This window comes from Arhodomonas sp. KWT (assembly GCF_010993615.1).
Genome location: NZ_WNXE01000011.1, coordinates 1 through 49,121 on the forward strand (window position 1 = coordinate 1; position 49,121 = coordinate 49,121).

51 protein-coding genes and 2 pseudogenes are annotated in these 49,121 nt (G+C 60.9%); 45 read left to right on the forward strand and 8 right to left on the reverse strand.

Features of this window, described 5'->3' with window-relative positions; all coding sequences use genetic code 11:
• The first annotated feature begins 174 nt into the window (after positions 1–174).
• The 10 genes and pseudogenes from G7A99_RS03935 (at position 175) to G7A99_RS03980 (ending at position 7,903) form a co-directional block, all read left to right on the forward strand.
• Positions 175–2,457 (forward strand): AAA family ATPase, encoded by a 2,283-nt coding sequence (locus G7A99_RS03935; protein ID WP_163138939.1) that lies wholly within the window; start codon positions 175–177, stop codon positions 2,455–2,457.
• A 202-nt stretch (positions 2,458–2,659) separates the two neighbouring features.
• Entirely contained in the window at positions 2,660–3,391 is a 732-nt protein-coding gene (locus G7A99_RS03940; protein ID WP_163138940.1) for a DUF6615 family protein, read from the forward strand.
• 93 nt (positions 3,392–3,484) lie between these two features.
• Positions 3,485–4,210 (forward strand): abortive infection system antitoxin AbiGi family protein, encoded by a 726-nt coding sequence (locus tag G7A99_RS03945; RefSeq protein WP_163138941.1) that lies wholly within the window; start codon positions 3,485–3,487, stop codon positions 4,208–4,210.
• A gap of 68 nt (positions 4,211–4,278) precedes the next feature.
• Positions 4,279–4,896 (forward strand): hypothetical protein, encoded by a 618-nt coding sequence (locus G7A99_RS03950; RefSeq protein ID WP_163138942.1) that lies wholly within the window; start codon positions 4,279–4,281, stop codon positions 4,894–4,896.
• A 101-nt stretch (positions 4,897–4,997) separates the two neighbouring features.
• The gene (locus G7A99_RS03955) at positions 4,998–5,411 is read left to right on the forward strand and encodes a GFA family protein (RefSeq protein ID WP_163138943.1); all 414 of its coding nucleotides are present in this window, start codon (positions 4,998–5,000) and stop codon (positions 5,409–5,411) included.
• Positions 5,412–5,514: 103 nt separating this feature from the next.
• Positions 5,515–5,952 (forward strand): annotated as a pseudogene (locus tag G7A99_RS03960) (transposase); the annotation flags it as partial.
• A gap of 100 nt (positions 5,953–6,052) precedes the next feature.
• On the forward strand, positions 6,053–6,496 hold the full coding sequence (locus G7A99_RS03965) for an SRPBCC domain-containing protein (RefSeq protein ID WP_163138945.1): 444 nt from the start codon (positions 6,053–6,055) through the stop codon (positions 6,494–6,496).
• Between the two features lie 97 nt (positions 6,497–6,593).
• On the forward strand, positions 6,594–6,983 hold the full coding sequence (locus tag G7A99_RS03970; protein ID WP_163138946.1) for a VOC family protein: 390 nt from the start codon (positions 6,594–6,596) through the stop codon (positions 6,981–6,983).
• 112 nt (positions 6,984–7,095) lie between these two features.
• Complete coding sequence (locus G7A99_RS03975; RefSeq protein ID WP_163138947.1) at positions 7,096–7,377, forward strand: hypothetical protein; 282 nt, start codon at positions 7,096–7,098, stop codon at positions 7,375–7,377.
• Positions 7,378–7,492: 115 nt separating this feature from the next.
• The gene (locus G7A99_RS03980) at positions 7,493–7,903 is read left to right on the forward strand and encodes an iron chaperone (RefSeq protein ID WP_163138948.1); all 411 of its coding nucleotides are present in this window, start codon (positions 7,493–7,495) and stop codon (positions 7,901–7,903) included.
• Between the two features lie 100 nt (positions 7,904–8,003).
• Here the strand turns inward: G7A99_RS03980 and G7A99_RS03985 are convergent, their stop codons facing one another.
• The gene (locus G7A99_RS03985) at positions 8,004–8,690 is read right to left on the reverse strand and encodes a helix-turn-helix transcriptional regulator (protein ID WP_163138949.1); all 687 of its coding nucleotides are present in this window, start codon (positions 8,688–8,690) and stop codon (positions 8,004–8,006) included.
• Positions 8,691–8,857: 167 nt separating this feature from the next.
• On the opposite strand from G7A99_RS03985, the gene G7A99_RS03990 reads away from it, so the two are divergent.
• Complete coding sequence (locus tag G7A99_RS03990; protein ID WP_163138950.1) at positions 8,858–9,223, forward strand: antibiotic biosynthesis monooxygenase; 366 nt, start codon at positions 8,858–8,860, stop codon at positions 9,221–9,223.
• 51 nt (positions 9,224–9,274) lie between these two features.
• Here the strand turns inward: G7A99_RS03990 and G7A99_RS03995 are convergent, their stop codons facing one another.
• Positions 9,275–10,195, reverse strand: a complete 921-nt coding sequence (locus G7A99_RS03995; RefSeq protein ID WP_163138951.1) for a LysR substrate-binding domain-containing protein — start codon at positions 10,193–10,195, stop codon at positions 9,275–9,277.
• 165 nt (positions 10,196–10,360) lie between these two features.
• Here G7A99_RS03995 and G7A99_RS04000 point away from each other — a divergent pair, with 165 nt between their 5' ends.
• Together G7A99_RS04000 and G7A99_RS04005 are read left to right on the forward strand one after the other, a co-directional pair.
• Complete coding sequence (locus G7A99_RS04000; RefSeq protein WP_163138952.1) at positions 10,361–10,678, forward strand: antibiotic biosynthesis monooxygenase; 318 nt, start codon at positions 10,361–10,363, stop codon at positions 10,676–10,678.
• Between the two features lie 44 nt (positions 10,679–10,722).
• Positions 10,723–11,265: an NADPH-dependent FMN reductase gene (locus tag G7A99_RS04005; RefSeq protein ID WP_163138953.1), complete on the forward strand. Its 543-nt coding sequence runs from the start codon at positions 10,723–10,725 to the stop codon at positions 11,263–11,265.
• Positions 11,266–11,394: 129 nt separating this feature from the next.
• On the opposite strand, the gene G7A99_RS04010 is transcribed toward G7A99_RS04005, so the two are convergent.
• Complete coding sequence (locus tag G7A99_RS04010; protein WP_163138954.1) at positions 11,395–11,589, reverse strand: hypothetical protein; 195 nt, start codon at positions 11,587–11,589, stop codon at positions 11,395–11,397.
• 9 nt (positions 11,590–11,598) lie between these two features.
• The gene (locus tag G7A99_RS04015; protein ID WP_163138955.1) at positions 11,599–12,606 is read right to left on the reverse strand and encodes an NAD(P)-dependent oxidoreductase; all 1,008 of its coding nucleotides are present in this window, start codon (positions 12,604–12,606) and stop codon (positions 11,599–11,601) included.
• A 111-nt stretch (positions 12,607–12,717) separates the two neighbouring features.
• On the opposite strand from G7A99_RS04015, the gene G7A99_RS04020 reads away from it, so the two are divergent.
• A complete protein-coding gene (locus G7A99_RS04020; RefSeq protein ID WP_205599726.1) occupies positions 12,718–13,326 on the forward strand; it encodes a TetR/AcrR family transcriptional regulator in 609 nt (202 codons plus the stop codon).
• Between the two features lie 362 nt (positions 13,327–13,688).
• Here the strand turns inward: G7A99_RS04020 and ilvD are convergent, their stop codons facing one another.
• Positions 13,689–15,539 carry a dihydroxy-acid dehydratase gene (gene ilvD / locus G7A99_RS04025; RefSeq protein WP_163138956.1) on the reverse strand — a complete coding sequence of 617 codons (1,851 nt, stop codon included), beginning with the start codon at positions 15,537–15,539 and terminating at the stop codon, positions 13,689–13,691.
• A 100-nt stretch (positions 15,540–15,639) separates the two neighbouring features.
• On the opposite strand from ilvD, the gene G7A99_RS04030 reads away from it, so the two are divergent.
• From G7A99_RS04030 to G7A99_RS04115, 18 genes and pseudogenes are all read left to right on the forward strand, one after another.
• Positions 15,640–16,554: a LysR family transcriptional regulator gene (locus G7A99_RS04030; protein ID WP_163138957.1), complete on the forward strand. Its 915-nt coding sequence runs from the start codon at positions 15,640–15,642 to the stop codon at positions 16,552–16,554.
• 264 nt (positions 16,555–16,818) lie between these two features.
• Positions 16,819–17,070 (forward strand): hypothetical protein, encoded by a 252-nt coding sequence (locus G7A99_RS04035; RefSeq protein ID WP_163138958.1) that lies wholly within the window; start codon positions 16,819–16,821, stop codon positions 17,068–17,070.
• A gap of 655 nt (positions 17,071–17,725) precedes the next feature.
• Positions 17,726–18,460 (forward strand): hypothetical protein, encoded by a 735-nt coding sequence (locus G7A99_RS04040; protein ID WP_163138959.1) that lies wholly within the window; start codon positions 17,726–17,728, stop codon positions 18,458–18,460.
• Positions 18,461–18,536: 76 nt separating this feature from the next.
• Positions 18,537–18,950 carry a hypothetical protein gene (locus G7A99_RS04045; RefSeq protein ID WP_240466089.1) on the forward strand — a complete coding sequence of 138 codons (414 nt, stop codon included), beginning with the start codon at positions 18,537–18,539 and terminating at the stop codon, positions 18,948–18,950.
• Between the two features lie 118 nt (positions 18,951–19,068).
• Entirely contained in the window at positions 19,069–19,842 is a 774-nt protein-coding gene (locus tag G7A99_RS04050) for an RES family NAD+ phosphorylase (protein WP_163138960.1), read from the forward strand.
• 104 nt (positions 19,843–19,946) lie between these two features.
• Positions 19,947–20,831: a hypothetical protein gene (locus tag G7A99_RS04055; RefSeq protein WP_163138961.1), complete on the forward strand. Its 885-nt coding sequence runs from the start codon at positions 19,947–19,949 to the stop codon at positions 20,829–20,831.
• A 90-nt stretch (positions 20,832–20,921) separates the two neighbouring features.
• Positions 20,922–21,653, forward strand: coding sequence for a hypothetical protein (locus G7A99_RS04060; RefSeq protein WP_163138962.1), 732 nt, complete (start codon positions 20,922–20,924; stop codon positions 21,651–21,653).
• A gap of 238 nt (positions 21,654–21,891) precedes the next feature.
• Complete coding sequence (locus tag G7A99_RS04065; protein ID WP_163138963.1) at positions 21,892–22,773, forward strand: DUF1837 domain-containing protein; 882 nt, start codon at positions 21,892–21,894, stop codon at positions 22,771–22,773.
• A gap of 13 nt (positions 22,774–22,786) precedes the next feature.
• On the forward strand, positions 22,787–25,018 hold the full coding sequence (locus G7A99_RS04070; protein WP_163138964.1) for a DEAD/DEAH box helicase: 2,232 nt from the start codon (positions 22,787–22,789) through the stop codon (positions 25,016–25,018).
• Between the two features lie 200 nt (positions 25,019–25,218).
• A pseudogene (locus tag G7A99_RS04075) lies at positions 25,219–25,362 on the forward strand (IS481 family transposase); the annotation flags it as partial.
• Between the two features lie 101 nt (positions 25,363–25,463).
• Positions 25,464–25,928, forward strand: coding sequence for a pyridoxamine 5'-phosphate oxidase family protein (locus G7A99_RS04080; protein ID WP_163138965.1), 465 nt, complete (start codon positions 25,464–25,466; stop codon positions 25,926–25,928).
• A 420-nt stretch (positions 25,929–26,348) separates the two neighbouring features.
• Positions 26,349–27,362 (forward strand): phosphate/phosphite/phosphonate ABC transporter substrate-binding protein, encoded by a 1,014-nt coding sequence (gene phnD / locus G7A99_RS04085; RefSeq protein WP_163138966.1) that lies wholly within the window; start codon positions 26,349–26,351, stop codon positions 27,360–27,362.
• A gap of 64 nt (positions 27,363–27,426) precedes the next feature.
• Entirely contained in the window at positions 27,427–28,233 is an 807-nt protein-coding gene (gene phnC / locus G7A99_RS04090; protein WP_163138967.1) for a phosphonate ABC transporter ATP-binding protein, read from the forward strand.
• Entirely contained in the window at positions 28,230–29,036 is an 807-nt protein-coding gene (phnE, locus tag G7A99_RS04095; RefSeq protein WP_018717821.1) for a phosphonate ABC transporter, permease protein PhnE, read from the forward strand. Before phnC ends, phnE (G7A99_RS04095) begins: the two co-directional genes overlap by 4 nt.
• Positions 29,033–29,851 carry a phosphonate ABC transporter, permease protein PhnE gene (phnE, locus tag G7A99_RS04100; RefSeq protein ID WP_205599729.1) on the forward strand — a complete coding sequence of 273 codons (819 nt, stop codon included), beginning with the start codon at positions 29,033–29,035 and terminating at the stop codon, positions 29,849–29,851. Before phnE (G7A99_RS04095) ends, phnE (G7A99_RS04100) begins: the two co-directional genes overlap by 4 nt.
• Positions 29,852–30,206: 355 nt before the next feature.
• A complete protein-coding gene (locus G7A99_RS04105) occupies positions 30,207–31,664 on the forward strand; it encodes an amidase (RefSeq protein ID WP_163138968.1) in 1,458 nt (485 codons plus the stop codon).
• Positions 31,649–32,263: a TetR/AcrR family transcriptional regulator gene (locus G7A99_RS04110; protein ID WP_163138969.1), complete on the forward strand. Its 615-nt coding sequence runs from the start codon at positions 31,649–31,651 to the stop codon at positions 32,261–32,263. The genes G7A99_RS04105 and G7A99_RS04110 overlap by 16 nt, the downstream gene beginning before the upstream one ends.
• 61 nt (positions 32,264–32,324) lie before the next feature.
• Positions 32,325–32,708 (forward strand): 1-pyrroline-5-carboxylate dehydrogenase, encoded by a 384-nt coding sequence (locus G7A99_RS04115; RefSeq protein WP_163138970.1) that lies wholly within the window; start codon positions 32,325–32,327, stop codon positions 32,706–32,708.
• A 71-nt stretch (positions 32,709–32,779) separates the two neighbouring features.
• Here the strand turns inward: G7A99_RS04115 and G7A99_RS04120 are convergent, their stop codons facing one another.
• From G7A99_RS04120 to G7A99_RS04130, 3 genes are all read right to left on the reverse strand, one after another.
• On the reverse strand, positions 32,780–33,712 hold the full coding sequence (locus G7A99_RS04120) for a ketopantoate reductase family protein (protein ID WP_163138971.1): 933 nt from the start codon (positions 33,710–33,712) through the stop codon (positions 32,780–32,782).
• Positions 33,713–33,812: 100 nt separating this feature from the next.
• Positions 33,813–34,661: an AraC family transcriptional regulator gene (locus tag G7A99_RS04125; protein WP_163138972.1), complete on the reverse strand. Its 849-nt coding sequence runs from the start codon at positions 34,659–34,661 to the stop codon at positions 33,813–33,815.
• A complete protein-coding gene (locus tag G7A99_RS04130) occupies positions 34,658–35,269 on the reverse strand; it encodes a LysE family translocator (RefSeq protein WP_163138973.1) in 612 nt (203 codons plus the stop codon). Before G7A99_RS04130 ends, G7A99_RS04125 begins: the two co-directional genes overlap by 4 nt.
• A 304-nt stretch (positions 35,270–35,573) precedes the next feature.
• Here G7A99_RS04130 and G7A99_RS04135 point away from each other — a divergent pair, with 304 nt between their 5' ends.
• The 13 genes from G7A99_RS04135 (at position 35,574) to G7A99_RS04195 (ending at position 49,043) form a co-directional block, all read left to right on the forward strand.
• A complete protein-coding gene (locus G7A99_RS04135; protein WP_205599730.1) occupies positions 35,574–36,428 on the forward strand; it encodes a PhzF family phenazine biosynthesis protein in 855 nt (284 codons plus the stop codon).
• A gap of 139 nt (positions 36,429–36,567) precedes the next feature.
• A complete protein-coding gene (locus tag G7A99_RS04140; protein WP_163138974.1) occupies positions 36,568–36,825 on the forward strand; it encodes a hypothetical protein in 258 nt (85 codons plus the stop codon).
• A gap of 714 nt (positions 36,826–37,539) precedes the next feature.
• Complete coding sequence (locus G7A99_RS04145) at positions 37,540–39,234, forward strand: thiamine pyrophosphate-binding protein (protein WP_163138975.1); 1,695 nt, start codon at positions 37,540–37,542, stop codon at positions 39,232–39,234.
• A gap of 278 nt (positions 39,235–39,512) precedes the next feature.
• Positions 39,513–40,505 (forward strand): hypothetical protein, encoded by a 993-nt coding sequence (locus G7A99_RS04150; protein ID WP_163138976.1) that lies wholly within the window; start codon positions 39,513–39,515, stop codon positions 40,503–40,505.
• A 135-nt stretch (positions 40,506–40,640) separates the two neighbouring features.
• Positions 40,641–40,994, forward strand: a complete 354-nt coding sequence (locus G7A99_RS04155; RefSeq protein WP_205599731.1) for a GNAT family N-acetyltransferase — start codon at positions 40,641–40,643, stop codon at positions 40,992–40,994.
• Between the two features lie 228 nt (positions 40,995–41,222).
• Positions 41,223–41,999 carry a FadR/GntR family transcriptional regulator gene (locus G7A99_RS04160; RefSeq protein ID WP_018717834.1) on the forward strand — a complete coding sequence of 259 codons (777 nt, stop codon included), beginning with the start codon at positions 41,223–41,225 and terminating at the stop codon, positions 41,997–41,999.
• Between the two features lie 78 nt (positions 42,000–42,077).
• A complete protein-coding gene (locus tag G7A99_RS04165; protein WP_240466090.1) occupies positions 42,078–43,109 on the forward strand; it encodes a TRAP transporter substrate-binding protein in 1,032 nt (343 codons plus the stop codon).
• Between the two features lie 82 nt (positions 43,110–43,191).
• Complete coding sequence (locus G7A99_RS04170; RefSeq protein WP_163138977.1) at positions 43,192–43,779, forward strand: TRAP transporter small permease subunit; 588 nt, start codon at positions 43,192–43,194, stop codon at positions 43,777–43,779.
• A 1-nt stretch (position 43,780) separates the two neighbouring features.
• Positions 43,781–45,082: a TRAP transporter large permease subunit gene (locus tag G7A99_RS04175; RefSeq protein ID WP_163138978.1), complete on the forward strand. Its 1,302-nt coding sequence runs from the start codon at positions 43,781–43,783 to the stop codon at positions 45,080–45,082.
• Positions 45,083–45,127: 45 nt separating this feature from the next.
• On the forward strand, positions 45,128–45,658 hold the full coding sequence (locus G7A99_RS04180; protein ID WP_240466091.1) for a gluconokinase: 531 nt from the start codon (positions 45,128–45,130) through the stop codon (positions 45,656–45,658).
• Between the two features lie 465 nt (positions 45,659–46,123).
• Positions 46,124–46,858, forward strand: a complete 735-nt coding sequence (locus G7A99_RS04185; protein ID WP_163138979.1) for a hypothetical protein — start codon at positions 46,124–46,126, stop codon at positions 46,856–46,858.
• A 1,113-nt stretch (positions 46,859–47,971) separates the two neighbouring features.
• On the forward strand, positions 47,972–48,238 hold the full coding sequence (locus tag G7A99_RS04190) for a hypothetical protein (protein WP_163138980.1): 267 nt from the start codon (positions 47,972–47,974) through the stop codon (positions 48,236–48,238).
• A gap of 352 nt (positions 48,239–48,590) precedes the next feature.
• Entirely contained in the window at positions 48,591–49,043 is a 453-nt protein-coding gene (locus tag G7A99_RS04195; RefSeq protein ID WP_163138981.1) for a hypothetical protein, read from the forward strand.
• Positions 49,044–49,121 lie beyond the last annotated feature (78 nt).

The following is a 49,121-nucleotide window of genomic DNA, read 5'->3' on the forward strand; positions in this document are numbered from 1 at the left end:
CGTAGCGGCGGTATTTCATGGATCACCTCATCAATTGCAGAAACGAAGAGGTGTCCAATTCAGCCGGGCAAGGTCACTGGCGCGCTTCCCTCGGCGCCTCAAGCTGGCCGTTATGTGCCTGTTGGGTGATGGTGCGAACTGAATGACTAGTGATTGGGGAGGCGCGGCTAAGTAATGCTTGAAAGAATCCACCGGGTTAAGGGAATTGGCCTACTTCATGATGCGGATGGCCGACAGCATTCCCTAAAGAAGGCAACTCTTTTTTACGCTGATAACGGAGTAGGCAAATCAACTCTTGCATCCATCTTTCGATCTTGCGCTTCAAATGATCCAGATTTGATACGTCGCCGAAGAACGATAGATGGCAACTGCCAGCCCGATGTTCTTCTTCAATTCTCGAATGGGCAGCAGTCCTCGTTCGCAAACGCCAGTTGGAACAACCCACGTCCAGAACTTCTGGTATTCGATGCAGACTTTGTGGAGAAGAACGTATACGCCGGAGGTCAGGTAAGTACAGATCAGCGGAAAAACCTTCTTCAATTTGCGCTAGGAACTAGTGCGGTGAACGCTCAACGTGAGTATGACCAGGCGGACAATGATGCGTTAGCAGCATCGCAGTTGGTAAGAGATCTCACGTCTCAGCTAAGCGGCTTTCACCAAGGATTGTCCCTTCAGCAGTTTCGGGAACTAGCGGAAGTGCCGGATGCCGATAACCAGATCGCAGAATTAAACGAACGGATTGTCGAAGCACAAAACATAGGCTTAATTCAGGCGAAGGCATTGCCTAATAAACTTGACGAGCCTGCTTTTGACGTTACTGAAATCTTTCGCATCTTTGGAAGCTCCCTGTCCGATATTGACCTGGCCGCTGAACAGCGCGTCAAACAACATTTAGACGCTCACGCGAAGCCGAATCTCGAAAGATGGATCAGTGATGGCCATGCATATGGAGAGACAGAAAGTTGCCCATATTGCGATCAGCCGCTCCAAGGGGTTGAGCTCATACAAGCCTATCGCAGCTATTTCAATGAGGACTATAACGAACTGAAGGCATCTGTAGCTGATCTGCCACGACTTATATCTAGTTCTGCACCTGAAGCAATTGTTGATAGATTGCAGGCAAGTTTTTCTACGGCTAGTGCGACTATCGACGGTTGGCAAGAGCATGTTGAAATACCCCCTCCGGAATTTGATCGCGAGGCCGCCAAGGAAAATCTGACTGCAATAAGAGAGCGTCTCGATGCTCTAAGGCTCACTAAAGAGGAAAATCTGCTTGAATCCGTAGGTTCCGATGACGCGAAGAATGAACTGATTAGTATCTGGGGTGAACTCGTTGGAATAGTAAGGTATTGTAACGACGGTATAGACAATGCGGTTAACCTGATCACGGCCTACAAGGCGAGCTTGGCCGCAGTGAATCTGGATGGCCTGCGCCAGGCCATTGCCAATTTGGAAATGGCGAAGACTCGACATCGGCAGGATGTCCTCGATCTGTTCTCCCAACTTGATGCAGCGATAGCGCGGGAAGCCGACACAAAGGCCGAGAAGCAGAATAAAAAGGACGCGTTGAATGCGATCATGCAGACGACGCTAGAGCGCTACAAAGATAGGATAAATCAGCTGCTCAGTGCTTTCGGTGCGCAATTCTCAATTCCTAACATAGATTTTAATTATAGGGGTGGATTAAGGAGCAGTTACAACCTCCACATGCGAGGGTCCAATATTGAATTGGCCGGAGGCATACCAGACTTCAAAACGTCATTAAGCGAAAGCGATAAACGGACGTTGGCGTTTGCGTTTTTCATCGCGTCTGTCGAGTCCGATACTGATTTGGCGAATAAAGTCATTGTCATTGACGATCCTATGTGCAGCCTTGACCTCAATCGCAAACAGCAGACGCGTTTGATATTGAAGCGAGTTCACGAGAACTGCAAGCAACTAATCGTGCTGATGCACGATATTCATTTCATGCGGAGCCTGAGAGATGAAATTTTGCGAACTAGCCCGCCGCAAGACGTCGCGTGTGTGAAGTTAAGAACTGTCGCAAACCGTTATAGCAATTTTGATGCGATAGACCTTGATAAGGAGTGTGAAAGCGCGTACTTCAAATGTCATAGGGTATTAGGTGAGTATTTGAATGGGGCGGCACAGAGCAGCATGGAGGTGGCTAGATCAATCAGGCCCATGCTTGAAGGGTACCTGCATCGGAGATTTCCGGGGTTGATAAATAGCGGCTTGCTTTTCGGGCAGGTCATCGATGCAATTAACGACGCCCCGCAAGACAGTCCACTTGTTTACGCTCAGAACATCATTGATGAGTTGACTGAAATTAATAGTTATGCCGGCCAGTTTCATCACGACACTAATCCTTCTGCCGATCAAGTACAGATCATAGATGGTGAATTACGACAGTTTGTTGAGCGAGCTATCGATGTTGTTCACTCAGGAAGGGCCTAATTGTTCGGGGTGTGGCGTACAGGCACATAACAAATCGTTGCGGCGGATGTTTGACCCGCCATCCATTTTTTGCTGCCGCAAAAACGGGCGTCGCCTCAAACGCCGCTGAACCCATGCGTTAAAACCTCTAAGGGAAGTAATGAGCCAATATCAGACAAGCTTCGACCTTCTCCGAAGACTCGCAAAGGATACGTTCTACCGAATGCAGCACGGTCACGAGCTAGACTGTGTTCAGTCTGAAGAGACGCTAACCGATATAAATTTGCTTGAAATAAAAAGGGAAAGCCTATACTTCTTTCGTGTGGACAAACCTACTAAGCACGAGGAAAGAGAAAAAGGCTTCGACTGGGAGTTTTGGATTGGCTGCAACGCAAAAGGCTGGTACCGCTACGCAGTTCAAGCAAAGAGAATGTACTTGAATTCCGGAAAGTATGATCGCCTCAGACATAAACATAAGGGTGCTACTAAATTCCAGATTGAGATTTTAGAGGACTTCTCAAAATCAACTGGGGCAATCCCGTTGTATTGTTTCTATAACGCTATTGATCAGAACCAGCTTAATGGCCGCTGGCATTGTACATACAATCCAGAGCTAGAACAGATGGGGTGTACTATTGTTCCTCTTCGGATAGTGAAGGAGGCCCACAAGCGGAGGCAAGATAAATCGTTTGAGGCGCTGCATAACGATTCGTCCGCAAAACCGTGGCAATGCCTCTTATGCCCAGGCATTTTAGACTCTCGATTGGCCAAATACCCGAATGGTTTTTTGCCTGAGGATAAAGGCTATAAAAAGTTCGAATCACTACCCGATCATTTGGCGTATTTTCAAGAGACCGGAAATATTGCCAACCTCCCAGACGATCTTTATAAATCGGAGTTTGGCGGCTATCCAAAAAGAATTATGGTCATCGACACTGGAGGCCAAGAGTTTTAACAATAGGCTGCAAGGCGACCGATTTTCCGCCGCTTTGCGGCTCCAAACCGGCGCGTGAGCCGGGCGTTAGGCGCAAAAAAAGGACATCGAGCATTGACCACCCAATATGCGTCCGACGAGTTGTTCCATTTCGTAGGGCACTCATCGCCCCAAGATGACGAAGAGAATTACAGGAGGCTTGGCCTAGTCCTGCGGAGTGGCTGCATCTCGCACCCGCCACACGATGGCAGTTGGGGCCAAACCGGATATACAGCAACCTGGGACAATCGATTAGAAACCGAAGAACTAATTGTCCCCACTGTCACTTGCTATGCGGACATACCGTTCGACGCCCTATCCACGCATGTCAGCAAATATGGTAAGTTCGGTTTAGCTCTCCCTCGTTGGCTCCTCATAAAGTATGGTGCGCGCCCAGTCATGTACATACCCATGCGGTCTGATGATTGGCAGTCGATCAACGGATTGACCCTTCTGCGCGATATCGAAGCTATCGTTAAGGGGTTCAATGTCCAGGTCTATGGCAAACAAGGCCCGTCACCAGTTAGTCGGAGCTTAGGTCAAGCCCCAACGACCCCTGAATCTGCAATATCTGTGGTCCACAGCATGCTTCTCAAGGACTTTCTGGCGTTCATCAAGCCTTTTAACTCAGAGCTACCACACAACCATCCTGATAATTTTTATATGGAACAAGAGTGGCGTAAGTATGGGAATATGAAGTTTGAGCCAGCACAGGTATCAAGGTTAGTGGTGGCGCAAGGCTACAAGGATCGAGCTATTTCTGACTATCCGACGTACAAAGGCCGCATAAATGAAATCTAGCACGCCTAACCAGCGGCCCAAGCCGACGCCGTGCGGGCGCGGCTTACCTTGAACGTTATGCATAGAAAATGAACGCTCAACAGCTTTTAAATTTTATCGATACGGATGACCTCACGTACGAAGCCACATCGTTGATGGCGTGGGAGGTCGGGGCAGTCGACAATATTGATGATGTTGCCCGGTATATGTGGCGTGGCGGCCCAGTACCGCCACAGGCATCAGCCAACCGACCACGACGTTTTCTTCTGTCCGAAGAAGATCACCGACCGGAAAAGAAATACTGGGATCTGGTTAAGCGCGAAATGTTCGAGTTCCTCTGCGAGCGGAGCGAGAAGTATGAGTTCCTTTGGGAGCGAATCGGGGAATTGGAAAAGAAAAGTTCGCACGTTCTTGTTGTGGTCATCTCGGGATACATCGGCGAGAAGTCGGGCGTAGAAGCTAGAGGGGAAAACCGGGGGGAAAACCGGGGACAAGGGGGGAAAACCGGGGACAGACCACGGTTTTGCGCAGTTGAGGGAGGTCGTGGAAGTGGTAGGCTAAACGTCGTCAGGCAAGGAAGCCAGGGAGGGAACAGTGCCAAGGAGAGCGCGCGCGACGAAGATTACTCAGGGTTTCTACGTGGAAATCGTGGTCTGTCCCGGGTTTTCGTCCGGGTTTTCTCGGGTTTTCTCGGGTTTTCCGATTGATGGTTGGCGTTAGGCGACGAATACACAAGAACCGCGTCGAGAAAATCGCTGCATGAGAGGTACCGATCGTGGAAATAAGCTCACCACACAAGGGCGGATGCATGTGCGGGGCGATCCGATACGAAGCAAAGGGCGAACCCAAGATCGTCGTAAATTGCCATTGCTCCAGTTGTCGACGGCACACGGGTGCACCGGTAGTTACATTGGTGATCTTCGTCGAGGAACAGATCAAGTTCACGAAGGGTGAAAGGAAGTTTTACGAATCCTCACCCGGCGTTCGACGTGCCTTTTGTGCCGACTGCGGCACATCGCTAACGTGGGAGGCCCGTTCGAAGCGCTTCCCGGACACGAATATCATCGACCTGCACATCAGCACGTTCGACCGACCCGAAGCCTTCAACCCGACACAGCACGATTTCTACGAAGAACGGATCCCGTGGTTTGATGTCGTTGATACACTGCCCCGATTCGTCGGCGACCGAGAGTTGCCACTCTGTCACGGCCCCGAGGCGTAACTCCATGGTAGAGGACAGAGTCGAGTGGGTGAGTCGTGCCGTGCGGCGGTATGCGTCGATCTTGGATTGTCAGACCTGACCCCCGGGCGGCCCCGCCCAACGCGGCTGGTTGTTTCTCGCGGTCGTGATGGACCAATACACCCGGCAGGTTCTTGGCTGGGCGACCTCGCAGCGGTGCACCGCAGCGCTGACCCGTGCGGCACTCTCCAACGCCCTGCAGCGCCACGGCCCGCGCCGTGGGGCGCTTTTCTACTCCGATCAGGGCATCGAATACGCGGCCAACAGCTTCAAGGTGCTGTTGGCCCGCCATCACCTGACACAGAGCATGAGCCGCCGGGCGTACTGCTACGACAACGTCGATGTCGAGTCGTTTTTCGGCACGCTGAAGGCCGAGTCCGACGTCACCGAGCGCCGCCCGCAACAATCCGTGTCCACGCTGATCAGCCACGTCGACGACTACCTTCGGTTCTACAGCAGGCGTCGGCTACACTCGGCGTTGGGGTTTCAATCGCCGGCCGTATTCCGGAGACTAGCTGCATGAACGTGTCCAATTCACCCGGGCAGGTCACCGTGCGCTTTCACACGCGCCTCAATCCTCGGCGTTATACGTCACGAATCCCGCTCAACCTGGAGTTCCATGCATGACTGACGACAGAACACTACGCACCTCCAGAACGCTGCTTTTTTCCGCAGAAGAAATTTATGGGGCATTTTCGTCGCCGAAATTGCTGGCTGCGTGGTGGGGGCCTGAGGGCTTTTCGAATACCTTCGAGATTCATGATTTCATAGAAGGTGGGCGCTGGAAGTTCGTAATGCATGCCCCAGACGGAACTAACTATCAGAACGAGAGCACGTTCGAAGCACTTGAACCCAATTCGAAAATAGTTATTCACCATGACTGCCCACCAAGATTCCGGCTCACAATTGAGCTCACTGCTGAAGATCATGGAACGCGCGTAACCTGGAACCAGGTGTTTGAAGATGCTGAAACTGCTCAGGTCGTCAAAGAAAGAGCAGGCCCAGCAAATGAGCAAAATCTTGATCGGCTCACGCGCGTGCTTGAGCAAACAAGAAGTGGCATATAACCAGAGGTTCAAGCCGACCGGTGCTCCGCTGCGCTTCCCCCGGCGGCTTAGCCCGGGCATTGGACGCCCAGATCCCATTAAACCAAGCAGGTAAACCATGAATAAGGATATCGCCGTTACAAGGCTGCTTCCTAATATCTGCACTCACAAGATGGAAGAGACCCGGGAGTTCTATAGAGAGCTACTCGGTTTTGTCGTTGGCTTTGAGCACGAGGGCTGGTATATCCAGATGGCATCGCCGGAAAAACCGGAGCTGCAAATCGGTATCATGCGGCTCGACCATGAGTTTACGCCACAGCCTTTCCAGCGCCCTGCACAGGGCGTGATCATATCCGTGCAGGTAGAAGATATTGAGAGTACATACGCTGCGGTGAAGGCTCGTGGCTTCGAGCTGGCGCAAGATATATGCGTTGAGGAATTCGGAATGAAGCGATTCATGGTCGCGGATCCGAACGGGCTGCTTATCAATATGTTTTCGTTTTCATGAGTGCGCGCTCAACAGGGCACTGAACCGGACCGCCATTCCGCCGGCGGCCCATAGCCGCTGGTAATCCCCGCGTTACGTATAAGGGCGCGGCCTTATGTATAGGTGAACCGAAATGGAACTGGTGCTGGCTGAAATCGTGGATGATAGCTGCTCTGTCGATAAAAAAACTTGCTGGTTGAAGTGCGAAACATATTCCGGGGGAATGGTGGCCTTCTGGGGAGAACTGGATGGGGCTAATAGGAATATCGTTTCCTTAAGGGGTCAGACCCTTCCTGTCGTGGTAGAGCTGTCAGACCCCGAGGCTTGTTGCCCGACGGAGAGGGAGCGTTCATGCTATGGAATCTCGCTCAGCATACCGTCTGATGTGGCGATCACCGTGAATGCAGAATGCTAATTACATAAGTCGAACGCACGCACGGATCATCATCGTCGCCGGCGCGCCGGGCGTGGAGTCGTTCGGGCGGGGACGCTCACGGTGACACGATACATCACGGAACACGAGGTCCATCGTGGCAGCCAGAAAATCCGCGAAGTCGAAGCCCATCGTTCCCGGCGGGGTCGAGGACTATATTGAACAGTGCCCGGAAGAGGCGCGCCCGCGGCTTCGGGAAATCCGGGATGCCATCCATGACGCGGCCCCCGGTGCTGTCGAGACCGTCAGCTATTTCCGGATGCCGGGCTATTGCTATGAAGGGTACGACTATAACGGCATGTTCGCCTGGTTCAGTTTCCGGAAGCGTTGCGTGCGTCTGCATGTCCGCCCCCCGGTGCTGACGGATCACGAGCAGGACGTGGCGGGGTTCTCCGTGACGAAGGCGATCATCAGTTTCCCGCTGGACCGTGCCATCCCGAAGGAACTGGTGGTTAAGCTCGTCGGGGCCAGCATCGCGGTGATGACGGGCAAACAGCAGGGCGCGTGACAGATGCCTTCAACCGTTCGCGAGGCTACCGCCCGCGAACGCCTGCCTCGTACGGCACATACCGCGGCTTGGGACTGGGATCCCGATTTGCCCCGGAAGATCAGGTGGCCCGGGTGAACATCGCCCAGAGCGATTCCTCGTCCTCTTGAGTCAATGTGACGGTACGGGAATCGGGCGTCCTTGCCGCCCAGCCCAAGGCCTGCAGTCTTCCGAGGAGCGCCGCGCCCAGCGCTCCGGCCAGGTGGTGCCGGCGCTCGCTCCAGTCCAGGCAGGGACGGCAGAAGATTCGTTTACGCGAATCCAGGGCATCGGTATCGACCCCCAGGCAACCGAACCAACGCCGACCACGGTCGGTCAGCCAAATGCCGCCGTTGTCGTTTCGCAGCACGTCGTGCCGAAGCATTGCTTCATACAGCTCGACGCTCACCTCACCGGCAAGGTGGTCGTAGCAGATGCGCGCCCGGCGAAGCCCCGGGTCGCGCGGGCCGGTCACCGGTCGCTTGCCGCCCGAACGGAAGGCCACACCCATGATCGACTCGATCAGCTCCGCGACATCGGACCCGGCTATACGGAAATAGCGATGCCGCCCCTGGCGATCGACCACCACGAGCCCTTCCTCGAGCAGCTTTCCGAGATGGAAGCTCGCGGTCTGCCTGGTCACGCCGGAGAGATGCGCAAGCTCGGTCGCCGTCATCGCGCGATCGGACATCAACGCCGTCAGGATCTCCGCGCGCGCGTTATCCCCGATCAGCGCGGCCACCCGGACGATATTGGGCCCTTCACTCATGGTTCGATCCGGATCGAAACAATCCCCGCATGGCCCCGTGCTACCGTTTCCTCGCGTTGTTGCCGAAACCCGCCCGGGCCCATTCGCGAGCGCCGCCCGGGACGGGTTCGGGGTGTTTTACCGGGCGCGAGTGAACCGCCGTCGCCCGCCCCAGCATGGAGAGTTCGATGATAGCAGTGATATTCGAGGCACTACCGCACGCGGAACGTTACCAGGATTATCTCGATGCGGCGGCCTTGCTGCGACCGCAACTCGAGGACGTTGATGGCTTCCTGTCCATTGAGCGGTTCGAGAGTCTGTCACAGCCGGGCCGGGTCCTCTCCCTGTCGTTCTGGCGCGACGAGGCGGCGGTGACGGAGTGGAGGAATACGCAGGCGCATCGCGGTATCCAGGAAGCGGGCCGGGAGACGATCTTCGCCGACTATCGCCTCCGGGTCGCCGAGGTGGTCCGGGACTACGGCATGCACGACCGGCGCGAAGCCCCATCGGACTCACGTGAGGCACACGCCGAAACACCCGGGGAGCATGCTTGATCGCAGTCATGCGCCTCGCCGCGACACGGAGGTCCTGACGGCGTGCGGACATCAGTCCGGCCGGACGCCCAGGGTGTCGGCGACCTCGGGCAAGCGTTCGCCCAGGAAGTCGATGAAATGACGCACGGCCGGGTCCAGGCCGCGCCGATACGGATAGACGGCGTGGATGCGCCCGGCCGGCATTGAGCGGTCGGCGAGCACCTGCACTAGCCGGCCATCCATGAGCTCCGGCCAACAGATGTAGCGGGGCAGGGCGGCAAAACCCACCCCCTTCACCGCGAGCTCCCGCAGTATCCGCAGGTCGTCGGTCACCACGCGGGGCGTGACATGCACCGGCGACATGCGCCCGTCGCGATCCTCGAACGGAAAGGAACAGCGCCCATCCGTGCGCTCCATGCCTACGGTCGGCATCTGCGACAGGTCGTCCGGCCGGCAGGGCTCGCCTTCGCGATCAAGGAGCGACGGGCTGGCGACGACCACCGGCGCGCTCAGCGCGAACTCGCGCATCACCAGCGAGGAGTCCTCGAGTCGATGACGCACGCGCAGGGCCACGTCCACGCCCTCACCCACGACGTCGACGGGCCGCCCGGTGGCGTCGATCTGCAGTGAAACGTGGGGATGGCGTTCGAGAAATTCCGGGATCACCGGCGCCAGGAGAACCTGCGCAATGGTGATCGGACAGGTCACCCGGACTCGCCCGCTGGGCTCCTCGTGCACTTCGCGGACCACCCCTTGCGCAGCCCCCGCTGCGCTTACCAGGTCGCGACAACGCTCGTGGTATGCGCGCCCCGTGTCAGTCAGGGTGAGTTGTCGGGTCGAGCGGCGCAGGAGTCGAATCCCAAGCGTGTCTTCCAGGCGCGCGATTCGACGGCTGAGGGTCGACTTCGGCATGCCGAGGGCGCGCGCCGCAGCGGTAAAACTGCCGGTCTCGGCGACCGCGGCGAAGAAGTAGAGGTCGTTGAGATCTGGCATCCTCGTCCATTCCATTTATGGAACAGTGTTTTCCGTTTTTCCTGTCTAGTCCCGTTTACGGAACGTTCGTTACCGTACCACGCCACATCGACGCACGGGCGAAGCGAAGACATGCCGTATCTGTGCCCCCCGTGCATGCAAACCCGCGCAACCGGAGAGACACGCATGGCCGTCACGCTGATCGCGGTTTTCGAGGTGCCCTGGGAAGTCGTCGACCGTTTCCTCGCCGAATGGAACGAGGACAAGGATTTCATGATCCGTCAGCCGGGATTCATCGACGGCACCCTGTACCGCAGCGCACAGACCGACGCGCATTTCCGATTTGTCAACGTGGCCCGATGGGAACGTGAGGACGACTGGCGCGACGCCCTGCGCGCCGGTTACGAGGAACGGCGGGAACGGGGCATCGACCGGATGGCGGACTGGCAGGCGCGGGGCATCACGGTGACGGCGACCGTCTATGACCCTGCGCTGCAGTACTGACGACGTCGTTCCCGTGTTCACACGAAACACACCGGAGTGGTCTCATGCATATACAGATCATCGTGGGCAGCATCCGTCGGGGTCGGAACGCTCTGGCGATCGCGGAGTGGGCACAGGCCGTTGCGGCGGAGCATCAGGAGATCACGACCGAGATCGTGGATCTGCGGGAGTGGAAGCTGCCGATGTATGACCTCCCGAAACCACCGATCATCGGTGACTACGAGGATCCATTGCAGCGGCGCTGGGCCGATCAGATCGCTCGCGGCGACGGGTTCGTCTTCGTGAGCCCCGAGTACAACCATGGTTACACGGCCGTACTCAAGAACGCGCTGGATTACCTGTACGCGGAGTGGGTAGACAAGCCCGCCGGGTTCATCGCCTATGGGGTGAACGGCGGCGAACGCGCCATCGAACAGCTTCGGCTCGTTCTCCTCGAGTTGCGCATGTCACCGTTGCGCGATGCGGTGCACATTCCCGATCTTTTCGATCTCCTGGAAGACGGCCGGTTCAAGGGCGCAGAACACCATACCCGGCAGATGCACCGGGTGTTCGACGGCCTCGTGAAGTGGGGGGTTCGGAGGCCATGACCTCATTTCCCGCCGGTGACAGGGGGTCGAGGGTCGGGGAAGTTCGGCGCACGGTATGCCGGTCTCTCCGTCTGGCGCCCGTGATTTCCGGTTCGCCTGAAGCCTGCCCCGCTGGCTTCGGTAACCCCATCACCCCTGCTGCCGCCCGATCCCGGCCAGCCGGTCACGCAGCATCGCGTCGCGGCGGCGGGGCATGCGTTCGTCCAGCATCTCGCGGCCGACGGGGAAGTGCTCGACTACTTCAACAGCCAGTCGATGCTCTCGGTCCCCTCGCCGGCGGAGCAGGCCACGCCCCGGCGGGCAGTGGCCGTTGTCGTCATCCATCCCTGGCCACTACTGCGCGTCGAGCGCCACTATCTGCCCGCCGGCCTGTCGGAAGCGTTCGAAGTAGCCTGCCGGGTCGAGCAACTGCTGCGGAAAGTAGAGCCCGGCCGGTGTGGGCGGTTTGCCGTCGAGCCCGAGGAGGCGTTCGAGAACCAGGGCGACGCCCAGCCCCGTCAGCGGCATCTGTCCGTCGGGATGGATCACCGCGTGGCGGGAGCGCAGTGGTTGTCCGGCGTGGCTCTCTCCGGCAAGTTCGATGAGGATTTCGGTGGACATCGGCTCGCCGCGGCGGCGGCTGGAGCTCACGCCAATGGCCAGGTTGAACTCGACGTTCGGCGCGTCGGTGGCGGTGGCGAGGCCAAAGACGTCATTGGGCGAGAGGGCCGTGGCGCCCATCGCCGTGCCGTCGGCGGCGCGGAAGGTGGTCTGGAGGTCGTCGCCGCGGCGCCAGACCCAGGCGCCCTGTCGCCGAACCTGCACGGCGGGAATGGCCTGCGTCTGGCGCTCCAGATCGTCGAAGGAGGCCGGGCCGCCTTCGTCCTGCTCATCCAGCAGGGCGCCGATGCGAATGGTGTCGACATGACGGAACGCCTCGGAGAACCCGAGCGCGGGGGTCATCGTCGCACCGACCAGCCACTCGGTACCCAGAACCACCGGTGCGGCGTCCGGGCGATGCATGTAGGCCGCGACCTCGGGCCCGGTTTCGTACATGGCGGGGGAGATGCTGATGTAAGGTACGCCATGCCGCTGGGCGAAACGGAGTGCGGCGGTGGTCGTATCCGTGAAGAAGATCGCGACGGCGCTGACGGGCCGCCCGCCGAGCCCGAGATCATCGGCGGTGATATCGACCGTCGCGCCTTCGGCATTACCGATATCGGCGGCCGTGCGTTGCGCCTTGGCGAGGTTGCGCCCGCCGATCAGCAAGGGGGTGTCCGGGTGGGTGTCGCGCAGCAAACGCGCCGTGTGGCGGCCGACGATGCCGGCACCGCCAATGAGCAGTATGGGGGCGACTGACATGAGGGATCTCCGGGTTGAGTGACAGAAACCTACTTATAGTAGGTTGTCGGGAACATTAACCTACTAATGGTAGGTTTTCAACGTATCCGAGCACATGGGACAGGGCGGGCCGTGAATCGCAAGACGCAACAGGCAAAGGCGCGAACGGGCAGCCGGCGGCTTTCCGCGCCGGAACGGCGGCGTCAGCTGCTGGATACGGCGCAGCTCATCGTGCGCGAAGAGGGGGCCGACCGGCTCACGCTGGGCCACCTGGCTGCGCGTGCCGGGGTCTCCAAGCCGGTCGCCTACGATCATTTCGGCACGCGCTCGACGCTGTTGATCGAGCTGTACAGGTTGATTGACCACCGGCAGTCGGACGCGCTTCGCGAGACGCTGACGACCGAGGAGCGAGGCTTCGAGGAGACGGCGTCGCTGCTCGCGGCGGCCCATGTGCATTGCCATGCCGACACCAGCGGCGAGTGGCATGCCATCGGGGCCGCGCTGACGGGGAGCGACGAGAAAGAGGCGGTCTACCAGGAGCTGCTCGACAACTACGTCCAGCTTTTCGCGGCTGCGCTGAAGCCATACTGCGAACTGACCGACGCGGAGCTCGAGCGGCGCTGTATCGCCTTGATCGGCGCGGGGGATGCGATCTCGGCCGCGATGGTGCGCGGCAACTGCAGCGAGGCCGAAGCGGCGGCGACGCTTGCCTCGCTGATACGGGGTGGGGTGGGGCGATGACCTGAGGCCCGGTCGAGCGCCTCATCCCCTGCGCCGCAAGCGCCCACCCGATACGCCCGGGGCCGTTCACCGGCACGCCGGGGGTGACTCTAACATTCCAACACCTGACGGTGAGAAGGCTGGCCCGCCAGGGTGCAGCACGGTACCGGGAGGCTTCCGTACGTCCGGCCACGGGGGTGTGTGGGATCGCCGATCACTTCGGCGTGCACAACAGACGGTGAGTGGTGCCGTGCGACGGTAGGCGGCGATGTTGGATTGTTAGACTTGACCCCGGGCGTGTGGCCCCGGGCGTGACCCCGGGTGGCCTGGGGCGGCCCGTGTGAGACGGGCGGCCGCCACGCGGCCACCCGTATTCCGGACCGTTACGATTCCACCTGCGCCACGTCGCGAACGGCGCCGCGCGAGGCGTTGGTGGCCAGCGCTGCGTATGCGCGTAGCGCGGGCGAGACGTTGCGGAAGCGGTTCCCCGGTTTCCAGGCCTCGCTGCCTCTGGCCTCCATGGCGGCACGGCGGGAGGCCAGCGTCTGGTCGTCCACATCCAGCCGGATGACGCGGTTGGGGATATCGATCATGATCGCGTCGCCGTCCTCGATGAGCGCGATGAGACCGCCCTCGGCCGCTTCCGGCGAGACATGGCCGATGGAGAGACCGGAGCTGCCGCCGGAGAATCGCCCATCCGTGACCAGCGCGCAGTCCTTGCCCAGTCCCCTGGATTTGAGATAGCTGGTGGGGTAGAGCATTTCCTGCATCCCGGGGCCGCCCTTGGGGCCTTCGTACCGCACAATGACCACGTCACCCGCCGAGACCTCGTTGCCCAGGATGCCGGCCACGGCCGCTTCCTGGCTCTCAAACACCCGGGCGCGGCCGTCGAACACCAGAATGGACTCATCCACGCCGGCCGTTTTGACGATGCAGCCCTCCGGCGCCAGGTTGCCGAACAGCACGGCGAGCCCGCCGTCCTCACTGAACGGATGAGTGGCCGCGCGGATCACGCCGCGTTCGCGGTCCGTGTCGAGTGCTTCCCAGCGCGCCGATTGGCTGAACGCCGTCTGGGTCGGGACGCCGCCGGGTGCGGCACGGTAGAACGTCCGCACGGTCTCGTCGGCCGTGCCTACGACGTCCCAGCGCGCCAGGGCGTCGGCAAGGGTCGGTGCGTGCACTGTGGGCAGACCGGTGTCGACCAGCCCCGCCCGGGCCAGCTCGCCCAGGATGGCCATGATGCCGCCGGCCCGGTGAACGTCTTCCATGTGCACGTCGGCCTTGGCCGGCGCGACCTTGCACAGGCAGGGCACGTGGCGCGACAGCCGGTCGATGTCGGCGATGGAGAATGCCACCTCCGCCTCCCGCGCCGCCGCCAGCAGATGCAGCACGGTGTTGGTCGAGCCGCCCATGGCGATGTCGAGGCTCATCGCGTTCTCGAAGGCGCCGCGGGTGGCGATGCCCCGCGGCAGCACGGAGCCGTCGTCCTGTTCGTACCAGCGCCGGGCCAGATCGACGATCACCTGCCCCGCCTGCCGGAACAGCCCCTCGCGGTCGCCGTGGGTGGCCAGCATCGACCCGTTGCCGGGCAGCGCCAGACCCAGCGCTTCCGTGAGGCAGTTCATGGAGTTGGCGGTGAACATGCCCGAGCACGACCCGCAGGTGGGGCAGGCGGAGCGTTCCACGGTGGCCACGTCCTCGTCGGTGTAGCTGTCGTCCGCGGCGACCACCATGGCGTCGACCAGGTCGAAGGCGCGGCTGCCGCCCTTGACGACCGCCTTGCCCGCTTCCATCGGCCCGCCCGAGACGAACACCGTCGGGACGTTGAGCCGCATGGCCGCCATGAGCATGCCGGGGGTGATCTTGTCGCAGTTGGAGATGCAGACCAGCGCATCGGCGCAGTGGGCGTTGACCATGTACTCGATGCTGTCGGCGATCAGCTCCCGCGAAGGCAGCGAGTACAGCATGCCGCCGTGGCCCATGGCGATGCCGTCGTCGACCGCGATGGTGTTGAACTCCCTGGCCACGCCGCCGGCCGCCTCGATCTCGCCGGCGACCAGCTGACCCATATCCTTCAGATGCACGTGCCCCGGCACGAACTGAGTGAAGCTGTTGGCAACGGCCACGATGGGCTTGCCGAAGTCGCCGTCCCGCATGCCGGTGGCACGCCACAGGGCACGGGCACCGGCCATGTTGCGGCCGTGCGTGCTGGTTCGGGACCGATAGGCGGGCATGGGTCGTCCTCCAGGTTGTCGTCAGGCCGTAGCGTATTTTCCCTGGAAAGGTTTTTGAAATATATTAATTAGTCACGAATAATTCACTGCAGATATTTGTATGGATGTACGTCGGCTCAGGCAATTTGTGGCGGTGGCCGAGACGCTGCATTTCGGCAAGGCCGCCGAGCGCCTGCACATGACGCAGCCACCGCTGAGCCAGTCGATCATGGCGCTGGAGCACGAGCTGGGCACGGCGCTGTTCGTGCGGACCAAACGCAGCGTCACGCTGACCCCGTTCGCCGCGCAATGGCTCGAGCCCGTGCGCGCGGCCCTGGCGGCGGTTGACGCCCTGCCGGAGACCGCCCGTGGCATTCGTCGCGGCGAAACCGGCCGGCTGGACCTGTCGTTCGTGAGCACGGCCGACTACAGCCTCCTGCCCAATCTGGTGAGGGAGTTCCGGGCGCTGTACCCGAACGTGGTTCTTGCGCTAACCGAGGCCACCAGCGACGTGCAGATCGCCGCCCTGCTGCGCGGAGAAAGCCATGCCGGCATCCTCATTCCGCCGGCCCATGGGGCGTTGCCCGACCCGCTCACCTACCGCCGGCTGATCTCCGAACCGCTCATCGCCGCGGTGCCCGAACAGTGGCTCGACAGCGGGCGCCTGACGCTCACCGACGGCCGACTCTCTCCGGCAGCCGTGACGGCGTCACCGCTCATCGTCTTCCCCCGCCATGTCGCCCCCGCCTTCTATGAACTGGTCACGAACTATTACGGGGACTGCGGCGGCCATGCGGAGATCGCGCAGCACGCGATCCAGATGCAGACCATCATCAGTCTGGTATCGGCCGGCCTGGGCATTGCCCTGGTGCCCGAATCGCTGCGGCACCTCGCCCGTACCGGCACCCGCTACGTGCCCCTGCAGAGCGCGCCACCGATCCTGGAGACAGGCATCGTCTGGCGGCGCGACGACGTGAGTGCGACGTTGGCCAACCTGCTGGAGGTGCTCAATATCGCGGACCCGGGATACCAATAGGTCGTCGCTGAATCAGAAATAGGGTCGATGTCCGGGGTAGGTGCTGACATTCCAACACCGGACGGTGAGAAGGCGGGTCCGCCAGGGTAAAACTGGTACCAGGAGGCTTTCGCACGTCCGGCTACAGGGATGCGTGGAATCGCCGATCACCTCGGTGTGCGCCACGTGCGGTGAGCCGTGCCGAGCGACGGTACGAGTCGGTTCCGGATTGTCAGACCCGATCCGGCTGGCCCCCTGTATGACCCCTGACGTTCGGAGGAATGTATGAGCGGAAAGGATCTCGGAGGGAGCATATTCCTGGCCGGCCTCACGGTGGTCCTTATCGGGTCGGTAGCGTATGGATTGCTCACGGGGGAAATCCCCACACTTGGTGGGACGGGGCGCTATGAAGCGGACATTTTGTGGCAGTCGCGCGAAGACGAGCCCCAGTTATTCTGGTTTGCGGTTAGTTACCATCTCGTCATTGCGATCGTCGCCGCGGTGCTCGGAGTGCGGATAGCAGGGGATGAGGAGTAGGGTGGACCGCCCCGCGTCGGTTAGGCCGATATCCACGCGATGCCGGAATAGAACAATGCCGACGCTCGCACGGTCTTTGAACGCACCGGCGCCACCGGTCGATGTTGGATCGTTAGCCCTGACTCCGGTGGGTCGCGGACCACGGGAAACACCGCCGCGTTGAGCGCCTGATTCTGCGTCGCCGCGGCTATACTTCCAGCGGCCGCCAGATCGGAGAGAAATGCCACGACTTCCGTCGCCCATATCTTGCGGGCGGCGCCTGTCATGGTACAGGATGACCCGAAGGATCAAGCCCCAGGCACGTCTCTTCACGTAAGAATGCTGTAGTGGCGCACCCGGATCGCGGCACGGACACGATCGAGAAAAGGAGAGCTCTTCCGTGACATTCCATCGCACCTCCATCGGCTGCCGTATATATGTACAGCACCTCGCTGACCCGTGACGCGCAAGCGTGCGTCGCGGCAAGTGTCCGCCTATCACGCCTTCCACGTGTCGCATGCGGTGGTTTGCGGATGCCGGAACGCCGGGCCAGCGCCGCTTCGCAGCCATCCCGCACAGACAGCAACGGGGCTTGGCTCACGCGCATTATGCGGACGTCGTCCGTGTTATAACGCGGACGACGTCCGTCTATTAGCTGGTTACACGGTAAGGAATAATGGCGCCCAGTATTAAGCAGAAACTCGCCATAGACCAAGAGTTGTTGAATGCAGTTCGACTGATTCATGCTGGATTAGGCCAGTTGCAAAAGCTCGATGGTGCAAATGATTTTTATCATCTCCCCCTCCTGACTCTGGCCAGTGGTTTTGAAAGACTCATGAAAGTCATGCTCTGTCTTCGAATACTGGAACAAACAGGTGAGTTTCCAAACCCAGAGGGTCTTCCTTCTGGTCGCAAGGGTCATAACCTTGAATTATTACTTAAAAAAATTCGCGAAGAATGCTTTTTGGACCATTATGTGGAGCAAATACCAGTTGCGAAAGAAGATTTGGAATACCTAGAATCTGAAGAATTATCGTCGTTCCTGTCAATACTGAGTAGGTTTGGACAGGCCGCGCGTTACCATCATCTCGATGTCGTACTCGGAAAGCAGCCCACAACAGATGCTCCCAACAGGGAATGGGAGAGCCTTGAAACCGATATTTTGCTTAAGCGCCCCGACTTGATCAAAGAGATGGAAGATTTCCCAGCTTCAGAGAGACCGCAACAGGAAATTGCTATTGAAGTAGTTGCACGTTTAGAGCGTTTTGCAAGGGCTCTTGCCCGCTTGTTTACAATAGGAGGTATTGGTAAAGAGGCTCAGCGCTATATAGGTTATATTGGCAAGTTCTTATATCTCCGAGATGAATCTCTTGGAAAGAACGAATACAGTCCTGTTGGCACAATCATGTAACCATGCCTTTCACTTGGACGGGAACTCCGCTCCGCTGCGTTCCCGCCAGTGAAGGCAACGTTAGGCGAGATAAAGAATGGTGACAGATTTAGAAATATTTAACGCACATCAGGAAGATGTCCGTCGTCGGGCAGATTCTTTAGTAAGAGCAATTTTTATTCTTGCTGGCGGTGCCCTTACCTTGTCAATCACCATATTTACTAATGAAAAAGCCCCCGAGTTAAATCCAGACCTGTTGTGCTCACTCAAAATGTCTTGGTGGGCGCTCTTCCTCTCAATTGTATTTTTAGTGTTGGCACTTACAACCATCATTGCCCGCGATTACGCATTTGGTGAGAGATGGCGTAAGCAGTTAAATGGGGAAAACGTCGATGCCCCGGGAAGCCCAACCTTTGTCGAGGTGGTTGTTTGGGTTTTGTCAATCCTTGGGTTGCTAGGATTTGTTTCGGGCCTGCTAGGCCAGGCATATGTTGCTAGCAATGTGCTGTAATCGCCTAACAAGACAATTTTACACGGACGGCAAAAAGCGCCGCTCGTTCCTCGCTAAACGTTTTGCCTCCAGTGAATTGCGGCATTGGGTATTGTGAACGAATGCAGTGGTGACAAAAATGCCAGAGTTTTCATCTTGGCAGAGCTACCGAATCTTTGCACAGAGCGTCAAGAGCAGGGCGAGGTACGTCTTTGAAGATCAAGTTGACGAGTTTCTCAAGACCGTCGTCGCAACAAGTGAAGGGCGCAAGCGGACGTTCCCAGCCGGCCGAGTCCTTTGGAGAGCACAGCATGGTCATGACTGGGTCGCGATCCAGCAAGATGAACACGAGTTCGAAGTACCTGGCCCATATTCCGCCGCACGAATGAAGCCGCTACCGCACTCCGCGCGTGAAGGCCGAGTCAATCCAAAGGGCATACCGTGTCTGTACTTGGCAACAGACAAGGAGACAGCCATGGCTGAGGTGCGGCCATGGATCGGGTCGTATATATCGGTAGGGCAGTTCAAGACGCTGAGGGATCTTGTTCTTGTCGACTGCTCCGTCGAGCACGGTCGTGGGTTTGTTTTCTTCCTTGACGAGCCGGAACCGGCTCAACGCGAGAAGGCTACATGGGGCGATATTGATCAAGCCTTTTCCGAACCGGTGACCTCAGGCGACTCCACCGCTGATTACGCGCCGACGCAGATACTTGCTGAGGCCTTCCGACGCCACGGATACGACGGCATCGCCTACAAAAGCGTTCTTGGCAGAGGTTTCAACGTCGCGCTATTCAATGTCAATGCCGCAGATCTCATCAACTGCTTTCTGTTCGAAGCTAAGAAAGTGTCGTTTGAGTTCAGCGAAACAGGGAATCCATACTTCGTGAAGAAGTACTACGAAAACAATGAGTGAAACGATGCCCAACACGGTGCTCCAGCCGACGTCAGGCCGCGGTGCGGCCTGACGTCGGCTGAGCTCAGGCGTTCGGCAGAAGGAGATTCACCGAGGAATTATCGATGACGGCGTCTAAGGATGACGGCCAGTATTCGGGCTCACATAAAATCAGTTTCACTGAGAAACGTTGGTACGAGCACGGCTGGGACTACTGTACTTGGCTGCCGCAGCAGCTCGGAACTTTTGCCAGTGTAGCGATTTCCCTATGGGCAGTCGCAGAGGTGTTAATGGTCGCGAGCGGCCGGAGGGTCTCGATCGACGAGCTGGCTGTGCCGATTTTGGTTGTCGCAATCATAGTAGTTCTTTATCGAGCATATTCGGCAAAACACGAGTACGTTCCGGCGCCACTGCACGGAGAAAGTAAGGCCGTCAAGGATATATTTCAGAAACAGAGGTGTGGCTGGAATGCAGCCCTTGCGAAGCAAATGCTGGAAGATCGACTCGAGGAAGCGGATGGCGCGCTGTCTCGGATTGATAAGGGCGCCGAGTACATTCCGCCACAGAAGCTGGAGTACGACGAATATTTAACTTGGCTTCAAACGCGTCCGGAAGTGGTACTCCGGATGGTTCACTCCGCAGCGCTCCTTTGTACGCAAGAAATCCCGGTCGCCATTGGTTCCGCGAAAGACGAAGAGGCTCTGCCAGAACTGAGGCGAGAAGTCGAGGCGTTAAGCTCCCTGTACACCTGCGCAAAAGATGCAGAGGTTGAGTGGCATGGAGTCCTGCCACCCGAGGACTTTGAGGGTGTACACGAAATGATGTATGGATGGACGCAGCCGATTAGGAAGGGAGTGCACCAGTTCCTCGGTGTGTTAGCAGAGCTAGAGAGCGTGGACAGGAAGGCACTAAAGAAAGGAATCGCATCCTTGCCCGCATTCAGCATCGTGTTCGAGTCACCGCCGAATATCGAAGAGTTCTCAAGACGCGTTCAAGCGTTTAGCGGATGATCAAGTGCAACAACGGCAGCACGCCGAAGCATGTCATGCAGCTGACGCTCGTACCTCGCGCGACTGATGGCCAACGTTAGGGCTTTCCACATGCTCTTGCGGATCGATTCTAATGAAGCTTGGCCGAAATCCATAATTGAGCGCATCGACGCTCATCAAGGCCTGCTGCGTTCAGCTAAGTACATGGAGAATCTGATCGAGTCGCAGCCGTTCCGCGCGATTGCTGAAGATCTTGAGGGGTTCATTCGTGAGAACAGAATTTTGGCTTACCACTGTACGAAGGAAGCCGAGACAGGCTTCTTCTTGCGCAATGGTTTGCGGATCCTCAACCGAACACAGCATCAGGCTGAATTCCTTAACCGGTACGGTTACTTATTTTCCCCAGCCGAACTTCAGCACATGCATCAAGAGTGGGAAACTTATTTCGCTGGGGCTCAGGACAACGGGCGTAATGGCTCCCTTTGGTTCTGCTTGGCTCCAAATCAAGTTGTCAGTGACGGCACGGAACGCCTCTTCCGGTGCTTCGGCGGTGAGGCGATTTACATGCCGCTGACGCATCATGCAGCGATAACCTCAAAGCTAGAAGCCATCGGCAGTCCGGTCGTTGTTGAAGTGTCAATTGATCCCAATCAGTTGCACACATTCTGTGAGCTGACCTTTGCGCTTAAAGCGCTGAGTATCCTCCACCGAAAAAGGAATTCCGATGCTTATTTCCATTCGCAAGAAGGGTATTTGACCTGCAATGTTTCCCCACATGAAATCGTTCGTGTCATACCCAAGGAGGCATTCTTCAGTGCACACGCCGAGTGGTGGTCTTCATGAGAGGCAGAAAACCGGGGACAGGAAAACCGGGGGCAGACCACGGTTTTGCGCAGTTGAGGGAGGTCGTGGAAGTGGTAGGCTATACGTCGTCAGGCAAGGAAGCTAGGGAGGGAACCATGCCAAGGAGAGCGCGCGCGACGAAGATTACTCACGGTTTCTGCGTGGAAATCGTGGTCTGTCCCCGGTTCTTGCATGAGGCGTTCTGTGCAAAAACATAGATAGGAGTAAACTATAAGAAATGGACTCATCTCTTAAGACAAGACTATGCAATCAAATCTTCAAAGTTGAAGTTGGCATCCAATCAGCAGGTGAAGAAGATGCTTCTTTTACACTTGATTATGAAGACGGAAGGTACCGGCAGAATGAACTGGTTGGTCTAATTAGAGATGCCGTTCCTTTTTTTGCACTTACAGAAGATGAGATTGAGACAATAGATAAATCCGAATGGAACAAAAACAGTTTTACACGAATATCAGATGCAAATAGAAATTCAAAAGGTGATTATGGCGAACTTTTATTGTATTTAATCTTAAGTGTTTTCTATGACGTCCCAAAGTTTGTTACAAAAGCTAGATTACGATCAACTACAAGAGAACAAATCAAAGGGTTTGATTGTGCGCACTTTTCCATTAGTGATTCAAACGTAACACTATGGCTTGGTGAAGCTAAGTTCCATCAAAGCATTAGCAGCGCTATAACTTCAGCTCTAAAATCACTCCAGGAGCATCTGAATGACTCAGAAAGGATAAAATCAGAGCTAAGGTTACTTGGGGGCGAAATAGAACTAAACAAGCAGCTTGAAAGAGAAAATTATGAGCTATTAAAAAGTTATGTTACTGGAGCAAGATCATTAGATAAAGTTGATATTGCAGTCCCCGTTTTGTGCACATACGATAGCAAGTGCATAAGGGATTTTTCTGGGAAAATAGATAGTGATATTGAGTCAGATGATTTCAAAGATAAAATAAGTGTTGAGTTGGAAGAAAACTTTAAAAATATTTACAGCAAGGACTGGCCGAAGAGGAAAAACATAAAAATTGTCTTTTTTGTTGTGCCTTTAGAATCGGTTTCCGATTTAAAGCGAAATATTGAGCTTGTTGAAAATGCCATGAAATTTTGATTGGAGTTAGTATATGAGCCAGCAAATAGCTTATGGCATTGAAAAATTAAGAGATAAGAAAGAAGTCAGCACAGAGATTATTGAAAATTTACTTATTGACGTGTATCGATTGCTTGATTCAAAAGATGAACGCGATTATAGCCGATGTCTTTCTGCAATATGTCATGTAGCTAATTACAATTCTTCTGACAACATGGTGCAGCAGCTTTTGCATGATTGTATCGTCAAATCAAGAATCTTCTTGTATGATAATCTTTTGGAAAAGAACAATGAGGCCTACTTTCCAAATATTTCATTTCAAGATAATCTTCTTAGGAATTTTTACACCAGCCAAAAAACCAATACAACTTTAACAAGACCTCAAAAAGAAATATTTGACTCCTTTCAAAGAAATAAAAGGTTGGTAGTCAGTGCTCCAACATCTTTTGGGAAAACGCGAATTGTTAGAGAAATCATCCTGCATAACAATTACAAGAATATTGCGTTTATAATGCCCACAGTTTCTCTGCTCTCAGAACAATATCAAGAACTAAGAAGCAGTGTTGAAGGGTACACAATCTCAAAATCCTCAAAAGTTAAAGTCGATAAAGGTAAAAGCTATATCTTGGTTTTAACGCCAGAGAGAATATCAGCATTTTTTGAAGAAAATCCAAATTTTGAAATAGATTTTTTCGTCATGGACGAAATTTATAAAGTAGATTATAAGCTTGATGATGATCGGTTCAGGGTATTTTCAGACATTCTCTACCGATTAGCGAAAACCGATGCTGATTTTTATCTTGCAGGTCCATACATATCGGATTTCAGCAAAAACTTCAGAGAAAGGTTTAATGTAGAACTAAAAAAATATTCAACAGAAATAGTACAAAAAGATTACTACGCTTTAGATAACAAAAAGGATAAGGGGCTTCACTATGTAGAAAATGGATCTATTAGAATTATTGGGGATAAGTTTAAAAACCTACTCAGATTAGTGTCGGAAGAGTCTATTGATGGTAAATTTTTAGTATATCGATATCAGAAACAATATGCAGAAGATACCGCGAAAAAGTTTTTAGATACATGGCCGGTAAAGCCTCATAACAAAGAGCTCGTTGATTATCTATCAAGTTCTGTATCGCCTACCTGGGATTTGATTTCTTGTATCAAGCGCGGAATAGCTTTTCATCATGGTGCAATGCCAAGGCACATTCAGGACTTGATTGTCGATGAATTCAATGATAACAGTGACAATGGGTTGAATTATCTTTTCTGTACTACTTCCCTAACTGAAGGTATTAATTCAGCTGCAAAAAATGTTGTCATTTATGACAAGAAAATTGGTACCGGTGACCTATTGAAAACATTAGATAGAAAAAACATAGAAGGTCGCGCTGGACGTTTTATGCAACACTTTATCGGACGTGTATTTCATCTTGAAACGCAAGAAGATGATGATAGAGAAACGTCTGTAGAAATTGAATACCTAGACAATGAAAATGCTTCACTAGAAACTTTAATTCAATTGGAAAGTGAAGATGTGCCAGATTCAAGACGAGAACTTTTAAAGTCTCATTCTGAGGATCTTGCTGAGCTAGGAATTGATCCATTAATCATAAAAGAAAATAGGTTTGTGAAAGTTGATGGACAAATTGAATTAATTAATCACCTAAGAGCGGGGGGAAATCTGGATAATTATTATTTTAAAGAGCAGCTACCATTAAAGCATTGCCTGGATAATATTTTATCATGTTGCTACGATTATCTTTTCACTGATCATGATAAAGGTAGAAATTTCGATACAGATATTGGAAAGTCAATTCTTATCGGTCTCACGAAGTACTATATTTATTACACGCCGTCGTTTAAAGAGCTTCTAAGTTCGGACACAGTACAAAAAGCAAGAGCGAACGACAACTCTCGAATTAGATATGTGTTTGATTTAATGTCCAAGTACTTTGAGTTTTCATGGCCTAAGTATCTTAAAACTTTTTCTAAGGTCTATAATTTTGTGGCAGCAGAAAAAAACCAACCATTAATAGCCCTTGATATGGTTATAGCTAAGCTAGAGTATGGAACTACTGAAAATCATGAAATTATTTTAAGAGATTCTGGTCTCCCTAATGAAATTGTAAAAAAAATATCACACTACTTTAAAGGATGTGAGACCTATGAAGATATATATAGTGTCAGTCGGTCAAAAAATAATGAAATAAAAGATTCTATTCACCCTATAGAAAGTAAAATATTAGGTAAGTACATATAGGCACAGGGAAACCGGGGACAGACCACGGTTTTGCGCAGTTGAGGGAGATCGTGTCCCCTTCCCGTAGATTACCTCCATGGATTAGTAGAACTTCCGGCATGATGGCGGTCTCGACCTGGAGGTCATCATGCGCAAGAGCCGGTGCAGCGAACACGAGATCGTCAGCGCCCTGAAGCGCGGAAGAGGGCGTGGCGCTCAAGCGCTATTGCCATCTGTACAATCACCACATCCCGCAGAGAGCGCTGCATCACCGAACACCGATTCAAGCGCTCAACGGCTGGCAGCAAAGCCATCTGCATCTGTTCGTCCGGGAAGAGCGCAATCATCCGGGATGTGACACATAGCCAGTATCTGTTGGCGGGAGCACCTGTGCTCTGTTCCGGTGCGCAGCAAAGCGAAAACGTTGGGCTGGAGTTGGTCCGGTGGCGTTGAAAGGGGGTTGTCGATGTTTTCAGATGAAGTGAAGTCGTACGTGGAGCGTAGCGTCCTATGCTGGCTGGCTACTGTGGACGCTGAGGGCTGGCCGAATGTTTCCCCTAAGGAAATATTCACAGCGTATGACGACGAGCGCCTTATCATTGCGAATGTCGCCTCGCCCGGTAGCGTCCGCAATTTACTACGCGTGGAACGCGCATGCGTGAGCTTCATAGACGTTTTCGTGCAGAAAGGTTTCAAGGTGCGTGGGCGCGCGCAGCTAGTGTGGGCGTCAGATCCGCGGTATCGCGAGCTGCTGACGCCGCTGGAAGATATGGCTGGAGGTAAATTCTCGATCAACGGCATAATTGAGGTATGGGCCGATGAGGTCGAGGCAATTCTTGCCCCAAGTTACCGGTTCTATCCGGAGACTACGGAAGGCGAGCAAGTGGAAGGGGCGATGGTGGCGTATGGGGTGAGGCCTGCTCAGCGATAAAGGCGTTCGGGAGTGGGTCTAACGTTCCAGCGTTTGGCAGTGAGACGGCAGGGCCGTGGCCAGCGGCGGTTCTCACGGCCCAATGGCCACTGTCGCGCGTTGCGAAGGGCGCCCGGTATTTGACTCGGGGCATTGATTCGACGGCCGTTGTCGGCTGCCAGGAGCAGCCGACCTACCGGGGATTGCGGTTTTGTTTGCGGTGCGGGGTTGTCGGGTGGGGGGGTAACCAGGTGATCTGGCGTTGCTGCTGTTTGTGTATTCGCGGCACCGGCCCCGTTCGATCCCCGTTCCTTTGATATCCCCGGGCGGTGACGCCCTGAAATATCCGTGTCCCAATCACGTCATCCGGCCGTCACACCTCGGACGCGTGTTCTCCCTAGACTGTGGCTCGGTTGAGCCCAACGCAAGGGAGCTAAGACGATGTCGACCAAGCGGAATAACAAGGGAATCACGGCCCGGGTGCTCACGGCGGTGCTCGGGGGGGCGCTGCTGATGTCCGGCTTCTCGGCCGCTCAGGCGCAGTCGATGGAGTGCAGTCACCGGGGCGATCTCGCCGAGCGCTACTGCGATGAGGACCGCGATCTGGTCGCGGACCTGCCGATGGACGAGTCGGAGTGGCAGGACCCGGACACGCTGTTCTTCTCCTACGTCCCAGTCGAGGACCCGGCGGTGTACGCTGACGTCTTCAAGCCGTTCATCAAGCACCTGGAAGAGGTGACGGGCAAGGACGTGCGCTACTTCTCCGCGCAGTCCTACGCCGCGCAGATCGAGGCGCTGCGCAGTGGGCGGCTGCAGGTGGCGGGCCTGTCCACCGGCTCGGTGCCCTTCGGCGTGAACATCGGCGGTTTCGTGCCGTTCACGATCATGGGCACGGAGGACGGTGAATACGGCTACCGCATGCAGGTGATCACGCGCCGCGACAGCGGCATCAAGAACCTGGACGACCTGCGCGGCAAGACCGTCGCCCACACCGAGCAGGCCTCGAACTCCGGTAACCAGGCGCCGCGTGCGCTGCTCGCGGAGCGGGGCATCGTCCCCGGCGAGGACTACGAGGTGGTCTACTCCGGCGGGCATGACCGCAGCATCCTCGGTGTCGCCAACGGCGACTACGCGGCGGCGCCGGTGGCCTCCTCGGTGCTGGACCGCATGGCGGACCGTGGCGTCGTGGACCGCGACAAGCTGCGGGTGATCTTCGAGACGGAGTCGTTCCCGACCACCGCGTTCGGTACCGCCCACAACCTGAACCCGAAGCTGGCGCTGCTGATCCGCAAGGCGTTCTTCACCTTCGATTTCGAGGGCAACAGCGTGGGTGAGGAGTTCTCCGACGCGGACCGCTTCATCCCGATCACCTACCGTCAGCACTGGAAAGACATCCGCACCATCCAGCAGGCGAACGGCGTGGAGTACACCCAGGAAGGGCTCTCCGAGGAGTAATGCCCGGTCCGCCCGCCCCGGTGGTCGCCGGGGCGGGCCGCCCCTCCGGCAGGAGCCCGCCGCGATGCTCGAGATCGATAACCTCACCAAGACCTACGCCGACGGCCTGCAGGCTCTGCGCGGATGCAGCCTCACCGTGCCCGGTGCGGAGGTCGTGGCCGTCATCGGCCCGTCCGGGGCCGGCAAGAGTACGTTCATCCGCTGTATCAACCGCCTGGTGACGCCCACCGGCGGCAGCATCCGGCTCGACGGCACCGAGCTCACCGCCCTCGGCGAGCGTGGCCTGCGCGGTGTCCGCCGGCACATCGGCATGATCTTTCAGGAGTACAACCTGATCGAGCGGCTGACCGTGATGGAGAACGTGCTCGCGGGGCGGCTCGGCGCCGTGTCCTTCATGCAGGCGTTGCTGCGGCGTTTCCCCCAGGCGGACGTGGACCGCGCCTTCGAGCTGCTCGCCCGGGTGGGGCTGGAGGGCTACGAGAACAGCCGAGCGGACGCGCTCTCCGGCGGGCAGCGCCAGCGCGTGGGGATCGCCCGCGCCCTCATGCAGGAGCCGCGGCTGCTGCTGGTGGACGAGCCCACGTCATCGCTGGACCCGAAGGTGGCGCGTTCGATCCTGGCGCTGATCTGCGAGCTCGCGAGCGAGCTCGGGATCCCGGCGCTGATCAATATCCACGACGTCGGCCTCGCGCTGCGGTTCGCACGCCGGGTGATCGGGCTCTCCGCGGGGGAGATCGTCTTCGACGGGGCACCGGTGGAGGTCGACGAGGCGGCGCTGTCACGCATCTACGGTGCGGATGACTGGCGGGACGCTTTCCGCCAGGAGGGCGAGGAGGATCGCCACGTCGCCGGCGAGGGGATGGCATCGTGAGCGCGCCCGCCACCGTCTCCCCGCGCCGCTGGCGGCGGCCACCGGTGATCGCCACGCCGTGGCTGCGCTGGGTGGCCGTTGCCGGCGTGATCGCCTATCTTGCCTTCGCGGTGGTGGACCTGGAGTTCGACTACGCCCGCTTCGTGCGCGGCGTGCCCCGGGGCGTGGACATGGTGGTGTCCATGTTCCCGCCGGACTTCAGCCGCTGGGACCTGCTCCTGGGTGGCCTGCTGGAGAGCCTGCAGATGGCCTTCTTCGCCACCGCGATCGGGGTGGTGGTGAGCATCCCCATCGCCGTCGGGGCCGCGGCGAACGTCGCGCCTAAGTGGCTGTATGCCGTCTGCCGGGGCTATATCGGGGTGTCGCGCACCTTCCCGGAGGTGCTCATCGCGATCTTCTTCGTGAAGGCCTTCGGCTTCGGCGCCTTCGCCGGCGTGCTGACGCTGGTGATCGCCTCCACCGGGTTCGTGGGCAAGCTCCTCGCCGAGGAGATCGAGGCCATCGACCCGGGCCAGGTGGAGGCCATGCGCGCCACCGGCGCGGGGCCGCTCGGGGTGCTGCTCTTCGGTGTCGCCCCGCAGGTGATGCCGCGCTACATCGGTCTCGTGATCTACCGGCTCGACATCAACCTGCGCGAATCCACGATCCTCGGCATCGTCGGTGCCGGCGGCATCGGCGCGGTGCTCTACAACTCCTTCGCCCGCTACGAGTACGACTTCTCGCTCGCCATCCTGCTCGCGATCATCGCGGTGGTGCTGGTGGCGGAGTGGTTCAGCGGGTTCGTACGGGCGCGCACCAAATGAGCACGATGATCCGGGAAGGCGCCGCCCCCATGCCGCGCCCATGGCACCGCTACAGCCCCCGGGAACGCCTGGCGCGCTTCGCCGCGTGGCTCGTGGCCGTCGCCGTCATCGCCTGGTCGGCGACCACGCTGGATATCTACTGGCCGTTCGTGCTGGACGCCCCGGAGCAGGTCGCGGACCTCGCCGGGCGCATGGTGCCGCCGGACTGGCCGTTCTTTCTCCAGATCATCGACCCGATGGTCGAGACCCTCAACATCGCCACCCTGGGGACGATCCTCGGTGCGGTGCTGTCGGTGCCCGTGGCGTTGATGGCCGCGCAGAACACCACCCCGAATCAGACGACGCTGTGGCTGGCGCGGGTGATCGTGGTGGGCTCGCGTTCGGTGAACGAGCTGGTCTGGGCGCTGATCTTCGCGGTGGTTTTCGGGCCCGGCGCCACCGCCGGCATGGTGGCCATCGGCGTGTCCTCCGTGGGCTTCATCAGCAAGCTCATCGCCGAGGGCATCGAGGAGATCGACGACGGCCAGGTGGACGCCATCAACGCCACCGGCGCGGGTCGCGGCCAGGTGCTGATCTACGGCGTGCTGCCCCAGGTCATGCCCACCATCATCGGGGTGCTGACCTTCCGCTGGGACATCAACATCCGCCAGTCGTCGATCATCGGCCTGGTGGGCGCCGGCGGCATCGGCATCACGCTCAGCAACCAGATGGACAGCTTCGCCTGGGACAACGTCAGCGTGATCCTCATCGCCATCTTCGCCGTGGTGATGGCGAGCGAGTGGGTGTCCGCCGCGCTGCGCCGGCGGGTGACGTAGTGACCCGGCCCGTGAGAGGGCGTGCGCCGTGCAGCTGTTTCACGCTTGTGTCGTTCGGTGCCGTTATCACCGGCGGCCGGGGCGGGTGACTGGCCCCGGCCGCCATGTACAGCCTCCATCGTGTTTGGCGCGGGTGTTCGCCGAACGACGAAGGCGGGCCCCGTTCCATCCACCTGATGCGCGATCCTGCAGGCCTAAGCGGTGTGGCGGGGGGTTCCCGCCTGTAGTGGCCGGGAAGGGGCGGGGACAGGTGCAGGGATAGAGAACGCAGGTATCAGTTTGCCCGCCACGGGCTTTGAAACTATGATAAAAAGCGAATCCGTTATTCGCTATACAAGGCAGGGAGGCAAGCATCATGGCAGCGGAAGGCACGGCGCGCCCCGGTGGTGACGGGTTCGCTGATCTGGACGCTACTGCGCAGGCGCGGCTGGTCCACGGCGGTGACGTCTCCCCGCTCGAACTGGTGGATGCGGCCATAGGCCGTATCGAGCGGCTCGATCCGCTGATCAACGCCGTCGCCGCCGCCGATTTCGAGCGGGCCCGGGACCAGGCGGGGCGTGTGGACACATCCGGCCCGTTCGCGGGCGTGCCGACGCTGGTGAAGGACCTGCTTGCCTATCCGCATCTGCCGCTCGGGATGGGGGCGCGGCTGTTCGAGGGGCAGGTTGCGCCGGCGGGGTCGGCGTACACGCAGGCACTGGATGCGAGCGGGCTGATCGTGCTCGGGAAATCCACCACGTCCGAGTTCGGGCTGCTGGGGACGACCGAAACACTCGCGTGCGGCGTGACCCGCAATCCCTGGGACCTCGAGCGCTCGCCGGGTGGGTCGTCCGGCGGTGCGGTGGCCGCCGTCGCCTCCGGGATGGTCCCCGTCGCCCACGCCTCCGACGGGGGCGGCTCGATTCGAGGGCCCGCGTCGTTCTGCGGCCTGTTCGGGTTCAAGCCCGGCCGGGGGCGGCACCGGTCCACGGGGCAGCCCGGGGGCTCGCCCTTCACGGCGATGATCAGTGAGCACTGCGTCTCCCGCAGCGTGCGGGACAGCGCCACCTGGCTGGCCGCTACCGAGCGGAACGATCCTGCCGCCCCGTTCGCTCCCGTCGGCCGGGTGACGGAACCGTCGCGCCGGCGGCTGCGTATCGGCCTGTATCAGCGCACCGCTTTCGGCGAACTGCCCGACCCGGAGGTGGCAGGGGCGCTGGCCGAAACGGGCCGGCTGTGCGAATCCCTGGGGCATGAGGTAGTGGTGACGCCGGGGCCACAGTACGACGCCCGGGCGGCCAGCGATGCGTTCTTCACGTTCGCCGCATTGACGATCGGTGCGGCCTGCGAGCAGATACGCGCGGCCATGGGTCCGGCGTTCGACGAGGAGCGGCTGGAACCGTACACGCGCGAGCTCATCCGGTACGCGGGCCGTCTCCCGGAGGCGGCGGGGACGGACGCGGCGGCTGCACTCGAGGCCGCCGCGGGCGCGGCCGATCGCTGTATGGCCGGATTCGACGTGCTCCTCTCGCCCACGGTGGCCTTCCCGGCGTTTCCGCTCGGGCGTCACGGCGGTGCGGAGCCTTTCCAGCAGGCTGCCGCTTTTACCGAGGCGCTGGCCGGCTACACGGCGATCGCCTCCATTGCCGGTTGGCCCGCCATGTCGGTGCCGCTACACGTCTCGCCCCGGGGCCTGCCGGTCGGTGCCCATTTTGCCGCGCCGCAGGGTGAGGAGGCGCGCCTCCTGGGCCTGGCGCTGGAGCTGGAACAGGCAGCACCCTGGGAAGACCGACTGCCGGTGGATATGAGCGCGGGCCAATGTCTCAGCAGCTGAAGCCCGCCGTGAGGGCCCGCATCCTCGCCGCCGCGGCCGATGCCTTTGCGCAGCGCGGTTACGCCGCCGCGCGGCTCGCCGACATCGCCGGGGAGGCCGGCGTGTCCACGGGCAACCTCTACCGCTACTATCCGAACAAGGAGGCGCTGTTTGCGGCGGTGGTCCCGCGTTCCGTCGCTGCGCGGTTTCTCCGCCTGATGCGGGCACGCGTCCGCGAGCTCGCGACGCGCAGCGACTGGCGTGCCGCCACGGCCGCCGGCTCGTCGAAGGCGGACGCCCTGCTGGATTTCTGGATCCGCCAACGCCTTCCGGTGGTTATCCTTCTGACCGGCGCCCAGGGCTCGCCGCTCGCCCACGTGCGCGCGCTGGTGGTCTCGGAGCTTGCGCGGCTCTCGGACGAATACGCGGTGACGCGGCTCGGGGATAATGCCGGCGAACGGGTGCCGCGCGTGGTCCTGGTACAGCTATTCTCCGGCACGGTGGACATGATCGCGGCGATCCTGCGAGAGCACGCCGACGACGCTACGATCCGGGCCGCCTTCCAGGCCTTCTGGCGCTATCAGCTCGCCGGCCTGGACGCCCTGCTCAGGGACGGTTAGAACGGTGGCACTACGTGATTTCACCGGACTCGGGCCGGGCGCATCAGGGAGGAACGTCTGAATGTTACGGACACTGCTGGCCCGCGATGTCTACGTGCAGGTCTACCCGAACCGCTTCGTGCTCAAGCGCCTCGAGGCCGGCGCCCGGCCGGTGACGCTCGAGGCCGACGAGCCGTTTACCACGGAGCGCCTGCTGGTCGGGCAGTTTTCCATTGCCGAGCGCCTGCTCAGACAGGGGCTGAAGGCGGTCTTTCCCGCGCGCTGGTTGTCGCCCGGCCCGGTCGTGGTGGTCCATCCCATGGAGAAAGTGGAAGGCGGCCTGTCGGAGGTGGAAGACCGGCTGTTCCGGGAGCTGGCGGCCGGGGCTGGGGCGCGCAGGGTGGTCGTCTGGACCGGGCACGAGCTCTCGGAGGCCGAGGCGAAGGCGCGGGCCGCCGACGCGTAGTCGCCCGCCTGGCGCGGTGTTTCGCGTCCCGGGGCGGGGCATGCGCCCCAAGCCCCGTTCCGGCGCCGTGCTCACCGGCGCGTGATCCCGGACTTCGCCGCGACCATGTCCCCGAGCACCCGGACCGTTCTGACGTCCTCCGGCGGTTCCAGGCCCGCCGCGAGGCGGGCGATCTCCAGGTTGAGGTAGCCGATCTCCGTTTCCCGGTTCGCGCGGATGTCCTGCAGCGTGGAGATGAGCTGGCCGTCGGAGCCCTGGCTGATGCGCATCAGCTGCGCCATCAGCTCGTGCTGCTCGAAGGGGATGCCGAGCCGTGCGGCGACGGCGCGGGATTCCGCCACCACCGTCTCCGCGATCCGCGCCGCCTGTTCGTCCCGGTGGAAGATGCCGTTGTCCACGTCCAGCAGCGGGCAGATGGAGTTGAAGGCCGCGTTGATGATGGCCTTCTTCCACGCCTCGCGCTGGATCGCGTCCGTGGCGCGAAAGCGGAAACGGGGCGTGGACAGCGCCTGGACGATGGCGGCCGTCTCCGCTGCGTTCCCGCCGGCCCTGCCCACGGGCGACTCGGCGACCTCGCGGAACCGGTAGGTGTGCTCACCGAGGGTCTGGCCGGTGGCGTAGAGGACGCAGCGGTACACGGTGGTGAAGCCTGCATCGGTAAACGGACGTTCCACGCCGAGGCCGTTCTGCATCACGACCAGCGGCATGTCGCCGAAGCGTTGCCACAGCTCCTGCGCGACGGCCCCGTTCGCCGTGGCCTTGATCGCGACGGCGAGGATGCCCGGCTCGGGGTCCCGTATGGCGGACAGGGGGATGGCGCGGACCCGGGCCTCGATCGGCCCGCCGTCCTCCGGCTCGACCGTGACGGCGATGTCGTCCTCCGGCCGGTCGCGGGCGCTCGTGCGCACGGCGAGGGCGGGGCGGCCCTGCGCGGACAGCAAGGCCGCCAGCGGCATGCCGATCGCGCCGGCGCCGACGACGTAGACGGGGGTGGTGGCGTCCATCGATGTGCTCCCTGTTGGCGGTGTGCCGCGACGGCCGATGAACCCGCCTGACCTGGCGGCAGGCCGTGGTGTCGGACGATGACTGGGCGGAGCGGCCCCGCTATGGCGCCGCGTTAACCGCCTGTCGGGGCGTGTGCCCGGCCTTGCCCTCGATGAGCCGGCGCCAGCGGCCGGGGCTGATGCCGTAGGCCTCGGAGAACTGGCGTGTCATATGGCTCTGGTCGGCGAAGCCCGCCTCGATCGCGGCGTCCGATAGGGCGGCGCCGGAGCGCAGGCGCTGTTTCACGCGCTCGAGGCGGCGCATGGTGAGATACCGGTACGGGCTGGTGCCGAACAGCGTGCGGAAGTCACGGGACAGCCGCCAGCGGTCCCGCCCGCTGGCGGCCTCGAGCTCGGCGAGGGTGACGGCCCGCCCTTGCGCGGCGTCCAGGAACTCCCGCGCGCGCTGGGCGGCGGGGTAGTCGAAGCCGTGCCGGTCCGGTCGCTGGCCGGCGTGCGCGCTCAGCGCCATGGCGAGGTCGAAGAGGCCGTCGTCCTCCTCGAAGTCCTCCGGCGGATTGTCGACGTGGCGCAGCAGCCGGGCGACGCAGGCGCCGAGCCGGCGGTCCCGGGTGATGCCGCCGGGGATGTAGGGCAGGGCGCGGCCGCCGAGCATGTCCTGAATGATGGCCGGCGGGATGTAGATCATCCGGTAGCGGAAGCCGCCCTCACTGCCCGCGTGGCCGTCGTGCAGCTCGTCCGGGTGGAGCACGATGGTCCGCCCGGGCACGCTGTGGCGGTGCTCGCCGCGGTAGTGGAAGCTCTGCACGCCGGACAGGGTCATGCCGATGGCGTAGGTGTCGTGGCGGTGCGGCTCGTAGGCATGGCCGCCGAAATAGGCCTCCAGCCGCTCGATGCGGGCATTCTGCGAGTGGACGAACCAGTCGCGGTCGCTGGTGCTTTGCGTCATGACGGGCCCCCGGGGGTGGCCACGAAGAAGTCGTATATGATCGAGCATGCCACCACCACCAGCATGAGCGCCATTGCCCGGTTGAAACGGCGGAAGTAACGCTCAGCCCGGATCCGCCGGCCGGCCAGCGCGCCGAGGAGGGCATAGCTCGCCGGCGCACCGACGGCGCCGAGGGAAATCAGCCCGGCGGAGAGCGTGACGTCGATGCCGGTGATCTGCGCGGCGGGGAACATCAGCGTCGTCACCGGCAGGATCACCACGAACCCCTTCGGGTTCAGGATCTGCAGGAAGTAGCCCTCCCGGAACCGCAGCCGCGAGCGCGGGTCCCGCCCGGGCTGCTCGACGGACACCTCCGCGACGAACAGCCGGTATGCCAGATACAGGATGTAGCCGCTGCCCACCGCGGCGAGGTAGGGCAGCACCGCCTGGCGCACCAGCGCCTCGCCGGCGTAGCCCAGCACCAGGAACGCGCTGAACATGCCGGCGCCGACCCCGACGCAGTAGCCCGCCAGGGTCCAGCCGTTGCCTCGCAGCCCGCCGTTCAGGGCGAGGATGTTCACCGGCCCGGGCGAGTACATGACGCAGAAGGCGTACAGCGCGATCTCCACCGTTCCACTCCGCAGCATTCGATCGGATACCGCCCGATAGTGCGCGCACGCGGCGCGGCGGTATTGAACGATCTTGCAGGGGCCGTGGGTTCGTCGCGTCGCTCCTGGCGTCGGTGTGTCGCGCCGTGCCGAGGGGGTATAGAGTGCCTGTTGTCGATGGGCTGCTGGCCCCGCGGCGCGTGAATACGACGCTCCGCGCCTGCCGGCGGGAATGCGATAACAGCCGACGCCCGGTGAGGCGATTCGTGGCGCGGGCCCCACCGGGATGCAGGGGCCGGCGATTACCGGGTCAGGTGGGTGAGGAATGATGCTGCGACGTTTTCAACAGGTCGATGTCTTCGGTGCCCGGCCGTTTGCCGGTAACCCGCTCGCGGTCGTGCTGGATGCGGAGGGCCTCTCCACCGGGGAGATGCAGGACTTCACGCGCTGGATGAATCTCTCCGAGACGGCGTTCATCCTGCCGCCGACGACGGACGAGGCGGACTACCGCGTCCGCATCTTCACGCTCTCCCACGAGCTCCCCTTCGCCGGGCACCCGACGCTGGGCAGCTGCCACGCGTGGCTGGCGGCCGGCGGCGAGCCGCGGGACCCCGGCCGGATCGTCCAGGAGTGCGGCGCCGGCCTCGTGCCGATCCGCCGGGAGGCGGGCCGGCTGGCGTTCGCGGCACCGCCGCTGGTGCGCTCGGGGCCGGTCGACGAGGCGCGGGTCGCCGCGTTCGCCGGCGTGCTCGGGATCGGTCGCGAGGAGATCGTCGATGTCCGGTGGGTGGACAACGGGCCCGGCTGGGTCGGGATCCTGCTCGCCGATGCGGACGCCGTCCTGGCCGTTGAGCCGGATTTCGGACGCTACTCCGGCGAGGACGAGCTCGATATCGGCCTCGTGGGCCTGTACCCCGAGGGCTCGGAGTGCGCCGTCGAGGTGCGTGCGCTCTTCAACGACGCCCACGGCGCGATGATCGAGGACCCGGTGACCGGCAGCCTCAACGCCTCCCTCGCCCAGTGGCTGCTCGGCGCCGGCCGCCTGGGCGCACCCTACGTTGCGAGCCAGGGCACGCGGCTCGGCCGCAGCGGCCGGGTATTCATCGATCGGGGTGCCGGGGACACGGTCTGGGTAGGCGGTGCCACCGCCACCTGCATCAGCGGGACGGTCGAGCTGTAGCGGCCGGCGAGACCCGGGAGGGCGATACGGGTAGACTGCGCAAACCGGGGCGGCCCCGTCCCGGTGACGGGATGTTCCCATCATCGTTCCGGCGGCGTGCGGCCGTTGGACAAACCAGCGACACAGGCAGGGAGGCGGAATGCTGGACCGACTGTTCATGAAGTATCTGAGCCGAACGGGGGTGTGGTGCTACTGGGTGGGGCAGATCGCCCTCGATATCATCCTCCTCGGCTACCTGTTCGGGATCGCCGGGTACTCGTTCGACGACGAGAGTGTCCGGACGACGCTGATCGTCGGCGTGCTTGGTGTGGCGGTCGTTTGGGGCGGAGTCTGCCTGGTGTTCTGGCGCAGGCAGGACGAGCCAGAAAGGGAAACGGCGTCCACCGGGGATAGCTGATGCACCGCCCGGTGTAGCGAGCCGGGCGGGACGGTCATGCAGGGGGCCGTGCCCTGAAGCGGCCCGCCTGCCTGGAGCGGCGCCGTCGGCGTGTGAGACACCGCCAGGTGTCCCCCGCGCCCGGTGCCGTTCCGAGTCGTGCGGTGAGTGCCGGGTGGGTCCCTGCCATGGCACATTCGTACCAGTGACATACACTTGAGTGACCCGCCGGGCGGGCCGGTTTCCCGCCCACCATGCTGCATGCGCACACAGCCCGGCGGACTCTCGGGCAAATATCCGGATGGACTGGCCATGTCGTGCCGGTGTTTTCTCCGTAGCCTGATTCCCAGGCCAACCGTTGGTTGTGCCTCTCCTCTTTAATCTGGTCGCTTCACGAAACCCATTTGGAGCGAGTGCGCGGGGCGCCGGGCGCAGGCCACCGGCTTACTGCCCGCCCCCCGCGCCGGCCTTTTTCGCCGCGGGTCTTGCAAGGCAGGTCTCGGGCGGCTCCGCCTGTGACCTTGCCCGCACCTGGCGATGACCGGCCTGGATAGGGTCGCGATCATCCACTTCCTCGCCGTGCAACCGTTTCCGCGTCAAGATGGTGACTAAGGCGTTCGGTAGCGGTGTGACGCAGAACGAGGGATTCCTGGCAGCGCACCCGCCGATACCGGGGCCCGCCTACGTGCGCTAGCTTCAGCGTAGTGCACGTTCGATTCTTGGAGGAGAGCGGGTATGGGAGAGGTAACCCGGCGTAATGGCGGCCAGGTCCTGGTGGATGCCCTGCGCATCCACGGCACGGACACGGTGTTCTGCGTGCCCGGCGAGAGCTTTCTGCCCGTGCTGGACGCCCTGCACGGGGTGCGGGACGAGGTCCGCCTGGTCGTCTGCCGCCAGGAGGGCGGTGCCGCGCACATGGCCGAGGCCTACGGCAAGCTCACCGGGCGGCCCGGCATCTGCTTCGCGACCCGCGGCCCGGGCGCGTCCAACGCCAGTATCGGGGTCCACACCGCGGCCCAGGACTCCACGCCGATGGTGCTGTTCATCGGCCAGGTGGGCACGGAGGCGCTGGAGCGCGAGGCCTGGCAGGAGGTCGACTTCCGGCGGATGTTCGGCGGCATGGCCAAGTGGGCCACGCAGATCGAGCGTGCCGACCGGGTCCCCGAGGTCGTGGCGCGGGCGTTCCAGACCGCGGTCTCGGGGCGGCCGGGCCCGGTGGTGGTGGCGCTGCCGGAGGACGTCCTGTTCGACGAGGTCGAGGTTGCGGACACCCGCCGCTACTCGCCGGTGCAGGCCCATCCCGGCACGGCGGACCTGGATCGGCTGCGCGCGCTGCTCGCCGACGCGGAGCGGCCCTTCGTGCTCCTGGGCGGCGGGGGCTGGGACGCCGGGGCCTGCGAGCGTATCCGCGCCTTCATCGAGGCGGCGGACCTGCCGGTGGGCTGCACCTTCCGGCGCCAGGACCTGCTCGACAATCACCACCCCAACTACGTCGGCGACATCGGCCTCGGGATCAACCCGGACCTGGCGCACCGGATCCGCGAGGCGGACCTGGTCCTGGCCATCGGTCCGCGCCTGGGCGAGACCACGACCAGCGGCTACACCCTGATCGAGTCGCCGACCCCGCGGCAGACGCTGGTGCACGTCCACGCCGACCCGGAGGAGCTGGGGCGTGTCTACCAGGCGGAGCTGATGATCAACGCCGGCATGCGGGAGTTCGCCGAGGTGGCGGAGCGGGCCGTGCCGCCGGGCGCCGGCGGGCGCTGGGCGGCGTGGACCGAGGCCGCGCGCGAGGACTACCGCCGGGAGATCCGCCACGCGGCCATGCCCGGTCCGCTGGACCTCGGCGAGGTCATGGCGCACCTGCGCGAGACCCTGCCCCGGGACACCATCGTCACCAACGGTGCCGGCAACTACACGCTCTGGGTGCACCGCTTCTACCGCTACGGCGGCTTCCGCACCCAGCTCGCGCCCACCAGCGGGGCGATGGGCTACGGCGTGCCCGCCGCGCTGGCGGCGAAGCTCGTCCACCCCGAGCGCGAGGCCGTGTGCTTCGCCGGTGACGGCTGCTTCCTGATGAACGGTCAGGAGCTGGCCACCGCCGTGCAGTACGGCCTGGACGTGCTGTTCATCGTCATCAACAACGGCATGTACGGCAGCATCCGCATGCACCAGGAGAAGCGATACCCCGGCCACGTGCACGGCACCGCCCTGGCGAATCCGGACTTCGTCGCCCTGGCCAACGCCTACGGTGTCCATGCCGAGGCGGTGGCGCAGACCGACGCGTTCGCCGCGGCGCTCGAACGGGCGCGTGCCGTCGAGGGGCCGGCCCTGCTGGAGCTGCGCATCGACGCCGAGGCCATCACCCCGCGCACCACCCTGAGCGCGCTCCGCGACCGTGCCATGGCGTCCCGGAGCGGTGGGGCATGAGCGGCACGGCCACCGGGCACGATGCCGGCGCCCCGGGCGTCGAGTCGAACTGCGAGGAGGTACTACCCGAGGGCAGACGCGCTGCGGCCGGCCCGGGCTCAATGTCGGCAACAGCGTAACACCCGCCCCCGTTCCGGGCCTGTCTCCCGCCGGTCTCCCGAACACCGTATGATGCGGAAAAACCGCAGCCCCCGGAGCGGCGAACCGCCGAGAGGGCATGTACGGTTATCTCGAAACGGTGGCCACGGCGCCGTCACGTGTGAACAGGGAAGGTGGGTATGGGGTTCGTTGTGGTGCTCTCGGTGGTGATGTCCATCGGCAATATGGTGCCGGCTTACCTGTACAGCCCGGAGACCGCGGTGCCGCCGGTCCCGGATCGGGGCCGGGAGGAGCGGCCGGTCCGGGAGGAGCGCGAACCCTGCGGTTTCGAGGGGTTGCGTCTGCCCGGCGATGTGGCCGTCTACGCCGCCGGCGGCTACGCCGGCCGGGACGCCGGCTTCCAGATCGACCAGAGCGGGCATGAGGCCACGCGGTTCGACGTGACCGTCAACAGCCGTACCCGGCCGGTGGTGCTGATGCTCGGTGCCTACGAGCCGACGATCTGGAATCTGGAATGGACCGAGGGCACGCGGATCCTGGCGGTCTTCGCCTCCGGTTACCACAGGCAGGTGGTCGCGGGCCTCGGCGACGAGGTTCCCCTGCTTGTCAGCACGCACGGGAACCGCGGCCGTTGCGGCTATTTTTACGTCCGCGACGCGGGCAATCCGGAGCTGAACCCGATGGCCCGGACCCTGTTCGACAGGCCGGTGGCGCTGGTGTACCCGGGTGACAGCGCCGGGCGGATCGTGGTCGGGGAGACGGTCTCCCCCGGGCAGCGGTTGATCACCTCGCCCCGGACGACGCCGGAATCGTTCAGGGATCCGGACGCGCCGCTGGCCGGGGAGGCCGGACTCGAGGCCGCGGTGTCCCGGGGGGTTATCCGTCCTGCCACGGATGCCGATGCCGCGCGGTGGGTGGCGGCCGTGGCCGCGAACTCGCCGGAGCGCGATGTCCCGCCCGTGGCGGGGAAGGGCGTGCCGCGGCCGCCCCGTCCCCGGCTGCACAATGCCTACGTCGTCATGAAGGATTTCACCTATCCTTCGGGCCTGTACGGGGCCAACGCGGCGACGTTCTTCATCGAGCGTGGCGTGCCGGAGCCCGCGGGCGACCCGGGCCACTCGGCCGTCTACGACTTCAACACGCTCGACTGTCACGGCGCGTTGTGCCGATAGTCACGCGCATGCAGCAGGGGCCGGCGGATGATCGGTATACGCGCTGCGACGATGGACGACGCTGACGCCGTTACCGCCTGCGTCCATGCCGCCTATCGACACTATGTGCCGCGGCTTGGGTGCCGGCCCGGTCCCATGGATGACGGCTACCGCGCGGCGATTGCCGCGCACGATGTGTTCGTCGCCGTGGCGGACGACGTGGTCGCCGGGGTGCTGGTGCTCGTCGCCGAGCCTCACGCCTGCCTTCTGGACAATGTCGCGGTCGATCCGGGTATGCAGGGCCGTGGCATAGGCCGCCGGCTGCTCGCCTGGGCGGAACAGTGGGCCCGTGAGCGCGGGTACGCCGCCATCCGGCTCTACACCCACGAGCGCATGACGGAGAATCAGGCCCTTTACGCCCGCCTTGGCTACGCGACGTATCGGCATCGGACGGAGAACGGGCTGGCCCGCGTGTACATGTGCAAGCGCCTGGATTCCTCCGGGCCCTGATCCCCACACCGCCGGAATCCCCGAGCCGGTCAGGGCTGGTCGTATGACACGGCCACGCCTGCCCGGGCGAATCCCGGAAATGTCTCATCCCACCGCCCGTCGGTTCCTGGTCCGGGGGGCCGCCGGCCCGTCGACGGTTATCCCCGGTATCGGCACGAGGTATCAGACATGCTTTGCATAAATGTCAGACATGATCTACGTTAGGTCAGATCAACGGAGGAGAGCGCGATGACCCCGAAGGGCCGGAACACGGGTCGGGATCTGGGCAGACAGCTTGCGGAGTCGCTGGCGGCGGACCTGTTCGCCGGGCGTTACCGTCCGGGTGATTTTCTGCCCAAGGAAACCGAGCTCTGCGAGCTGTTCGACATGAGCCGGGCGTCGGTACGCAGCGGCCTGCAGCTGCTGCAGTCGCTCGGGATCATTGCCCGTACCGCCGGTCAGGGGACGCGGGTGGAGGAGTTCCGCGACTGGAACATCCTCGATCCGGTGGTCATGGGCTGGATGGCCGAGCACGCCGTCCCCAACCCGGAGTTCCTGCGCGAGATCTACGAGTTCCGTCACGCGGTCGAGCCGTTCGTTGCCATGACGGCGGCATCCAGGGCCACGGCCCGGGACCTGGTGGCCATGGAGGAGGCCTTCGCCGGCATGGAGGCGGCGGTCGAGTCCGGTGGGCTGCAGCACGACGGCGAGGCGTTCAGTGATAACGACATCGCCTTTCACGCCGCGATCTACCGGGCCACGCACAACCTGGTGTGGTCCCAGCTCGCCACCATCCTGAGACCGTCCATCCTGCTCGTCATCCGCAAGAGCAACGACACCGCCGACGAGCTCCGCGACAGCCTCAACCGCCACCGCCATCTCATGGAGTGCATCCGCCTGCGCCAGCCCGAGGCCGCCCGGGAGGCCGCACAGCACGTGCTGCACCGGACCGGACAGGACCTCGGTGTCGACGGGGTGGAGGCGGCGGCGCAAGACCCGTCCGCCGCCGGCCGTGGGGCCGGCTGAGTTCCGATGCCGCCCGTTCGGGCGCGATATCACTGCCGCCCAGGCGGCAGATAAGAGAGCCAATGTGAGGAGGAGACAATGACTATGCCCAATATCACCAGGCGGATCGCCGCGGCCGCGGTGACCCTCGGCCTCGCGTTCGCCACGCAGGCCGCGCTGGCCGCCAAGTACGAATGGACCTTCCAGACCTCCGAGACCGCCGGAGAGCCCCAGTTCGAGATCAAGAAGGCGTGGGCGGAGAAGGTCGAGACCATGTCCCAGGGGCGGATCGAGATCGAGATCCTGCCCACCGGTGCCGTGGTGCCCTCCGACCAGACGCTGGACGCCGTGTCCACCGGCATCCTGCAGGGCCACCTGACCGACCCCAGCTACTTCACGGGCCTCAACCCCGCCTTCGGCATGATCGGCAATCTGGTCGGTGCCTGGAGCGATCCCATGGACTTCCTGGAGTACATGAAGGAGGGCGGCGGCGAGGAGATCTACAACAAGCTGGTCGAGCCCTACGGCGTGCACCTGATCGGCGCCGGGGTGACGGGCCTGGAGTCCCTGCCCTCCAAGCGCCCGATCCGCAAGGTCTCCGATCTGGAGGGCCTGAAGATCCGCGCCCCCCAGGGCATGGTGTACAACGTCTTCGAGCGTGCCGGCGCCACGCCGGTGAACCTGCCCGGCTCGGAGGTCTACACCTCGCTGCAGAAGGGCGTGATCGACGCTGCCGACTACACGGTGTTCGCCACCAACCAGTCCCAGGGGCTGCACGAGTTCGCGCCTTACCCGAACTATCCCGGCTTCCATTCGCTGCCGATGGTGGCGGTGTCCATCAACAAGGAGATCTGGGACGGCCTGCCCGACGATCTGCAGACGATCCTCAAGACCTCCGTCGACGCGATGGCCTACGAGATGGCGTTCAAGCTCAAGGAGCGTGACCTCGAGGCGGTGAAGAAGGCGCGCAACGACCCGGACGTGCACGTCATCGACATGTCCGACGAGGAGCGTGCCAAGTTCCGCCAGATCGCGCAGAAGGAGTGGAAGGTCTGGGCGAAGAAGAACGAGCTGTGCCAGCAGGTCTACGACACCGCGGTCGCCTTCCTCAAGGACCGTCACCTGATGTGAATCCGTGGACACGGCGGGGGGCCGGCCGGCACCCCGCCGTGACGTCTTTTGCGGCCCGGGCGGCCGCGGAGGAGAGCCTTCCATGACAGTGGAATCCGAGGACACCGGGGAAGACCCCCGGGGGTCGTTCGACGACGCCGTCGGCGCACGCACGCGGCTGGACCGGTTCATCAACCGGGGCGCGAAGGGGGTCGCCTGGCTCGTCTTCGCCGCCATGGCCATCAGCGTCTACGAAGTGTTCATGCGCTACGTGCTGCATTCCCCGACGTCCTGGGTGCACGAGACGACGGTGTTCCTGGTGGCCATCACGTTCGCCCTCGGCGGGCCGGTGGCCCTGGCCCGGGACCGCCACATCCGGGTGCGGCTGCTCTACGACGCGGCGGGACCGCGGCTGCGCTACGTCCTCGACGTGTTCAACGACGCGGTCACGCTGCTGTTCTGCCTGGCCATGACCTACGCCGCCTACGTGATGTTCTGGCGTGCCAGTCACGGCCCGACGGGCGAGTGGCACCTGGAGCGTTCGGGCACGAGCTGGAACCCGCCGTTCCCCGCCCTGACCAAGGGCATCATCATGGTGGCGGTGGGCATCATGTGCCTGCAGGCCGTGCTCCACCTCGTCCAGTCGCTGCGCGGGCAGCGCAGCGACGGGCAGCCGGCGGAGGGGCACTGACATGGATATCGCCACGGGAACCTACCTGCTGGTCGCGGCGATCTTCGCGCTGCTGATTACCGGCCTGCCCCTTGCCTTCATCACCGGGCTCGTCGCCCTGATCTTCACCCTGGGCTGGTTCGGGCCCGACGCGCTGCCGCTGGTCACGGCGCGGGTGTACGGCTTCATCACCGAGTATTCGCTGGTGGCCGTGCCCATGTTCGTGTTCATGGCCTCGCTGCTGGATAGATCCGGCATCGCCGAGGACCTGTTCAACTCCATGCGGGTGTTCGCCGGGCGGCTGCGTGGCGGCGTGGCGGTGCAGACCATCATCGTCGCGTTCTTCCTCGCGGCGATGTCCGGCATCATCGGCGGCGAGATCGTGCTGCTCGGTATCCTGGCGCTGCCGCAGATGCTGCGCCTCGGCTATGACCGGCGGATCTCCATCGGGGTGGTCTGCGCCGGCGGCTCGCTGGGGACCATGATGCCGCCGTCCATCGTGCTCATCATCTACGGGCTGATGGCCAGCGTATCCATCGCGGACCTCTTCGTCGCCGCGATCACGCCGGCGGCGATCCTCATGATCTCCTACATCGCCTACGTGCTGATCCGCTGCTCGCTCAACCGGGACATGGCGCCGGACCCGGGCGTGCCGGACACGGAGGAGCCGCTGAGCAAAGGGCAGGCCCTGCGCGGCATCCTCTCGCCGGTGGCGATCGCCTTCATGGTGCTGGGCACGATCTACACCGGCATCGCCTCGGTGACCGAGGCCTCCGCCATGGGCGTGTTCGCCGTGCTGGTGACCATCGCGCTGCGCGGCGAGATCAGGTTCCGCCTGCTCCAGGTCAGCCTGATCCAGACCATCAACACCTGCGGGATGATCGTGTGGATCGGCCTGGGGGCGGCAACGCTGGTGGGCGTGTACAACCTCATGGGCGGCGACCGCTTCGTGCACGCCGCGATCATGGGCCTGGACGCCGAACCCATCGTGATCATCCTCGTGATGATGGCCATCCTCGCCGTGCTCGGCCTGTTCATGGACTGGATCGGTATCGCCATGCTCACGCTGCCGATCTTCGTGCCCATCGTGGAGGCCCTCGATTACAGCCCGATCTGGTTCGGTGTGCTGTTCGCCATCAACATGCAGGTCTCCTTCCTGAGCCCGCCGTTCGGGCCCGCGGCGTTCTATCTCAAGGGGGTGGCGCCGCCGGAGATCAGCCTCAAGGACATCTTCGTCTCCCTGGTGCCCTTTATCGGCATACAGATCCTGGTACTGGCGCTGATGCTGATCTCGCCGGAGCTGTCGATGTGGATGCTGCGGTAGGGCAGCCGGTCGAGGGGGCCGGCGGGACGAGACAGGACGGAAAAGGTGGAACGGGGAATCGTGGAAAATCGTGGAACGGCGACGGTCGCCGTCGTTTTCGGGGTATCGGGCTGTGGCAAGACGGAGATCGGTCAGCGCGTGGCGAGGGCGTGTGGCTGGACGTTCATCGATGCGGACGACCTGCACACACCGGAGAACATCCGCAAGATGCAGGCGGGGGAGCCGCTGTGCGACAGCGATCGCTGGCCGTGGCTGGCGATCCTGCGGGAGCGCATCGAGGCCGAGCTCGCCGCCGGCCGCTCCGCCGTTCTCGCCTGTTCGGCACTGAAACAGATCTATCGTGACCGCCTGACCGTGGACCCGAAGCGCGTCCGCTTTTTCTACCTCAAGACCCCGTCCGCCGTGCTGGAGCGGCGGCTGCAGGGCCGCCGCGGGCATTTCTTCGATCCCGGACTGCTCTACAGCCAGCTACAGACGCTGGAGGAGCCGGCAGCGAGCGCGATCGTCATCGACGCCTCCGTCGACCGGGAGGCGGTCACGGCCGCCATCCGGGCCAGGCTGACGGAAGCGGGATAGGCCCGGCGGCGGCGCGCACTGCTGCCGGAGGCGGGGCCACGCTGCCGCATATCCTCTCCGTCAGCCGACCTGGCGGCCGTTGCGGCACAGAGCGGACGAGGCCCGGCAATCGTCGTCCAGTTTTCCCTCCCGGTAATCCGGGTCGGTCACGACTGCCGGGTAACCGGGCTGGCATTTCCCCTGTCCGGACTATTGCGGATTGCGCTGCGGTGGGACAGGATCGATCCAAAGGACTGACGTGACGTCGTATCCGGCCGTTACGCCTGGAACAGGATCGAGAAAGGAGATCTCGACCGTGATACCCCGCTCCCGGCATTCAACCCCGACGCCCAGAGGATTCCACCCGGCATATTGGCCGTACGGTGCGCTGATATATCGCACTCCGAGCCCGTGTGAACGTCAGCGCGCTCTGGCGCGGGCACGATCATTGTGACGACGTTCGCCCGCTAAGCGGACAGGTGTCCCATGCGTGCCCGTATTGCTTTCGTGCTGGCGGTCATGGCGTCGCTGGCTTTCGTGTTCAGCCTGTTTTCCCTGCTCGGGTGGGCCGTTCTCGCGTACAGCATAGCGTCCGGCAATACGTTTGCCGCCTTCAGCGCGAAATATGCGCCTCACCTGCTGGAAGAGATCTCCCGATTCGAGTTGAACCTGATCGCGGTGCGGGAGTATGTCATCCTGATTGGCGGTGTCATCGGCTGGCTCGCCTTCCTTGCACTGCCCCGTTTCTCCGACAGGCCGTTTCGTGAGCTGCCGAGGTTGCTGCTCGTGGCATGTCTGGTCGGCGTGGTCGCGGCGCTTGCGATACCGGGGCGTCTCTCCTTCAAACTCGCTCCCATAGCGACAGTCGTGCTGATTCTCGTGCGTTGCATGATGGTACGGAAGGGCGTTCCGGGCGAGGAGGGCAGGGAGGGGGAAGGTGGCGACGGTATAGCCGCTGCCAAGGAGAAAGTGAAGGGGTTCGTGGTCTTTTCGATCCTCGCGGTCATTGTCCTGGCGGTGGCATACCTTTTCGATATTTCGCCGTCCGCCGTCGAGGATGCATTCGTTTTTGTCGTGATCGCGCTGGGGGCGGTGGTCGTCGGGGTTGGCGTTTACTATCGGTATAAGGGGTGGAAAATGGAGAAGGAGGCCGAAAAAAACCGGCAGCAGATCGAAAGGATAGGGCGCCTCCTGAAGCGCTTTGATGATTCCGCTGAATGATTCTCACGCGTCCCCCCCGAAGTTCCCGTTTCCGTGTTTTCCACCGCGTCCGCGGTGATTTTGTCTTTCCCTGGGGATGCGGGGGCGGGTTCTTCGGTCCGTGCCCTTAACGGCCTTTTGGATCCGGTATAAATTGTCCGATGGTAGCCCCTGATCTGGCAGGTTTGGAGGCGTTGTCCAGTAGTTCCCCGGTTGGCTGCGGCAACCTCGGTTTGCGCTTGGTTGGACATCAGGAACCACATACTGATTTTAGCACATTTCATAGGAATTGGAGGATTATAGAATACGATCGCATCTTGCGCATGCCGTTCCCGAGGGATAAGCTGGCCAACAACAGGTTATTTGGCTTATCTTTGATCCCATTGGATGGGCTAATAAAGATAGGGAGGTCCAAGAGATGACATTCCATTCGAATCCGCTGTCGGCCCCCGTTATTCGGGAAATCGTCGTTTGCGTACGATGATCCGTTAGTACTGGCGAATTAGATCTGTCGTATTTTACTTTCTTGCCCAGTGTCTCATCCGCTACTTGGGCGCGGCTCGCATGTAATAGATTATGTATCTTTGGTGCGATTCGTTTGGGTTCGGGTGACGTTTAGGCCCATAAATACAGCGGTGACGATTGTTTCTTGGTCGCTATATTTGGGGTTGAGCCGGGGTTTGGGATCTGCTCTTTCTTTGACTGCATGGAGATTTAGTCATGTCACTTACCCAGGCTCAGGAGAACGTTAGGGATGAGATTGTTGCGTACGGCAGGGAGCGAGGGTTTTCGAAAAAGCAGATACAAATAGCAGTGAACGTCGCATTCATCGAGTCTTCACTGGGACAGTCTTTGAGTAATCCGGATTCTACCGCACCGGGTCTCTTTCAGTACCTGGATGACTCTTGGGAAACGTATCATGGTGATTTGGGCGAGAAGAATAGTCAGGGAAACCAGCTGAGGGCGTTTTAAGAAGACTTGGTTACGTACTCCGATTGGTATTCCGATCCCGGTACTAACGGAAACATACCTTCTGGCATTTCGCTGGGGGAGTATGTCTACACCAAGCATCATGATGTTCGGGGGTACAGCGATTTTTACAATGCCCCTGGTAAGACAATATATGGCAGTGTCATGGATGACGATGCACTCAATCTCCTTGATGTCGGAATGCCCCCTGGTGAAGGTGAAGGAGAGGCGGGCCACTTGTGTGTCGACCCTTATTCATATATCGGGGATGGTTCAGCCATGGACGCGGAACCTGTCGGGTGTATAAAACTGAGGGAAGAAGGGGACTTTACCAGTGTGTATATTGATTATGCGCTGAAAGCGCAGCTGAACGATACCGAAAGGCGTAATATTGTGGATGCCGATCCGGCCGGGGCCTTCTATATATATTAATGTTCTTCGGCCTTATTGGGAAAGCGTTCTCCGTAATGCGGTGTTGATCCCGTTGCGGGATTTTCGGAATGCACTGCGGTCCACTGCGTTGAGTCCCATCGGATTTGGTCGTTTCTCGATGCAGTGTGCCGCTGATTGGAAATATCTAGGAGTATGTCCTGATGTTCTGTTTGGCATTCCGGAAAACGCCTGATGGATAGACACCTGGAGTGCGTTATTATGAATCGAACACTGTATATCACTGCCGAGGTGGGATGCGATGATCCGCAATAATATAACACCGCCATGTTTTTTGGGCCCTGATGGTCGAAAAGCGGATTCCGGTTTTTGTCATTCGTGGTTTCTGAGAGTGATGAAATGTCTTTTTGTTCTGCTTGTTGCCGGCATGGCCTCTGGGGTTTGGGGTCAATCAATTGATAAGAAAAAGGATTACCAGGAATTCCAGTGCGGAGATGCAAGGGTCTTTGTGGAAGGTTGGGGCAGGTTTGAGAATGCCAGGGCACTCGTGACCGTCAGTAACAGGGGTAGGGATACGAAGTTATGGCTTCACAGCGTCGATTTCATAGGCGGTGAGTGCTGGATGGACTCATCGAATAGAAGGGAGATCGTCATACAGGCATATTGCGGAGGGTCGGGTTGCGGAAAAAAAAGTTTTGGGATTATAGAACCGGATACGCTCAGGATTTCGCTCGTCCCGGTGATAAGCGCCGGCGGTCGCCAGAATGTTGATGCGGCCGAGGAGATCCTGGGCAAGGACATAGAGGGGGTTTCTGAAGTGATCAACTGGGCGAATATTAGGGAATAAGTGTAGGGTCTCGGATGATTGCATCTCGCCGAGGAGTTATCCTCTGTGGTTGGCCCGAGAGGTGCTGAGCACACTAGC

Coding starts and splice junctions, on each gene's coding strand:
- G7A99_RS03935 (WP_163138939.1), top strand. CDS start 175: ATGCTTGAAAGAATCCACCGGGTTAAGGGAATTGGCCTACTTCATGAT.
- G7A99_RS03940 (WP_163138940.1), top strand. CDS start 2,660: ATGCAGCACGGTCACGAGCTAGACTGTGTTCAGTCTGAAGAGACGCTA.
- G7A99_RS03950 (WP_163138942.1), top strand. CDS start 4,279: ATGAACGCTCAACAGCTTTTAAATTTTATCGATACGGATGACCTCACG.
- G7A99_RS03955 (WP_163138943.1), top strand. CDS start 4,998: ATGTGCGGGGCGATCCGATACGAAGCAAAGGGCGAACCCAAGATCGTC.
- G7A99_RS03965 (WP_163138945.1), top strand. CDS start 6,053: ATGACTGACGACAGAACACTACGCACCTCCAGAACGCTGCTTTTTTCC.
- G7A99_RS03970 (WP_163138946.1), top strand. CDS start 6,594: ATGAATAAGGATATCGCCGTTACAAGGCTGCTTCCTAATATCTGCACT.
- G7A99_RS03975 (WP_163138947.1), top strand. CDS start 7,096: ATGGAACTGGTGCTGGCTGAAATCGTGGATGATAGCTGCTCTGTCGAT.
- G7A99_RS03985 (WP_163138949.1), bottom strand. CDS start 8,690: ATGAGTGAAGGGCCCAATATCGTCCGGGTGGCCGCGCTGATCGGGGAT.
- G7A99_RS03990 (WP_163138950.1), top strand. CDS start 8,858: ATGATAGCAGTGATATTCGAGGCACTACCGCACGCGGAACGTTACCAG.
- G7A99_RS03995 (WP_163138951.1), bottom strand. CDS start 10,195: ATGCCAGATCTCAACGACCTCTACTTCTTCGCCGCGGTCGCCGAGACC.
- G7A99_RS04000 (WP_163138952.1), top strand. CDS start 10,361: ATGGCCGTCACGCTGATCGCGGTTTTCGAGGTGCCCTGGGAAGTCGTC.
- G7A99_RS04005 (WP_163138953.1), top strand. CDS start 10,723: ATGCATATACAGATCATCGTGGGCAGCATCCGTCGGGGTCGGAACGCT.
- G7A99_RS04010 (WP_163138954.1), bottom strand. CDS start 11,589: ATGGATGACGACAACGGCCACTGCCCGCCGGGGCGTGGCCTGCTCCGC.
- G7A99_RS04015 (WP_163138955.1), bottom strand. CDS start 12,606: ATGTCAGTCGCCCCCATACTGCTCATTGGCGGTGCCGGCATCGTCGGC.
- ilvD (WP_163138956.1), bottom strand. CDS start 15,539: ATGCCCGCCTATCGGTCCCGAACCAGCACGCACGGCCGCAACATGGCC.
- G7A99_RS04030 (WP_163138957.1), top strand. CDS start 15,640: ATGGATGTACGTCGGCTCAGGCAATTTGTGGCGGTGGCCGAGACGCTG.
- G7A99_RS04035 (WP_163138958.1), top strand. CDS start 16,819: ATGAGCGGAAAGGATCTCGGAGGGAGCATATTCCTGGCCGGCCTCACG.
- G7A99_RS04040 (WP_163138959.1), top strand. CDS start 17,726: ATGGCGCCCAGTATTAAGCAGAAACTCGCCATAGACCAAGAGTTGTTG.
- G7A99_RS04045 (WP_240466089.1), top strand. CDS start 18,537: ATGGTGACAGATTTAGAAATATTTAACGCACATCAGGAAGATGTCCGT.
- G7A99_RS04050 (WP_163138960.1), top strand. CDS start 19,069: ATGCCAGAGTTTTCATCTTGGCAGAGCTACCGAATCTTTGCACAGAGC.
- G7A99_RS04055 (WP_163138961.1), top strand. CDS start 19,947: ATGACGGCGTCTAAGGATGACGGCCAGTATTCGGGCTCACATAAAATC.
- G7A99_RS04060 (WP_163138962.1), top strand. CDS start 20,922: ATGCTCTTGCGGATCGATTCTAATGAAGCTTGGCCGAAATCCATAATT.
- G7A99_RS04065 (WP_163138963.1), top strand. CDS start 21,892: ATGGACTCATCTCTTAAGACAAGACTATGCAATCAAATCTTCAAAGTT.
- G7A99_RS04070 (WP_163138964.1), top strand. CDS start 22,787: ATGAGCCAGCAAATAGCTTATGGCATTGAAAAATTAAGAGATAAGAAA.
- G7A99_RS04080 (WP_163138965.1), top strand. CDS start 25,464: ATGTTTTCAGATGAAGTGAAGTCGTACGTGGAGCGTAGCGTCCTATGC.
- phnD (WP_163138966.1), top strand. CDS start 26,349: ATGTCGACCAAGCGGAATAACAAGGGAATCACGGCCCGGGTGCTCACG.
- phnC (WP_163138967.1), top strand. CDS start 27,427: ATGCTCGAGATCGATAACCTCACCAAGACCTACGCCGACGGCCTGCAG.
- phnE (WP_205599729.1), top strand. CDS start 29,033: ATGAGCACGATGATCCGGGAAGGCGCCGCCCCCATGCCGCGCCCATGG.
- G7A99_RS04105 (WP_163138968.1), top strand. CDS start 30,207: ATGGCAGCGGAAGGCACGGCGCGCCCCGGTGGTGACGGGTTCGCTGAT.
- G7A99_RS04110 (WP_163138969.1), top strand. CDS start 31,649: ATGTCTCAGCAGCTGAAGCCCGCCGTGAGGGCCCGCATCCTCGCCGCC.
- G7A99_RS04115 (WP_163138970.1), top strand. CDS start 32,325: ATGTTACGGACACTGCTGGCCCGCGATGTCTACGTGCAGGTCTACCCG.
- G7A99_RS04120 (WP_163138971.1), bottom strand. CDS start 33,712: ATGGACGCCACCACCCCCGTCTACGTCGTCGGCGCCGGCGCGATCGGC.
- G7A99_RS04125 (WP_163138972.1), bottom strand. CDS start 34,661: ATGACGCAAAGCACCAGCGACCGCGACTGGTTCGTCCACTCGCAGAAT.
- G7A99_RS04135 (WP_205599730.1), top strand. CDS start 35,574: ATGATGCTGCGACGTTTTCAACAGGTCGATGTCTTCGGTGCCCGGCCG.
- G7A99_RS04140 (WP_163138974.1), top strand. CDS start 36,568: ATGCTGGACCGACTGTTCATGAAGTATCTGAGCCGAACGGGGGTGTGG.
- G7A99_RS04145 (WP_163138975.1), top strand. CDS start 37,540: ATGGGAGAGGTAACCCGGCGTAATGGCGGCCAGGTCCTGGTGGATGCC.
- G7A99_RS04150 (WP_163138976.1), top strand. CDS start 39,513: ATGGGGTTCGTTGTGGTGCTCTCGGTGGTGATGTCCATCGGCAATATG.
- G7A99_RS04155 (WP_205599731.1), top strand. CDS start 40,641: ATGGATGACGGCTACCGCGCGGCGATTGCCGCGCACGATGTGTTCGTC.
- G7A99_RS04160 (WP_018717834.1), top strand. CDS start 41,223: ATGACCCCGAAGGGCCGGAACACGGGTCGGGATCTGGGCAGACAGCTT.
- G7A99_RS04165 (WP_240466090.1), top strand. CDS start 42,078: ATGACTATGCCCAATATCACCAGGCGGATCGCCGCGGCCGCGGTGACC.
- G7A99_RS04170 (WP_163138977.1), top strand. CDS start 43,192: ATGACAGTGGAATCCGAGGACACCGGGGAAGACCCCCGGGGGTCGTTC.
- G7A99_RS04175 (WP_163138978.1), top strand. CDS start 43,781: ATGGATATCGCCACGGGAACCTACCTGCTGGTCGCGGCGATCTTCGCG.
- G7A99_RS04185 (WP_163138979.1), top strand. CDS start 46,124: ATGCGTGCCCGTATTGCTTTCGTGCTGGCGGTCATGGCGTCGCTGGCT.
- G7A99_RS04190 (WP_163138980.1), top strand. CDS start 47,972: ATGGATGACGATGCACTCAATCTCCTTGATGTCGGAATGCCCCCTGGT.
- G7A99_RS04195 (WP_163138981.1), top strand. CDS start 48,591: ATGAAATGTCTTTTTGTTCTGCTTGTTGCCGGCATGGCCTCTGGGGTT.